The sequence below is a fragment of the Streptococcus xiaochunlingii genome, from assembly GCF_006385805.1.
Lineage (GTDB): Bacteria > Bacillota > Bacilli > Lactobacillales > Streptococcaceae > Streptococcus > Streptococcus xiaochunlingii.
In genome coordinates, this window is the sequence record NZ_VFSG01000002.1 from 57,301 (window position 1) to 113,647 (window position 56,347).

Here is a 56,347-nt window from a genome sequence, read left to right on the forward strand (position 1 = left end):
CGATATGACTATTATACCACAAAGGAGACGGAGAGTGAACAAGGCTAAAGAGCTCTTGAATGAGCTACAAAATCTTGATATGGACATTCAAAGCCGTATAGATGAAATCAATGAGCTTGAGGCGGGTTTGCTCTCAAGCCCCAAGTGGACAGCAGACAAGATCAAAGGTGGTCAAGCTAAAAAAGTTGATGATGTCTATACTCAGCTTATCGTTATGAAAGAGGCGATAGAGCAGGATACCAAGGAAGTTATTGACAGGAAACTTGAACTTGGTAGACTCATCAACAAGCTAAAAAATCCAAAGCATAGGTCAGTCCTTAGAATGACTTACATTACTAAGCTGTATGTAGATGACATCTGTGACAAGCTAGCTATCAGCAAGAGCTCATACTACAGCATGCGTAAGATGGCTATTGAAGAACTGAGTATAATTTTAGAACATTTGGAATAATTTGGAACGTTCTGAAAAACGTTGGATAAGTCTGGGTAATCTTGGTGTGCACTGCACTCATAATCTGTTAGAATGGTAGTATCAAGAATTAAGGAAAAACCTTACTAAGTTTCCACCGCTGCATGACAGCCAAAGGGACGGACTAAAAACGACATTGAAAGCCGTCCAGTGATAAACAAACTATCCAAGATGTCGTTAGTTAAGATAGTGCCCCTTGTTGGTGGTTGAGGGGGCTTAGGGAATATAGCTCAGTTGGTAGAGCGTCGGTTTGAAGCACCGAAAGTCACTGGTTCAACTCCAGTTATTCCCATTGTATCTCTGTGAGTAGCTATCACAATAGGGGTACAGGGCGGTAATTAGATTTAGGCTGATTAACCTGTAGGACAGAGATAAAGTAGCGCTATATAAGGCTCTGGTGGGGGAGGCACCCACTTACCGCATACAGTCACTCAATGAGTGGCTTTTTTATATTTCAAAACAAATAAATAGCAGGAGGTTTAGGCTTGGGTAGAGCAAGAGACCCCAACCGAGACAAAGCATTTGAAATCTATTCAGAGAACAACGGAAACATTGAACTGGTTGAGATTGCTGAGCGTTTGGGTGTTTCAGCTGGCACTGTCCGAGGTTGGAAAAGTAAAGACAAATGGGATCCTAAAATAAAAGGAACGTTCCAAAAGAAAAATACGGAACGCTCCAAAAATCCAAGGGGTGCTCCAAAGGGCAGTAAGAACGCTTTAGGACACGGAGCTCCTAAGGGAAATACTAACGCCCTCAAACATGGCTTGTTTGCTAAGTATCTGCCACAGGAGGTGTATGAGATAGCTCAAGAGCTATCAGACAAGCAACCTATAGATATACTCTGGGAAAATATCACGCTGACCTACGCTAATCTATTGCATGCTCAGCGTATTTTATTTGTCCAAGATGTCGAGGACAGCAATACCTTTGTCACAAGCGAGGGTAAGGCTGGTGTGGGATACGAACATCACACGGCTTGGGATAAGCAAGGAAAGGCTCTAGCTGCAATAGCAAGGGCACAGTCAGAGCTTAAAGGCATGATTAAGACCTATGATGAACTGACACGGTCACCACTGGTCACAGAGGAGCAACGCTTGAGAATTGATAACCTCAAGGCTCAGCTTGGTTCTAATGATGAGGATGACACAGTCATTACTGGATTTACATTTGATAGGAGTGAGTACAATGGCAATACTGAACCTAGCCAAACTGATTAACCCAGTATTTGATGAAGTGCTCTACACTCTCAAGAGCCATGTAGTGCTCAAGGGTGGACGTGCATCAACCAAGTCATCTGTGGTCTCTATTGACCTTGTAAATGACTTCATAAATGATCCTATGGGCAATGTGGTAGTTTTGCGCAAGGTCGGAAAGTACCTGAGGATGTCAGTATATGAGCAGATAAGGTGGGCCATCTATGAGATGGGGCTAGCTAATCAGTTCAAATTTGGGAAATCTCCCCTACAGATAACTCACAAACAAACAGGAACCGCTTTTTATTTCTATGGTGTAGATGACCCTATGAAACTCAAATCCCAAAAGATAGCCAAAGGCTATGTAATGTCTGTATGGTTTGAGGAGTTAGCAGAGTTTGCTGGCCGTGAGGATATAGATATCGTAGAAGATACCTTTATCCGTCAAGAGTTGCCTAATGGTAAACAGGTCAAGGTCTATTTCACTTATAACCCACCACGAAATCCCTATGATTGGATAAATGGATGGGTGGCTGAGAAAGCAAGTGATCCAACATACTTGATACATCACAGCACCTATTTGGATGATAAGCTAGGTTTTTTGTCTAAGCAAATGATCGAGAAGATAGAGCGGTACAAAGAGACCGACCCAGACTATTACCGCTGGATGTATTTAGGCGAGGTAATCGGCCTTGGTAATCATGTGTACAACATGAACTACTTTAAGCCACTACAGAGCCTCCCTGAAGATGATAGACTTATCGGTATATCATTTGCCTTGGATACAGGACACCAGCAATCAGCGACGGCTTGTGGAGCTTATGGTCTTACTGCCAAGGGTAATGTTATCTTACTTGATACGTTCTACTATAGTCCAGCTGGCAAGACTGTCAAAAAGGCACCTAGCGAGCTCACTGTGATGATCCATGACTTTATCGATGAGGTCATGAAGACTTACAGGGTGCCAAAGCTCAAGATGACCATTGACAGCGCTGAGGGCGCATTGAGAAATCAATACTTTAAGGACTACGGAGAAAGATGGCGCCCTGTGGCCAAAAAGAAAAACCAGACCATGATTGACATGGTAATCAGCTTACTAGCAGAGGGACGCTTCTACTACCTCGACATACCAGCTAACAAAATTTTTGTTGAGGAACATAAGATGTACCGTTATGATGACAAGTCACTCAACACTGATGACCCCAAAGTCATCAAGGAGGACGATCACACGGTGGACGAGTTCAAGTACTTTGTCCTGGACAACGCTAGAGAGCTAGATTTGAAAGCCTAAGGAGCAAATAATGGGAATAGTACAGACTATCAAGAATTTTTTTACGAGGAGTAAATACGTGATGACGACGCAAAACCTAGCTAATATCACAGACCACCCAAAAATAGCAGTATCTGGAACAGAGTATGACCGTATCAGGGAGAACCTGAAATACTTTGCGGGAAGATATCCACAGATTGAGTACAAGGACAGCAACGGCACAAAGCAAAAGCGTGATTATAATCATTTGCCAGTAGGTCGAACTGCTGCTAAAAAGATTGCAAGCCTAGTTTTTAATGAACAAGCTGAAATCAAGCTGGACGACAAGAATGCAGATAAGTTTATTCAGGATCAGCTACAAAATGACCGTTTTATCAAGAACTTTGAGCGATACCTAGAGAGCTGTTTGGCTCTTGGTGGTCTTGCTATGCGCCCATATGTTGATAACGGAAAGGTGCGGGTATCGTTCGTACAAGCGCCTGTCTTCCTGCCACTACAATCAAACACTCAGGATGTATCTAGCGCTGCTATTGTGACCAAGACGATCAAATCAGAGGGACAGAAACAAAAGTATTACACGCTTATTGAGTTCCATGAGTGGAAAGATGGTGAGCGATACACGATCACGAACGAGCTCTACAAGTCTGATAATCCGGACACGGTAGGTGCTAGAGTGCCGCTGTCTACGCTGTACGAGGACTTAGAGGAGACGGTAAATGTTAATGGTCTAAGCCGTCCTTTGTTTACGTATCTCAAGACTCCAGGAATGAATAACAAGGATATCAACAGCCCGCTTGGTCTGTCTATCTTTGATAACGCCAAAACTACAATCGACTTCCTCAACGAGACTTATGATCAGTTTATGTGGGAAGTCAAGATGGGTCAGCGCCGTGTAGCTGTGCCTACTCAGATGATTAAGCCTGAGTATAACCAACAAGGTGAAAAGGTTATCGTTAAGCGTCAATTTGAAGCTGGTCAGAATGTTTATGAGCAACTTGACAACGGAGACATGGACAAAGGTATAGGTATTACAGACCTAACCACACCCATTCGCTCCGATGACTATATCAAGGCTATTAACGAGGGTCTGGCACTCTTTGAGATGCAGATAGGCGTTTCTGCTGGCATGTTCTCGTTTGACGGCAAGAGCATGAAGACTGCTACAGAGATTGTAAGTGAGAACTCTGATACATATCAAATGCGCAACAGCATTGTAAGCCTTGTGGAACAAGCACTAAAAGAGCTTATCATCTCAATGATTGAGCTTGCTATTGCTTACGATTTGTACAAAGGCAGCGTCCCAACAATGGACAAAATCAGCATTAATCTGGACGATGGAGTCTTTACGGACAGAAACGCCGAGCTTGATTATTGGATCAAAGTGGTTAACGCTGGATTTGGTACAGATGTAATGGCCATTGAAAAAGTGCTCAATGTAACCCCTGAAAAAGCCAAAAAAATCAAGAATGAAATAGACGGCAACACACTAGACGAAGCAAACGCTGAGCGTAGTCTTGAGGATGTATCCACCTATGGAGAGTAGTATGAAAAAACTGTTTAGGTTTATTTTGCCACCACTCAACCCAGCCAAGTTGTTTATTAAGCCGCCAAGCAGGTTTTTGAGGTGGGTATGGTATGGCTAAGAAGAAACCAATCAAGCTAAATGATGAACAGTTAATGCTTGATGCTAGCAACGTTGCGGATATCTATCATCAGCTATCTCTGGATCTATTCGACCAGGTCATAGACCGACTAAAAGAGCGTGGGTCTACTAGCCTCGATGATAATCCTTATATTTGGCAACTCGAAAAGATGAATGAGATGGGCATGCTAAACAATGACAATGTCAAGCTCATTGCTAAGTATTCTGGCATTGCTGAGGAACAGCTGAGATACGTCATCCAAAACGAGGGCTATCAAATCTACAAGGACACCAAAACACAGCTGTTAGAGTCACTGGATGGTGGTAACTTTGTGGATAACTCGCTAATACAAGCTAACCTGTCAGCTTACGTCAATCAGACTATGTTTGACATTGACAACCTCATCAATACGACGCTACCAATGAGCGTGAGAAAGGTTTATCAATCCATTATCGAGGAGAGTGTAGCCAAGGTTGTCACAGGTTTATCCACATCAGACAGAGCTATCTCTGATACAGTCATGAAATGGGCTAAAAAAGGTTTCTATGGATTTACAGATAGCCAAGAGAAGAATTGGAGAGCTGACACATATGCTAGACAGATTATTAAATCTACTGCATGGCGTGTCTATCGTGAGGCTAATACAGCTCCAGCTCTTGAATTAGGAATAGACACCTTTTACTATCACAAAAAGGCCACAGCAAGAGAGATGTGCGCACCTTTGCAGCACCAAATTGTCACGCTAGGAGAGGCGAGGGTTGAACAAGGTGAGAAGATCCTAGCTTTATCTGATTATGGTTACGGACATCCAGCAGGTTGTCAAGGGATTAACTGCACTCATGAGATGACACCATACATCCCAGGAGCTAACTACAAGCCTGATTTGCCTGATGAATTAAGAGACTTGACTCCAGAGCAAGCAATAGAAAACGCAAACGTACAGGCCAAACAGAGAGCCCTAGAGCGATCTATCAGACAATCCAAGGAGTATCTGCATGTAGCAGAGAAACTAGGCGATAAGGAGCTCATAGACAAGTACAAGAGCAAGGTTAGGATCCAACAAGGAGCGCTGAGAGGTTATATCAGTCAGCATCCGTTTCTACATCGTGATTATGCTAGGGAGAAATACTATGATGATCCATTTTCTCAAGCTCAAAAAGAAGTAAAGCTCAGGAAGAAGATGTCAGAATATCACTACATCAAAGAAGATGAAATACCTGCATTTAAGAAAGTAGGTGGGAAAATCACTAAATCAGAGCGTAAGGTTATCTATGCTCCAGACTTTGACAGTATGGGCTATATAGCCACAAATAGGAGTTTTGATATTAATAGAGCTCTCAGAAGTAATGGAGTCATCCCACTCAGCAAAGAAGAAAGCAAAGTGGTCTCAACGCTTGATAGAGTTATTGAAAGAAATAAAACACTGAAAAATATAAAAGTTAGTCGCTTTGATGATGGTAGTTATTTTAAATCAATAATTACCAGCAATGCCGAACTATTAAAAAAATATGACAGTGTAACTGATATGCTAAATTCTGGCGAGGCAACTTTCAGCAATTCCGCTTACACATCAACCAGTTATATCCCCAAATATAACTTTTTCAAAACTAGAGGCGTTAAAACAATTATCAACATTCCAAAGGATAGTAAAATATACTTTACAGATAATGACGTCGAGTCCGAAATTATCATACCAAGAAACGCAAAATATGATATAATTAGTATGAAAGAAAACAAAGGTGGCATTGTCTTAGAAATGAATTTAAGAGAGGAGTGATATTATGGAATTATCAGAGGCTCTAAACTTTGTTGACTCTTTAAATCTGGATGAAAAACCTATAAATTTTTCAGAGTTTACTGATGAACAATTACTGAACATAAGTATTACGCTTGACTTGCTTTCATTAGATGAGGCTAAAGCATTCGAGTTAGAATTAAATAAGCGACAGCTTACAGAGAGATATTTTTCTATGAGAAAACCTAAAACTAGCGCTTAGAACAATCTAGGCGTTTTTATTATGCCCGAAAGGAGAACTAATGAACAAACGCATCAAGAAAAAGCGTGAGCTATATGATCGATTGAGGAATTTGGATTGTGCTGTGGATTACTTAATCAGCCAAAACAATCAGCTGTGGAACATTGTGGATAGATTAGAGAAAATCAGTTCACAAAATGTAAAAGTTACTAACAGCCGATTTGATGAGATTGAGAAAGATATCCAGGAACTCAAGAAGCCACGTAAAAAGTCGTGGTTTGCTTTCAGATAAGGAGGTGATCCGACATCTTGACTGGTAGGAATAGACTACTAGAAAACCAATATAAACCACTATAAACCGTATGGAATCCCATGCGGTTTTTTGCTTGACTTTATCCGCAGTCGGTAAAGAACGGAAGATAATACCTAATTTTAGGAGGAATTTAAGAATGGCGGAAGACATTCAAACACAAACTGACCAGTCAGTAAATGCTGGAGAAACCGTTGAGTCACAAACTCAAGAGCAATCTATCAAGACATTCACTCAGGAAGAAGTGAATGGTCTTGTCGCTAAAGAGTCCAAGAAAGCACAAGAGAAAATCTTCAAAGACCTAGGGTTTGAAAATTTCAAGAGTGCTAAAGAAGGACTTCAACAACTCAAAGAGTGGAAAGACTCACAAAAGAGCGAGGCTGAAAAACGGTCAGAGGCGCTTGCTGTTAAAGAGAAAGAGCTAGAACTTGCTTTGTCGGACAAAAAGAACCTGGAAGCAAAACTGTCAGCTCTGACTTTGGGAGTAAATGCTGAGTCTGTTGACGATGTCATCACTCTATCTGCTCGCTTGGTGACAGATGAGGTATCTATTGAGGATGCTATCGGCCAAGTATTGCAGAAATATCCTCAATTTGGTCACGCAGAGCAAGCTGAGGAGAAGAAACCAACATTCTCAGTCGGAGGCAATCCAACGGCTGAAACAAATCGAGAAGATGCCTTTATGAAGGCATTAGGACTAACAAATTGATAGGAGAATAATCAATGACAATTAACTACATCACTAAACACGAGGGCACGTTTGAAAAGAAATTGATGCAAGGTGCCCTTACAAGCATTTTGGAAACACCACGGGTAGACTGGTTGGGCGCTAAATCGTTTGAATTACCTACGATCTCTGTAACAGGCTATAAGACACACACACGCTCTAAGGGCTACAATGCTGGGACTGTTTCAAACGACAAGAAAGTTTACACTCTCGGTTTTGACCGTGACGTTGAGTTCTTTGTAGACAAAGCAGACGTAGACGAAACAAACCAAGAGCTTTCAGCTGCCAACGTATCTAACACATTCATCACTGAGCACGCAACTCCAGAAGTTGACGCTTACCGCTTTTCTAAACTCGCAACAGAAGCTATCACAGGTACACACTTCAAGTCTGAAACTGACTTGTCAGAAGTGAACATCTACTCACGCTTGAAATCTGCCCTTTTGCCAGTTCGTAAATACGGTGCCCAAAATATCGTTATGTACGTTTCAAGCGAAGTAATGGACTTCCTAGAACGCTCTAAAGACTTCACACGCTCAATCGCTACTACATCACCTCAAGGAATTGACACCCGTGTTACGTCGCTTGATGGAGTTCAAATCATCGAAGTTTGGGATGATGCACGTTTCAAGACTAAGTTTGACTTTACGACAGGTTTTGTCAAAGCGTCAGATGGTAAAGATATCAATTTCTTGATCGTTGCTAAGCCAGCAGTTATTGCAAAGGCTAAATTCAACTCAATCTATCTTTTCGCTCCTGGTCAACACACGGAAGGGGATGGCTATCTGTACCAAAACCGTCTTTATCACGATCTTTTTGTCCTTGACACTAAAAAAGATGGTGTCTATGTATCTCATAAATCAGCTTAATAGGGGGTGAAACATGAAGAAGTACGAGAAAGACAATCAAGTCTACACTGTTCAGGAGGGCAGTGAACTTGAAATCCAATTGATTGCTGATGGGTTCAAGGAGAAGAAAGAGGAAAAAGACTCTGTCTCTGACCCTTACAGTAAAATGACCATGGATGAATTGAAAGCCCTTCTTGAAGAGCGTTCTATCCCACTTCCAGAGGGAAAAGTTACTAAAAAGGATCTTACAGCCCTTTTAGAAAAAGGTAACGAGGAGGAATAAACTAAATGGCTAAATATAAAGCTACATCAAACGTCGTATTTCTTATCGACGGCCATGAACAAAACTACGACAAAGATGTTGAATACGACATGGATGTCAAGTCAGCAGATGAGCTCAATGCCAAAGGTGAGCTCTCGCATCCAGAACTCAGCCCGTTTTTTGAACGTGTTGATAAGGAAGAAAAACAAGCAAAGGCGGATAAATAACCCCGCCTTTTTTAATTGGAGGTGGTTATTATCGCTTATTTAACTCAAAACGAATTTGAACAACTTGGATTTGATGATGTTGAAAACTTTGAGAAGTTAGAAAAGAGGGCTGAGGTTGCTATCAATCTCTTTTTAGGCAATTTCTACAGTGCTGTAGATTTTGAAAGAGATTATGAACCAAGGAAGCAAGCGGTCAAGTTGGCTACAGCTTACCAGGTGGCCTATTTGGACGCTAGTGGCATTATGACAGCTGATGATAAACAGTCAGTGTCTAGTGTGTCCCTTGGACGTACCTCTGTGAGCTACAAAAATAGCTCTAAGACTTCTCTTGAGAGTGCTAGATATAATCTATCACTTGACGCCCTGAACGCTCTGAAAGGGGCAGGATTTGGTTATAGGGGGGTAGGTTATGACAGGTATTGACAAGCGTTTGCTAGTTGATGCTGTGACGATCCAGAAGCCAACAGGCGAGACAGATGGGTGGGGAAAGCTAACACTAGATGCCCCGATTACCCTCAAGCCTGTTAGATTTGATAGACAGTATCAAACACAAGGCACACAGAACAACCGCACAGCGTCTAGGCCTAGCGTCCTATTCGTGTATCCAAAGTACTGCCCTATAGTCCTAGATGAAACCTTTGAGAATGCTATCGTAAACGATGGCAAGCGAGAATACAGAGTGACAACAGTGATCCCTGTCAGTCATCCGCACAATGGCAAGATATTCTGTTATGAAGTGGAGTGCATCTGATGGGAGTTGGTGTATCTGTAAAAGTTGACCTCAAAGGGATTGAAAACAAGGTATCCCCCGCAGCATTAGCTAAGGGTAAGTTAGCGATTGCTAGCCAGATGAAAAGTGATATGGCTCGTTTTATCCCTCGAAAGGATGGAGAACTTAGCGGTAGCGGGTCTGTTTTAAAAGACAGTATCCGATACCCTGGGCCGTATGCTAGAGCTCAATTTTACGGTTCCAGCTACAACAAACATCGTAGCTTTGTGTTTAGAAAATACACAACAGCAGGAACTGGCAAACGCTGGGACCTTAAAGCCTCAGCTATCCATGTGAAAGATTGGGGCAAAGTAGGACTAAGAGCAATGGGAGTGAAAGCATGAGTAATAATGATTTTTCAAAGGTCCTAAGAGACCACATCAACACGCTAGGCCTACCTCTGCCTTGTAAGCTAGATTATCTAGCAGAGCGTGAGGGCTTAGTGTTATATCCACTACCTGGTGGCAAGGTCGAAAAGGAGTATATGAATGGTAAACAGCTAATCAGTTTGGTTTATGAGGTGGCGATCAAAACGACTGACCACGAAAAAACCAGCTCTATCCTGTGGACCATCAATCATGCTCTTGCTGATTTCAACCTTGAACTACCAAGTAAAAACAATTCGTATCAATTCATGAGCCTTGAAGTCTCACAGCCATTTCTTAATGACCGTGACGAACAAGGCTTTTATATTTATATGCTGGACGTAACAGCAAAATTAGAAACAAATGGAGGAAATTAAATGCCAAAATTAAAAAATGCCAAACGCAAGCACTTTATTGCCGAATGGTCAGCAGACAGTGCAGCTACTGAGCCAACAGGCGACGCTTGGAAATGGCTTGCAGATGGGGTAACCACTGCAGAAGTTGAGAACGACGAAGAAACAGATGACGTTGCGTACTACAACGGTGACGGTACCAAGAAAACCGTTGTTACATCTGTTAAAAAAGGTTACAGCTTTGAGGGCGACTACATCCGTGAGGATGCAGCTCAAGCGCTCATTGCATCTAAAGAGCTCAAAACTGGTGATGATCGTAATCTTTGGTTCAAAGTGGTTGAAGCAGATGGCAAGACTCAAAAAGTTGGCGTAGCTACTGTCTCAGACATCAAAATCGGTGGCGGTGAGGCTTCCGAATACGAAGCATTCGAGGCTACTATCAGCTGGAACTCTGCACCTAAAGAGTCTGCTGTTGTGGGCTAATAACTTAACTCAAAGGGGAGTCTAACGCTCCCCTTTTTATTTTTGATTAGTAGGAGAATAACAAAATGGTAGTAATTAAAAAGCGTAACAATATTATCCCTGTAGAGTTTGGCGGTTTTACTCTTGAGTTTGTATCAAATGACTCAAGCATCCGCAAAATGGAAGAAGTCGGCAAGAAATTGCAAAAAGAGGGCGGAGAGTTGGCTGAAAAAGCTGACAACAATGCTCTTGACGCCTTACAAGGTATGGTCAAGGAGTCATGGACCGCTCTATTCGGTGTTGAGGCTTATGATAAAGTCTACGCATTCTCTGGTGAGTCCACAGTAGACGCTATGGCTTACCTACTTGAGACAATCGCTGGTGTTGTGAACGAATGGGAGCAACGCAACAATGTGGACGCACTCAAAAAGTATCTAAGTGACTAACATGCTGGATCTATCAAGGAAGTTAACAGATGAGTTGGTCCTTGGTGATGATGTGTATCCGCTAAATATCGCCTTTAACAAGGTTTTGAAAGTCGTAGAGCTAATCAATGACAGTGATATCGAGGACATCTACAAGCCTTATCTAGCTATTCAGATTTTCACGGGCGTAGATTTTACCTCTAAGTTATCGCCAGAAGAGGCAACAGCGATCTTTAAGATGATATTTGAGGAACACGTCCGAATAATCCCAGTGAAAGACACAACTCCAGTGTTAGACCTAGCTGGCAATACAATTAAGAGCAAAATACGCTCACAATCCCAGTCTGAGGACGGAGAGCGTCTGTTTAGCTTGAAGTATGATGCTGAGTACATCTACGCATCATTTTTGCAGGCTTATGGTATCGACTTGATGGATGCACAGAACAGCCTACACTGGAAAAAATTCAACGCCCTATTAAATGGGCTACCTAGTGACACAAAGTTTGCTGAGGTGCTTAAAATAAGGGCCTACAAGCCCCAAAAAGGCGACAGCAAGAAGTACAAGGAGAGTATGAAAGAACTCAAGAAAGAGTACGCTCTACCTAAAGAATTTGACTACTAATCGGAGAAAGGAGGTACACAATGGCAGATGGTTCGGTTACTATCAAGGTTGATATGGATAGCTCTGATGCCAAGTCTGGCGTCAGCAAGCTTAAAGCCTTATTTGGTGGTCTCGAAAGTGCCAGCTCAAAAGCTGGGTCTGTGTTTAAGTCAGTACTCGGTGCCAACTTGATTAGTTCGGCGCTAACAAGTGGCATCAGCACAATTACTGGCGGTATTCGTGATATGGCCTCTGAACTTAATGGATCGCAAAAAGCCTGGAAAACATTTGAGGGGAACCTCCAAGCATTTGGACGGTCAACCGATGAAATTAAGGCAGCTAAAGCCGAGATGCAGGATTTTGCTACTAAGACCATCTACTCAGCCTCTGACATGGCTAGCACCTACTCACAGCTTGATGCTGTTGGTACTAAAAATGTTGGTAGTCTAGTTAAGGCCTTTGGTGGACTTGCTGCATCAGCAGAAAACCCAGCACAGGCTATGAAATCACTATCCACTCAAGCGACACAGATGGCAAGTAAGCCTAAAGTGGCTTGGATGGACTTCAAGATTATGATGGAGCAAGCCCCAGCGGGTATGGCAGCAGTAGCCAAAGAGATGGGGATGTCCACAGCCGAGTTAGTATCAGCTGTGCAAGACGGGAAAATCAAGACTGAAGATTTCTTCGATGCTATGAACCGAGCAGGTAACTCTGATGCATTCCAGAAAATGGCTACAGAGTTCAAGACGGTTGACCAGGCAATAGATGGAGCAAAAGAAAGTCTAGCCAACAAATTGATGCCTGTCTTTGAGAAACTGAACTCATTCGGGATCAAAGCAGTAAATGCCTTATCTGACGCCCTTGGCAAAATTAACTTTGACAAGATGGCTGAGGGACTAGGTAAATTCTTCGATGGCATCAACATCGAAGCTATTATCTCTAACGTCAGCAATACCATCTCTAACGTTGTTTCAAAGATTAAAACCTTTTGGTCTGCATTTGCTAACACAGGAGCTGTGTCAGCATTCGCTGGAGCAATCAAAAGTATTGCTGGAGCTTTGGGGCATGTTTGGGAGAGCCTAACAGCTTCAAACGTGCTAACAACACTAGGCAATGCTCTTGGTACAGTCGTTAAGTGGCTATCTCAGGCTGCAACAATGGCTGCTAACTTCGTAAAATCATTGCCGACTGGAGTCATTCAAGCAATCGCTGGCGGGCTAGTAGGTCTGATTGCTGGTTTCAAGGCCTTTAACTTCCTGAAATCGTTCAATCCTTTTGGGATGTTCCAGAAAAATGCTACTACTGGGATCAGCGGAGTGCAATCTGTTGTTAGAAGCGCAAGCAATGGCATCGTGAATGTCATTCGTAGTCTGGGTCAGAGTGTGGCTGCCGCTGCTAGAGGTATTGGACAAGGAATAGGTGCCGCATTTAGGGGCATTGGGCAAGGGTTATCTATGGTTAATCCTGCTACTATCCTTGCGCTCTCTGTCGCTATCTTAGCTGTAGGTGCAGCAATGGCGCTGGCTGGTATGCAAGGCGCTGGAATTGCTAAAATCTTGCAAGGTATCGGTAGCGTGATTGAGTCGGTAGGCCAAGCGTTCGCTACTATCGCAAGCTCAATCATCGGCGCATTCGCCAAGGCGATCGTTACTATTGCCCCAGCCGTTCAGGCTTTCGTGCCTGTCATTCATGCTATTGGGGAGGCTATCGGGACTGTTGTGGTAGCAGTCGGCTTAGTAGCACCACAATTAGCAATCTTAGTCAATGCATTTGGTACAGCATTCAGCTCTATTATTCAGGCTGTAGGCACCGCTGTTCAATCTATAGCGTCTGGTATCGCCCAAATTGTTACGGCGTTTGCTCCAATTGTAGAAACTATCGGAAACACAATAGTCCAAGTAACTCAGATCATCATGACGAACCTGCCACCAGTGCTGGAAGCTGTAGCCCCTATCATTGAAACATTAGGGAATGTATTTACAACTACTGCTCAGATTATCGCTAACGCTATTGTACAGATTGTACAGGCTTTAGTCCCAGTAATGCCAGCAGTGGCACAGGTGGCATCGGCTATTGGCTCAGCGGTATCATCTATTGCCGAGGCGTTCGCCAGTGTAGTTGGCCAGATTGCTCCAATCATTGACAGCCTATCTAATCTATTCACTAGTGTTGGCTCTGCTATCCAGAGTGCTCTCACTCCTGTAGCTCCAATCATTGAGGCGTTTGGTAACTCCGTCAAGTCTGTATTTGAGGGAGCGGCAGATGTCATTCGTGCATTTGGTGATGCAGTTAAAAGCATTTTAGACGGTGTTTCTGGTGTTATCAAATCCATCGGCCAAGCAATCAAAGACGCTGGTCAAGGATTTAAACTGTTTGGTGAGGGTGTTAAACTTGCTGGAGACAACGGGCTACAAGCTGCTGCTGGTATCGGTGCAGTTGCTGCGGCGGTCCTTGGACTTGGTGCAGCTTCTGCTGGTGGTAACTTAAACGGCTTTCGTGCCGATTTGGACAAACTGGATACAGTCATGTACAAAATTAGTGGCAGAAACGTTGGCGCAGTATTCTCACAAATGGGGAGCGGTATGCAGATAGCTGCAAACATGGTGTCCAGATTAACAACTGGCCTGCCATTAGTAGCAACTGCAATGCAACAGCTAGGCCCTGCCTCTACAGCATCAGCTACTGGAATCCGTTCATTTGCTCAAGGATTTTCTTTACTTGGTGCATCGCTCTCTGGAGCTGTACCGATGTTTACACAAATGGCAAGTAGTTTCACACGCTTCAACTCTGGTATCACAACAGCAACATCAGCCATGACTATGTTCGGATCAGTGTTAGCTAGTATCCAGGGCGTGCTAAGTTCGGTTGTATCATCTCTAACGTCGTTCTTATCTACTAGTACGGCTGTTAATGCATCTGTGCAGTCTATGCAAGCATCATTTATGAGCCTTGGCTCATCGCTGGCAACGTCTGGTACTATGTTCGGACAGTTAGGGGCAGTGATGACGGCAGCAATGTCTCAAGTGGCATCTGCCGCTATGTCTGGCATGTCAAGAGTAGAGTCTGTAATCCGTTCTAGCATGATGCAAGCAGTAGCATCGGTTACTAGTAGCATGATGCAGATTGTTATGGTTATAAGAATGTCAGCGGTCCAAATGACTCAAGCAGGTCAACAAGCAGGGCGTGGCGTTGCTAATGGCGTAACTAACGGCATCCGTGCTGGCATTGGATCAGCAACAGCTGCAATGTCAGCAATGGTCAACGCAATCCGTTCTACAGCGGCAGCGGGCGCTGGCATGATGGTAGGAATTGGTGCCATGATTGGCCAAGGCTTGGCTCAGGGTATGTATTCAGCTCTCGGAGCTGTTACAGCGGCAGCCAACGCTCTTGTAGCACAGGCTGAGCGTGCAGCTCAAGCTAAAGCCAAAATCCACAGTCCATCACGGCTATTCAGGGACAATGTCGGGCGCTATATCGCTCAAGGTATCGCTGTAGGTATCGAGCAAAACACGTCTGATGTGACCGATAGCCTAGCTTACGTGCAAAGAGAGATGTCAGCGTTTAAATTTGGCGTTGAGGATCTCTTAGGTCTTGGCAATAGTACCCTATCAAGCCAATTCAAGCTTAAATCACGCACAGAACGTGCTGAGACAAGCCAGATTGAAGTGATTAGAGAGCAATCGGACAAAGCTCTCACTAGAGCGCTAGAAGTGGCTGAGGAGGCTGTTAAGCGTCCAGTCAACTTGATGCTTGATGATGGTACTCTGGTTGCTAAAATCGGGGCTCCTATGACTAACTTCCAAAATGACAAGTTAATGCTGGATAACATGATGAGAGGGATAATTCGATGAACAATGACACTATAATTTTCAATGGATTTGACCTCTCAAAGGTCATCCGCATAATTGAAATCATCCGACCTGTGGGGAATGAAAGGTCAATCACTACCAATAATGCCCCACGGTTGGGAGTTAATCTGCAAGAAGTGAGAACTGGGCCCAAAATCATCAAGGTTAAGTTTGCCATGCAGTTTTCTGATGGTGTGAGCCTTGAGCAAGCCAAGCACACGCTGGCTGGTGTCTTCAAGACCAATGAGGCAGTTAAAATAACCATCAGTGACGAGCCAGACAAGTACTATATGGGCTTGATCTCTGGCTCTGTCAATATGGACAACGTAACCCGTTGGTTCCAAAAAGGGGAGTTGGAAATCCTTATCCCTGATGGTGTAGCTCATAGCTCAACCTATCGACGATTTGAAAATGGGACGGCATCAGGTGACAAGATCACATTCGACCTTATCAACAATGGCAATGATGATGCAGTCCCTGTAATCACTGTTAAAAACAACTCAGAGAACGGATACATCGGTCTTGTTAATGTAAATGGGGCCTTAGAGGTCGGAGACCGTGAGGAAGCCGATACAGAGCAGTACAGACGTTCTGAGGTGCTATTTGACTATCGAGATAGCAAAATCACAACAGGTCTATCGCAGGCCCAAAAGAATGTAGCTGTTTTGAATGATACAAGTCAAAATTTAAAAGGTACCGTCGGGATTGATAATGCTTGGGGACGTCCACATTTAGCCTTGACTAGTCGAGGTAGTGGACCTCAACCAAACAATGCAGGCTCTTTGAGCTGGACAATCCCAGCAGATAGCTCAGGAGCTACTGGCTCTCTTAATGACTATATCTGGTGGAGGCAGGTTTTTTGGCTTGGCGCTGCCAACGAGTTTGGTTTTATCAAACTGACTGTCTCTGACGACCAGGGACAGTTTTTGTATGGAGTTGAGACGTTCAAACGGTATAACGGCTTAGGTTGTGAGTATAACTTCATGGCTAGCAACGGTAGAGGTGGCTACAACATGGTTAAGCAGTGGAGTTTTACAGGGACGCATTGGGATTATCACAACCCATTCAATGAGCCCAGGGGATGGTCTGATATCAAACGCAATGATGATCAGGTCACTGTTTTTTGGTGGGGTGGATATAACACGTTTACGATCCCCGAAATTAAAGGTAGAAAGTCAGCTAAAATCCATGTGGCTTTTGGAGCACTTGGTAATAAACCTCTAGTAACTCACATGTACCTTGATAGCATTTACTATCAAAAGGATTTTGTTAGTGCAACCAGAGATGTCCCAAACCGCTACCCGATGGGATCAAATGTGATTTTAGATTGTGAGAATGACACGGTTATCGTTGATGGGATTGAGCGAGTGATGGACATTGTCCACGGCTCAAATTTCATCACTATCCCTCCTGGCAACAGTAAACTAGAGGTTTATTGTTCGAGCTGGGCAAGGGTCAAGCCGTCGGTGAAAGTAGAATTTAGAGAAAGGTATCTATAGCTATGTTATTAACAATACATGACTCAGGATTGAGGAAAGTAGCCTTTATTGACAACTCAAAACAAGGCACTCTGAACTTTTTCAACGATACCTGGACAAGATATCTGGACACTGGGTCTAGTACTTTTGATTTTACCGTCTTTAAAAAGGCTATCACCTCGGACACTGGCCAGAAAAAAGCCTATAACTACCTCAACGAAAAGGCCTTTGTATCGTTTAGATACAAAGGTAAGGATTACTTGCATACGATCCGCAAGGTCGAAGAGAATGAGCAAGTTATCAAGTGTTACGGTATCAATCTAAACCTTGAACTTATCAATGAGTATGCAAACCCTTATAAGTCTCCTAAATCCATGACTTTTGAAGAATACTGCAACGCCATGGATTTGCTCAACTTTACTTTTCTTAAAATAGGAGTAAATGAGGTATCCACTAAGAAAATCTCTGCTGAGTGGGAAGGCACAGACACAAAACTCAACCGACTACTTAGCTTAGCTAATAAATTTGGGGCAGAGATTGAATTTGATATCAAATTCAATGCAGATAGCTCCATTAAGTCATTCATCGTCAATGTCTACCATGAGAACGATGATACACATCAAGGAGTAGGGCGACTTAGCCCTACTATCTTGAAATATGGCAAAAACCTCAAAACAATCAAACGAACTGTAGATAAAACCAACATCTACAACCTTGTTGTACCGACAGGGCGAGATGACCAAGGCAATGTTATCAACATCTCTGGCCTTGGTTCCTGGTCTGTCAATAATGCAAAGGGTGAACGTGAGTTTTACCAGTCGGGAGCGGCGCTATACGCTCCTCTATCTATGCAGATGTTCCCGTCAACGTTTACCCACTCAACAGGTGGACTTGACCAGTGGATCAGAAAGGATATGACGGTAGAAAGCTCAAATCCTGAGGTTATTCGTTCTGCTGCCTATAGGGAACTAAAAAAGAATTGCTACCCAGCTGTTACTTACGAAGCCGAGGGCTTTGCAGATCTCGATATAGGCGACACAGTACACGTATATGATGATGGTTTTAGCCCTACTCTGTTGCTTAAAATGCGAGTGTCAGAGCAGACTATCAGCTTTACTAGCCCACAGAATAACAAGACTACTTTCTCAAATGCTAAAGCTCTTGAAAATCGGCTATCTCAAGGTATCCAACAACAGCTAGATAGGCTTATTGAGGAGGCTCGACCATATACCATCAAGTTTGCTACAGACAACGGTACAGTCTTTAAAAATGGGCAAGGCCAGTCTATTGTGACCCCTACCTTGTTAAAAGGCAACAAAGTCGTAGATTGTGGCTGGAGATGGACCGTAGATAGTGAAATCAAGTCCACTAGTGCTAGATATACTGTCAAAGCCTCTGAAATCAATCAGAAGATTGTCCTAAATGTATCGGCTTGGATTGATAACAAAGAGGTGGCATCTGACCAGTTAACGCTTATCAACGCACTTGATGGCTCAATAGGTGCACCAGGGCCTAAAGGGGACCCTGGACCTAAAGGAGACCCTGGGCCCAAAGGGGATAAAGGGGACAAAGGCGCTATCGATGAAACTCAGCTACAAGAAATCAAGACACGTATTGAGTCAAAAGCAGACCATGCATTGACTCAGGATCAGCTTAATGCTCTGAGCGAAAAAACTGGGATCATCCAAGCAGAATTAGAGGCCAAGGCAAGCGCTGACACACTTGACAACTGGGTTAAAGCCTATCAGGACTTTGTCAAATCAAATGAGACGGCACGGGCTCAGGCAGAAAAAGACCTTATCTCAGCTAGTCAGCGTGTTTCTACGATAGCTAAAGACCTTGGAGAGCTGTCTGATCGTTGGAATTTCCTTGATACCTACATGAGTTCATCAAATGAGGGCCTTGTTATTGGTAAGAATGACGGAAGCTCTAGCCTGATGTTTAACCCAAACGGGCGCATCTCGATGTTTTCGGCTGGTGTTGAGGTCATGTATATTTCTCAAGGGGTCATTCACATTGAAAATGGTATTTTCTCAAAAACTGTACAAATCGGACGGTTCAGAGAGGAGCAATACCACATCAATCCAGATATGAATGTAATTAGATATGTAGGAGGCAACTAATGGCAGAATTTTGGTCTAATGATGATAGAGGATACCGCATCCGTTTATGGGTTGACCAAGTATCTCAAAATACACAGGACAACAGCAGTCAGGTCAGGGTCAGATTGGCTTTGTTAAATACTACTACAGCCTTCGCTCAATACAGTTGCTCTGCATGGGTAGACTTGGACGGACGACGCTTGAATTGGACGGGCAGCCCTAACATGACTAGTTACAACTCAACTATCTGGCTGATAGATCAGACTATCACAGTAGGACACAATGCAGATGGTTCTAAGTCATTTGGGCTGTCTGCTAGTTTTAGTGGTAGCGGTGGGTGGTCTCCAGGAACGTTGTCCATCGGGGGTAACTCATTTACCCTAACGACTATCCCAAGATCAAGCTCTGTTAGTGTTGGTGCTGGTATTATTGGCAGCCCGATTACTATCAATATCAGCCGTCAAAACCCTAGATTTAAGCATACTATCCGCTATCACTGGGGCAACAAGCAAGGAACGATAGCAAGTGACGTAGATACAAGTGCCACATGGGTAATTCCTCTTGATTTTGCTAATGACATCCCAGACTCAACAACAGGCGCAGGGACAATCTACGTCGATACTTACTCAGGAGGGACTAGGACAGGGACGCAGTCAGTTACGCTTACAGCAAGTGTACCAGCTAGCATCAAACCAACTTTTTCAGGTTTTTCTTTGTCAGACTCTAATACAGCTGCTCAAAATGTGGTACCAAACACCAATACATTTATTCAGGTCATTTCTAATATCAAGGTAGCTTTCAGTGGGGCAAGCGGATCGTACGGATCAACCATCACTGGTTATCGTGCTGAAATCGTTGGCAAAAACCAAGCCACCAACATCAATGGCGGAACACTAGGCATCATGAACTACAGCGGGTCTATCACTGTAAGAGCTAGAGTAGTCGATAGCCGTGGCCGTTGGTCAGAGACAAAAGATATCCAAGTTAAAGTACTTGAATATTTTGCCCCTGCTTTGAGTTTTAGCATCGCACGAACAGGATCAACATCTAGCACGTTAACCGTGACTAGGAATGCTAAGGTAGCCCCTCTGTCAGTAAATGGTGTACAAAAAAATACCATGGCACTCACGTTTAAAGTTGCCAGACTTGGTGCCGAGGCATACACTCCAGACAATGGGCCAGCTAGTGGCACATGGTCAAGTATAAGCACGCTAGTCAACTCTCAAGCCAATCTTGCTGGTAATTATCTGGCTAATCAGTCATGGGTAGTCATTGGTGCACTTGAAGACAAATTTACACGCACTGAGTTTGCTGTGAACGTAGCCACAGAGAGCGTAGTCTTCTCTTATGACCGCTCAGGGGTCGGAGTCAATAAAATCCGAGAGCGTGGAGCTTTGGACGTTCGAGGCGATATTTATGCAAATGATAAGCCTATACAACAATATCAACTTACTCAAAATAATGGTATGTTGAATAGAGGAGGTTGGAACCAACCATGGAATGTTCAAGCTACTACTATAGATTGGCGTGATAATCGTCATGCAGATCACCCAATAGGTAAGAATGGTCAATGGGGACTATTTCAAAATTACTGGCTCGATACTTGGAAAGGTGCTCAGTTCTTTACTGATTTTGGTCAAGGGCGCCACTTCCTGAGGTATTACAATAACGCTCGTGAATGGAAGCCTTCACCATGGAAGGAATTTGTATTTACAGATAACCCGGGCCTTGTTAAAACAACAGATTGGACGCCTGCTGGATTTAAAGATTCATTCTATAAGCGTGTTGGAGACGTCTTATCTGTTCGATTTAATTTTGTAGGTAATGGTGGTAATATTCCATTTGCCAATATACCACTAGATATCTTTAAAGCGCCCCAATCCTACATGTTTGTAGTCGCAGGTTGGGGTATCAATGGTGGTGATGGTAATATACACGTCCAGGTTAATAAGGACACGGGAACATTTCACGCACTAGCTACTCATAATGGTGTAACTTATCTCGGACAACTAACTGTCATGATTTAATTCACCGAACTAACTAAAGGTACCCGCTATAATAATTATTTTAGGAAAGGAGATTTAAGTGTCTAAATTAGAATTTAAATCGAAATCTTTGGACTACGACTCGACTAATAGTAAGAAAACTCATATTATTCTTGTTGATGATGTCGGGTCTATAGTCCATGTATATTTGGACGAGTCTGTAATAGACTTACCTAATGCTGAGTTGTATCAGCAAGCAATGCAAAAGCACTATGATATCAATTTCCCTCGTAAAGCTGAAAATGAGAAGATTGATAAGGTGCAAGAGCAGATCGCAGGTATCGACAGTGCTATGGATATCATTGTCGCATTTGCAGTCACAACAAAAGATGGTATGATCGCTTCTACGTATAAGAAAATTGCTTCAGTAGCAAAACCGCTTACTGCAGGGAAACGATACAGTAACGGTGATGTTGTAGCAATGCCTTATCCATTCGATACGAATCCGAAATGGCCTAAAGATACTTTGACCTTATTCACATTTGTAATGCAAGAGTCTGAAGGATATTCTTATAAATCCCAAAAGGTAGAGGATATGCTACGTCAAGGTACTCTTACTATGGTTATGCCACGGATTGACTAAAAGGAGGGACTATGACATGGCTTGATGTATTTGAGAGGATTATACATGAAATATCTCAACTAGGTCCTACAATCGGTCTTATCGTATCTAGCTGGTTTGGATTGCTCGCAGGCAGGTCTGGCAATCTCAACAAACAACAGTTTAATGAGCTCAAGGATGAACTTGGAGCAATCCAGCACTCAGTCAATGATATCCGAGAGGTAGGAGAAGACAATAACAAAAAGATTAGTGAGGTTAATGACAAGCTAATCGTCCATGATGAGGCTCATTTGGTAACAATGTATCTACGGTTAGAGCGTGATATGACTGTTGCAATCAACCGAGGGTACACTACTGTACATGAGTCTGATATCGTGCATAGAATGCACGAGAACTACAAGAAACTTGGTGGAAACGGGCGCATAGATAGCCTTTTCACCAAATATAATTATTTAGAAGTGAGGAACTAAAACATGAATAAAATCAACTGGTCTGTACGTTTCACGCTTAAAAACAAAGCGTTTATGACCCGCTTGGCCCTTGCCATCGCTTTGCCGATTTTGACTTACTTCGGCCTTAACTTCCAGGATCTGACAAGCTGGGGCGCTGTATTTAGCTTGCTTGGCAAGTTTGCGTCTAACCCTTATCTTATCGGTTTGACAATCGCAAACGTCCTCAATATCGTTCCAGACCCTACTACAGCTGGTTTTGGAGATAGTAAGCGTGCGCTTAACTACTACGAGCCACACAATGACTAAAAGGCTATTTATTAAAATAGTGCTTTTTTTGTTAGCCGTCATCTCGTTCTGGGTGACGGCTTTTGATTTTAGAAAGGAGCAATAAATGGCTACTTTAAATGATATTTTGGGATATGCAGAAGGGTTAGCAGATGCTGGCACTGGTGTATCTATGAGCAAATGGGGGATGCAATGTGCTGCACTACCTAATGCAATCTCTACTTACTTTTTCGGCAAAACTCTCTGGGGCAATGCTATTGATCTACTCAATTCTGCCCGTGATTTAGGTTATGAGGTGGAATATAACCAAGAGGGCAATGCGGACAGCAAACCACGAGCTGGGGCTGTATTTGTACAAGAAACCACCTACTTATTCGGCCATTCATACGGCCATACAGGCCTAGTCATCGAAGATAGTGACGGATACACTATGCGTACCATCGAGCAGAATATCGATGGCAACGAAGACAGCCTATATGTGGGAGGCCCAGCACGATACAATACCCGTGATTTCACTGCCATTGTTGGATGGTTTTATTTCCCAGTTGACGGTAAGCCTGCACAAGTAGAGCCTATCACACCATCAGAGCCTCTCACGGTCAATTCTAGCGCCTTTAATGAGGAGGCTGGAACATTTACGGTGGAAGTATCTGCGCTCAATGTACGGGCTTCTGCAGGGCTTCTAGGAGAGATTGTGGCAGTCTATACCGCCGGTCAAGAAATCAATTACGACGGCTGGTTAGATAACGATGGGTATATCTGGATCACGTACATTGGGGCGTCCGGTAACCGTCGTTATGTGGCTGTAGGACAATCCGAAAACGGCCAACGTGTCACAGACTTTGGCTCATTCGCTTAACTAAAAGAAAGGGAATACTTTCTAAATTCATAAATCAACCCCTCCGTTTTTGGAGGGGCTTTTTTTATTGCCGTTAAAACAGACATTTTTGCTATTGTCTATTACAACGGAAAAAAGAATTTTAGTGACCTTGATTGAAATGTTAGTTGTTTTGCTCATTATCAGCGTTCTTCTCTTGCTCTTTGTTCCGAACTTGACCAAGCAGAAAGATTCGGTAACAGATACAGGAAATCGAGCAGTCGTCAAAGTCGTGGAGAGCCAGGCTGAGCTCTATGAACTCAATCATCAGAATGAAAAAGCTAGTCTTTCTAAGCTAGTCGCAGAAGGACAAATCACTCAAAAACAAGCAGAAGCCTACCGTGCTCACTATGTGAAGAATGCAGGTGATCACCGTGCGGTTGCAGATTAAAGCTTTCACCCTTTTAGAGAGCTTACTAACTTTAGGTATCGTCAGTCTTCTATGTTGGCTGCTAGCTGGGTCAGTCCATCAAGCCTTTGGGCAGGTAGAAGAAACATTGTTTTTCTCGGAATTCGAACGGGTCTATCAGGAGACACAAAAGATGAGTATTGCAAAAGAGGAGAGAGCTCTCCTTTCCATCGACCACGGTGGGGTTCATAGTCCCTATCAAGAATTACCGCTTCCAAAAGGGGTGGAAGTGGTCAGAGAGAAGCAACTGACCTTTGATCCAGCAGGAGGCAATTCAAGCCTGACCAAGATTCAATTTCAGACAGAGAAAGAGGTGGTGACCTATCAGTTGGCAATTGGGAATGGAAAAATTAAAAAATCGACGGCTCCCCGCTAGTCTCTTGTTAGAAGGACTGATTGCTCTAGCGATGTTTGGTGTCCTCACGACCCTTGTGCTGGGAGAGCTAGGGGACTCACGACAGCAGCGCTTAGAAGAGTTGAGACAAGGAGAAGTCTTGCGAGTCGCAAAAATGGCGATCCAGACCAGGCAGGATCAATTGAGCATCAATCAGGTCGGTGTCCAGGTGGAGAGGTCTGCCAAGTCCATAAAGGTCTATCATGAAGGAAAGGTTGTGATTGCTGTTGAAAAGAACTAAACTGCCAGCCTTTACGTTACTGGAGGCCTTGGTTGCCCTGCTCGTCATCAGCGGTGGTTTATTGGTGTTTCAAGGATTAACAAGCCTTTTGCGTCAAGAACTCCAGTACCAAAGTCACATCAAGCAAGAGGAGTGGCTTCTCTTTCAGGACCAGCTGGACATTGAATTGTCTCGTAGTCAATTTGAAGAGGTCAGAGACAACAAACTCTATCTTGTTCAGGATCAAAAACCCATAGCCATTGGACTGGCTAAGGGGGGAGATATCCGAAAGACAGATGCGACTGGCCGTGGCTATCAACCGATGATAAATGGAGTTGAATCCGCCTGGATTGAAAAAAGAGGAGATCTGGTGTCTATTCAACTGCGCTTTGAAGAAGGGTTAGAAAGGGAGGTGGTCTACCGTGTGGTGGAAAAGGATAAAAAAGAAGCAGATTGAGGCCGGGATCCTTCTTTATGCCCTTTTTATGTCGGCGGTTTTTAGTCTCTTGCTTCAGTTTTACCTGAACAGACAAGTGGCAGAGAGACGGATCCTCCTTGCTAGTCAGCACCGGATCCAGGCTTATGCGCAAGCTCAATTGGCGATTGATACTTGGGATCGGGAAGAAAAAACTATGACCTTCTCAACTGGCCGAGTCGATTTGGAAGAAAAATCGGGCTTTGCCAACGTAACGAGTCACTTACAAGATGGGGGAAGCTACCATTTCACCTTTGCTCTACCTCCTCGGGAAAAGAAAAAAACCGACAAGAAGGAAAAGGAGAAGCAGGCTCCAGATTCAGCCACACACCACCCGACCACGACTGAGGAATAGAAGCCTCAGGTCTTCGAAAAGCATAGCGAAAACTCTTAAAATTTGATATGATTAAAAGATGGAGGAAAGCATGAATTTCGAAAAAATTGAGAAAGCCTACGGCTACCTATTAGAGAGTACCCAAATTATCCAAAATGATTTGCAGACCAACTTTTATGATGCTCTAGTGGAGCAGAATGCCATCTATCTGGATGGGCAAACAGAGTTGACTCTAGTGAAGGAAAATAACCAGCGGCTGAAGGACTTGAACTTGAGCAAGGAAGAGTGGCGTCGCTCCTTCCAGTATCTTTTGATGAAGGCTGCCCAAACAGAGCCCCTACAGTTCAATCACCAATTTACGCCAGATGGGATTGGATTTCTTCTGGTCTTTCTAGTGGATCAGTTGGCTAGTTCCGATCAAGTAGATGTGCTAGAAATTGGGAGTGGAACAGGTAACTTAGCCCAAACCTTGATGAACAACTGTCAGCGTTCCTTAGATTATTTGGGCTTGGAAATGGATGATCTCTTGATTGACCTTGCGGCTAGTATGGCAGAAGTGATGAAGGCGGATGTGAATTTTGCCCAAGGTGATGCCGTTCGTCCACAAGTTTTGAAAGAGAGCGATGTGATTATCAGCGATTTACCTGTCGGTTATTATCCAGATGATGCCATTGCGAGTCGTTACCAGGTCGCTTCCCCTCAGGGGCACACCTACGCCCATCATTTATTGATCGAACAATCGCTAAAATACTTAAAACCAGGTGGCGTCGCTGTTTTTCTAGCTCCGAATGATCTTTTGACAAGCGAGCAGAGTCCTCTGTTGAAAAAATGGATGCAGGATCATGCTCAGGTCTTGGCCATGGTGACCTTGCCAGAGAACCTCTTTCGATCAGCCAATCTAGCAAAAACCATCTTTGTTTTACGCAAGCAAGAAGAAGCGGTGGTCCAACCATTTGTCTATCCTTTGACTGATTTGCAAGACCAGGAAGACCTCGTGAAATTCCGTGAAAGTTTTCAAAACTGGAATAAAGAAAGTGAAATTTAAACAAAATTTTGCTATAATAGGAGTGAAAACGCTTAAAGAGGTAAAAAAATGACGAAAACAATTGCAATTAATGCAGGTAGTTCAAGTTTGAAATGGCAATTATACCAAATGCCAGAAGAAACAGTTTTGGCAAAAGGGCTCATCGAGAGAATTGGACTTAAAGATTCCATTTCGACAGTAAAATTCGATGGTCGAGCAGAAAAACAGGTTTTAGATATTGAGAACCACACACAAGCGGTTAAAATCCTTCTCGATGATTTGATTCGTTTTAATATTATTGCTTCCTACGATGAAATCACTGGAGTAGGACACCGTGTCGTAGCAGGTGGTGAGTACTTCAAAGAGTCTGCTCTTGTAGATGAAGAAGTCATTCAAAAGGTTGAGGAACTTTCTTTGTTGGCTCCATTGCACAATCCTGCCAACGCTGCTGGGATCCGTGCCTTTAAAGAATTGTTACCAGATATTACCAGTGTTGTTGTATTTGATACCTCTTTCCATACAACAATGCCTGAAAAAGCCTATCGTTATCCTCTTCCAACTAAGTACTATACAGAAAACCAGGTTCGTAAATATGGGGCTCACGGGACTAGCCATGAGTATGTAGCCCACGAAGCTGCTAAGCTACTTGGAAAACCAATCGAAGAGTTGAAATTAATCACCTGCCACATTGGGAATGGGGCTTCTATTACAGCGGTAGACAAAGGAATTTCTGTCGATACGTCTATGGGCTTCACACCACTTGGTGGAATCATGATGGGAACACGTACAGGGGATATTGACCCTGCTATTATTCCTTACTTGATGGAGCACACAGAGGACTTCAAAAGTCCAGAAGATATCAGTCGTATCTTGAATCGTGAATCTGGTCTACTAGGGGTGTCTGAACTTTCTAGCGATATGCGTGATATTCACGAAGCCATGCGCAATGGAAATGACAAGGCACTTTTGGCCAACGACATTTTTGTCGATCGTATTAAGAAATACATCGGTCAATACTTTGCTGTCTTGAATGGAGCAGATGCTATCATCTTCACAGCTGGTATCGGGGAAAATTCTAAAACAATCCGTGAACAAGTCATTAACGGGATGACTTGGTTTGGTTGTGAGCTTGATCCAGAAAAGAATGTCTTTGGTGCAGAAGGAGATATTTCAACAGCGGATGCTAAAGTGAGAGTTTTGGTCATCCCAACGGACGAAGAATTAGTCATTGCCCGTGATGTTGAACGCTTTAAAAATAAGGGGTAAGACTTTATTCTAAAAAAACAAGTGAGAAGAGGCTGATTTGAAGCGCCTCTTTTTTCTATTGTGCGACTACTACTTGGGCTTGCCCCAGTAGCTCATCTATGCTATACTAGAAAAATAGTTTGACAATCGAGGTAAAATAATGGAAAATTGGATGGAGAAAAAATGGGTTTCAAATGGTCTGTGGTTACTAATTGGAATACCGTTATTTATAGCGACTCAACTACCCATGATCGCTTTGATCTTGGGGATTAAAAATGCTTGGTCAAATTGGACGATTAATAGTCTAGTCCTTGGGGTTACCATGCTCCTCGTTTATTTGCTTTGGTGGTTTATGAAATGGAGTCCACTTGATTCACTAGATTTTTCACGCATCAAAGGCAGAGATATTGGGCGAAATTTCCTTTATTTTCTCCTGTTGCTGGCCAATAATGCTCTTGGGGTTAACCTTCTTCGACAGTTGGGAGAGGCGACAACAGCTAACCAAGAGACCATCCAAGGGGTGGCTTCCTTGGCCCCTCAGCTGGCAATGGGGTTGCTCATTGTCGTAGTGGCGCCTTTAGGAGAAGAAATTATCTGTCGAGCTGTGATTCCCCGCTTGATCTTTAAGGGGTATGAAAAAATTGGTTATTTGGTTGGGGCTCTTGTTTTTGCCTATTTACATACACCAAGTAATCTTGGTTCCTGGATCATCTATGGGGGCATGTCCCTCATCTTGACTTGGGTTGCCTACCGCTACAAACGAGTAGAATATTCGATTTTATTGCACTTTACCATGAATGCTTTTGCCTTTCTGATAACTATTCTGGTTTCTTTTCTTCCCGCTTAAAATATGGTAGAATGATAGGACCAATGGGTTTTATTCAGAAGCTTTGGTAAGCTACCAAAGAAGCATCTAGGCGAAGATAGAGACAAACTCGGAGGTTGGAAAGATTCTAACCTCTTTTCTATGCTTGGTTGGCTTTTCTTAGAAAGTTGAAGGAAGATATGTCAAAGAGTGAATGGAGACAACTAGGCAAGGATCGGACCCTTCTATGTGGCATCCTCAATGTCACCCCCGACTCCTTTTCAGATGGTGGACGTTACCAAACGGTAGAAGGAGCTCTCGAGCAAGCTCGAAAATTAATAGCAGAAGGAGCAAGCATACTGGATATTGGTGGGGAGTCCACACGTCCAGGGAGTCATTTTGTGGAAATTCAGGAAGAAATCCAGCGAGTCGTGCCAGTCATTGAAGCGATTCGAGCAGAGAGTGATATCTTGATTTCGGTTGATACTTGGAAGTCAGAGGTCGCTCGTGTAGCCCTAGCAGCTGGTGCAGACTTGATCAATGATATTACAGGCTTGTTAGGGGATCCACAAATGGCGAGGGTGATTGCAGAAGCTCAGGCTGGAGCCATTCTTATGTTTAATCCAGTCATGGCTCGTCCTCATCATCCAAGTTCCGTCATTTTTCCGACCTTTGGTTTTGAGCCGGTCTTTTCATCAGAGGAGTTGGTGCAGTTTGAAGGTCTCTCTATCCAAGACTGCATGTGGACCTTCTTTGCTAAGAGCCTTGAGCGGGCAGAGGAAGCAGGATTGAGTCCGGATCAACTCTTCTTAGATCCTGGTATTGGTTTTGGCTTGACCAAGCGGGAAAACCTCCAACTTTTGCAGGACTTAAAAACCATTCATGCTAAGGGGTATCCAATCTTTTTAGGAGTCTCTCGGAAGCGCTTTGTGGTCAATATTCTGGAAGAAGAGGGATTTGAGACTGACCCTGAAACGAAAGAAGGATTCTATAATCGGGATTTGGCCTCTAGTCATTTGACGAGTGTGGCTGCCAGCCAAGGGGTAGAAATTGTGCGTGTGCATGATATCCCCCTCCATAAGATGGCGGTAGCTATCGGTAGTGCGATCTACCAAGCCGATCAAGCGCAGGACCTTCATTTGAAACAATATCGCTAAAGAAAAGAGAAGAGATATGACAGTAGATCTCAGTTGGTTAGCCACTTATCGTTCTTCCGAGCCCCATTTTGGTTTGGAGCGAATGGAAGCCTTGCTGGCCTTGAGGGGGAACCCACACTTAGCCTGTCCTGTAATCCATCTAGCTGGGACCAATGGAAAAGGATCGACCCTAGCCCATTTACGGTCTTTACTAGAGGCAAAAGGGTTGCGGGTTGGTGTTTTCTCCTCTCCCTATCTAGTTTCCTTTCATGAGCAAATCAGTATTAATGGGCTTCCCATCTCAGATCAGGATTTAGAGACTTATCTGTCCCTCTATCAGGACTTACTTGCAAAAAACAGTTCTGATCAGACCTTGCTGGGCTTAACCGAGTTCGAGTTGATGACCGTCCTGGCTTTTGATTATTTTGCAGCAGAAAAGCCAGATGTGGTCATTTTGGAAGTGGGCATGGGGGGCCGTCTCGATAGTACCAATGTTTGTCAGCCTATGTTGACAGCCATCACGACGATTGGCTTGGACCATGTGGCTCTCTTAGGGCCAGATTTGGCCTCCATTGCTCGAGAGAAGGCGGGAATCATCAAGGAAAAGATTCCGGTCTTGTTAGGCCGGATGGAACTGGAAGCACAAGAAGTCATTGTGCAGCGGGCGAACCGCTTATCGGCACCAGTAGAGCTGTTAGGTCAGGACTTTTTAGTTAGCTACCAAGCGTCTTTGGTTGATGGGGAAGTTTTTGGCTATCAGAGCCAGTATCGGGAAGAAATGCAATTAAAGACAGGGCTCTTGGGACTTCATCAAGTTGACAATGCTGGGCTTGCCCTGGCTCTCTGCGATACCTTCTGTCAAGAAAAGGGGCTCTCTTTCTTAAGTCGAGAAGAAATCCTCCAAGCTTGGGAAGGGGTCCAGTGGCCGGGACGCCTAGAGGTTATTTCGACCCAGCCCCTCATCATTCTAGATGGCGCCCATAATCCGCATGCAGTAGCCCCTCTTGTAGCCACCATGAAAGAACGGTATGGACAGTTGGACAAACAAGTCTTGTTTACCTGTATCCAGACCAAGGCGATTGAGGAGATGCTGGAACTGTGGAGCGGATTGGAAAAGAGTCAATTAACCTTGACGACCTTTGAGGATTCACGCGCCTATTCCGTGAGAGACATGCAGGAAATAGCCTTTCAAAAAGGCCTGCCTTATCAAGAATGGAAGGTGTTTTTAACCCAATATCTAGAAAGAAAATCGCAACAATCTGATCTCCTCTTAGTGACGGGATCCTTGTACTTTTTGGCTCAGGTGAGAGCCTTTCTAATCGAAGAAATCAGTAGGAGATGACATGGATACAAAGAAAATTCAAGAAGCCGTGAAGATGATTATCGACGCCGTCGGTGAAGACGGAAGCCGTGAGGGCTTGCAAGAAACACCAGAACGCATTGCCAAGATGTACCAAGAGATTTTTGCAGGTCTCAACCAAACTGCGGAAGTCCACCTATCAAAATCTTTTGAGATTGTGGACAACAATATGGTGGTGGAAAAGGATATCTTCTTCCACTCGATGTGTGAACACCATTTCTTGCCCTTCTATGGCAAGGTCCACATTGCCTATATCCCAAATGGGCGCGTAGCGGGCCTTTCTAAGCTAGCTCGGACGGTGGAAGTGTACGCCAAAAAGCCTCAAATCCAGGAGCGCTTGACAGTGGAAATCTCGGATGCCTTGATGGAGTATCTGGGAGCGCAGGGAGCCCTTGTTTGGGTGGAAGCAGAGCACATGTGTATGAACATGCGTGGGGTGCGCAAACCAGGGACAGCTACTGTAACGACAGCAGCGCGTGGCTTGTTCGAGACAGATAAAGACTTGAAAAACGAAGCCTATAAACTGATGGGACACTAATCCCTAGATAAACTGAGGTGATGATGGTGGATCAATTACGGATTAAAGATTTGGAAATTTATGCCTATCATGGTGTGTTTTCCGCTGAAAAGGAATTGGGGCAACGCTTTGTCTTGGATGTCTGTGTCGATTATGAGATGACCCGGGCTGCTCGGACGGGCGATTTGACGGCTTCAATCCATTATGGAATCTTAGCAGAGCAACTGACAAATTGGGTTCAAGCTGAGAAAATTGATTTGATTGAGACAGTAGCTTTTCAGCTTGTGGAGAAGATTTTTGCAACCTATGACTTTGTCAAAAAGGTTCGACTTGAGCTGAAAAAACCTTGGGCGCCAGTTCCTCTACCTTTGGATACCTGCTCGGTCACGATTGAACGAGAAAAAAGACGAGCCTTTATTGGTCTGGGAACCAATATGGGGGATAAGGGACAACAGTTGGCGACGGCTGTATCTAGACTAGAAGAAAAGGGGCTTACGATTCTCCAAACCTCTTCTCAGATTGAGACAGCACCTTGGGGAGGGGTCGAGCAAGATAGCTTTCTCAACCAAGTCGTAGAGGTCGAAACTTGGTTTACGCCCCAAGACTTGATTGAGACCTTGCTAGGAATCGAGCTAGAAATGGGTCGGGTCCGTGAGATCAAATGGGGACCACGGGTCATCGATTTGGATCTCCTTTATATGGAGGATTTGATCCTCTATAGTCCAGATTTGATTCTCCCTCATCCGTATGTGGCAGAACGGGCATTTGTCCTAGAATCCTTAAATGAAATTGCTCCTTACTTTGTGGATCCTGTCCAAAGAAAACAGATCCGACAACTGTGGGAGGCTGTGAAAGAAACAAAAGGTAGTTGATCCAATGGTCGACTACTTTTTTTACCTTGACAGGTTAATTGAGCAGGAGTATACTATGCGTAAATAGATTAGGAGCAGGAGGGCGTCATGAAATCTTATCTTGTAAAATGGTTGATCGCGATTGTCTTGGCTGTTTTTTTCCTTTGGTTGAGTTTGGAAACGGACTTACTGCCAAAAGAAGTGTATCCCCTTCTCCTTGTCCCGATACTGATTGTGGGCCTCTATCTTTTTAAGGAGAGGTAATTTTCCATTCAATTAAACTATGAAAAATCCCCTGGGTGCCAACTGGTTCAGGCACTCAGGGGATTTTTTGTATATGGAGCTAGGACCAACGGTCTAGCCTTGCTTTTCTTTATTTGCGGTACAAGCGATCGTATTGGTAAACTGGATCCATGGTCACATGAATGCCCAGTTTGCGAAGAACGTTCTTATCTTCGTCTGTCAACATGACTGTTGAATGGGCTTCGCTCCCTTTCAATCGACCCAATTCTTGCATGGCAAGATTTGCCTCTGGATGGTTCATGGCGGTAATGGCGAGGGCGATGAGGATTTCATTTGAGTGGAGGCGAGGGTTGCGACTGCCCAAGTGGTTGATCTTCAAGCCTTGGATTGGTTTCACATATTCTGGCTCAATCAACTTGGTTTCTTTATCAATATGGGCCAATTTCTTGATGGCGTTGATGAGAACAGCTGCCGTTGGACCAAATAAGTCAGAAGTCTTACCTGTCACGGTTTCTCCGTTCGGCAATTCCAGGGCCAAGGCAGGTTCACCGGTTTCTTCCTCTTTTTGACGGGCAAGGACGGTGACTTGGCGGTCTTTTGGTGAAATGCCTAAGTCATTCATCAAGAGTTCAATTTTCTTAATAGCTCCGTTTCCGACACGCTCTGCTTTCACATCCAGAATGGTTTGGTAGTAACGGCGGATAATTTCTTGCTTAGAGGCTTCAATCGCTGCGTCATTGTCCACGATGGCAAAGCCGACCATGTTCACACCCATATCTGTTGGGGAAGCGTAAGGAGATTCTCCGAGGATGCGTTCCAACATCCGCTTCAAGACAGGGAAGATTTCGATGTCTCGGTTGTAGTTGACCGTTGTTTCGCCATAGGTTTGGAGGTGGAATGGGTCAATCATATTGACGTCGTCAAGGTCTGCAGTAGCAGCTTCATAGGCTAAATTCACTGGGTGATGCAAAGGTAAGTTCCAAACTGGGAAGGTTTCAAATTTAGCATAACCAGATTTGATACCATTTAATTGGTCATGGTACATGTTGGACATACAAGTCGCCAATTTACCAGAACCAGGACCAGGAGCTGTCACGACAACGAGATTACGGCTAGTTTGAATGTAGTCGTTTTTCCCCATTCCCTCAGGAGAAATGATGTGATCCATATCCGTTGGGTAGCCCTTGATTGGGTAGTGGAGGTAAGAGGCGATACCGTTCTTTTCCAACTGTTTGCGGAAAAGGTCTGCAGCTGGTTGACCAGCATACTGAGTGATGACGACAGAGCCCACATAGATGCCCAATTCGTTGAATTTATCGATCAAGCGGAAGACCTCTTGGTCGTAAGAGATTCCTAGGTCACCACGCGCTTTTGAATGCTCAATGTTATTGGCATTAATAGCAATCACAATCTCCACTTGGTCACGAAGTTCTTGGAGAAGCTTAATTTTGTTATCTGGTTCATAACCAGGAAGGACACGAGCTGCGTGGAAATCTTCCAACATTTTTCCTCCAAACTCTAGGTAGAGCTTGCCATCAAATTGGTTGATGCGCTCGAGGATGTGATCGCGTTGCAAATTCAAATACTTTTCGGAACTAAAAGCTTGTTTCTTCATTTAAACCTCCAATAAAGAAGCGAGGGTGATCTTTAGCGGTGCTCCGCCTTTCACATTGGGGAAAGGGGAGTGCAAAAGAACACCCGTTGCAATATTCATTCAGTATTATATCAAAAAAACCCCAAAATGGGGGTTTAAAACAATTATTTTGGAAAAATATTAATAATTCTTAATTAAATCAACGGTTGAACGATCCAATTTTTTGACCAAGGCTTGAAGGAAGGCTTGGGCTTGAAGGAAGTCATCCATAGCGTAGAGGGTTTGGTGGGAGTGGATGTAGCGTGCGCAGACTCCGATGGTAGTAGATGGCACACCACCACTTCGTAAGTGGGCTACTCCAGCATCCGTTCCGCCTTTTCCACAGTAGTATTGGTACTTGATGCCGGCTTCTTCAGTGGTGGTGAGGAGGAAGTCCTTCATATTTGGCAACATGAGGTGACCTGGATCAAAGAAGCGAAGGAGGATTCCCTCACCGATAGCTCCTTGGCCCCCGTAGACATCTGCAGCGGGAGAGCAGTCAACAGCTAGGAAGATTTCTGGATCAAACTTGGTCACAGAAGTCCCAGCACCGCGCAGTCCGACTTCTTCTTGGACAGTTGCTCCGACATAGAGTTCGTTTGCTAGGGCTTGTCCAGAGAGGGCTTGTGCCAATTCGCTGACCATCAAGACTCCATAACGGTTGTCCCAAGCTTTGGAGATGATGTTTTTCTGATTGGCCGTTAAGATTGCAGTGCTTTCAGGGACCAAGGTGTCACCTGGACGGATCCCAAAGCTCTCGGCTTCTTCTTTGTTGGCAAAGCCACCATCAAAGACAATATCCCCGATTGCTGGAAGGGCAGGAGCGTTTGCGCCCCGTGTCAAATGCGGAGGAACAGATCCAGAAATGACAGGGTAGGAATGGCCATCGCGGGTCAAAAGGGTGAAACGTTGGCTGCTAACCACCATAGGGTTCCAACCACCGATTTCCACCACGCGGAAGGTGCCGTCTGCCTTGATCTCACTGATCATAAAGCCAACTTCATCCATATGGCCTGCGACCATGATGCGAGGAGCATCAGCCGCTTCTGAGTGGCGTACCCCAAAAATACTTCCCAAGCCGTCTGTGACCACTTCATCCACATGTGGAGTGATCTGTTTACGTAGATAATCGCGAACAGGCGCTTCGTGGCCAGAGATGGCAGGAAGTTCTGTTACTTCTTTGATTTTAGAAAATAAATCAGTCATAAGTTACCTTCTTTCTGATTTTTATTTTATCACTTTTTTAGTCGAGATGGTAGTGACAGTTGACGGGAATGAGAGCAAATCGTCATAATGGGGAGATCTATTCTCCTTCGTTGTCCCAGCTTGTATTTTGTGTTACAATATGAGGTATGAAAGCTAAAAAAATCATTTTATCCAGCCTTGCAGCAGCTAGTGCAAGTGCTCTTGCCCTTGGGGCCTATAAAATTGCCAAAGATCAAAAACGTCTGCGGACGCAAGAAGAGTTAGTCGCAGAAGTCCGTGAGCAAATGGAGAATATGGGGAAGATTGCGACCCTTTATGTGGAACTCTATGAATCAAACGAAGAGCGTCTGGTAGGAGGGCTCATTTTTGAAGATGAGCGCCACTATCGCTTTGTCTATGAAGAGGGCCTCCTTCACTATGAAGAGGAAAAACTATGATCATTCCACAGTCTTTAGAGGAGTTAGCTAGCTACGTCGAGCAAGAAGGAAAGAAGGTTTTCTTCTTTTCAGCGGATTGGTGTGGCGATTGTCGGTATATCCAGCCCTTTTTGCCAGAGATTGAAGCGGAAAACCCTGAATTTACCTTCATTTTGGTCGACAGAGACCAGTATCTAGATCTGGCTAAGCTTTGGGATATCTATGGTATTCCGAGTTTGGTGGTCCTAGACGGGGATCGGGAACTGGGGCGTTTCGTCAATCGTGATCGCAAAACCAAGGCTCAGATTTCAGAATTTTTAGCAGGATTGAAGTAGGAGAAAGAGAAAGAATGATTGTAACCTATAATAAAGAACAAGTCGTCGACGTCTTAATGATTACCTTGAAAAACAGTGGGGATGCCAAGTTAGCAGTAGATCGTAAAGGCAAAGTAGCCCGTGTCTACCGTGAAGACAAGCAAGAAACCGTAGCCTGGAATATTTTTGAGGCTTCGACCTTCTTTGCCCTTGAAGGCAAGGGGCAAATTTTCTTGAGTGATGAGCAGGTTGCACGCCTCAATCAAGAATTACAGGATGAAGGATTTGCAGAGGTCTTGGTCAATGACAAGGAGCCTAAGTTTGTCGTGGGGCAAATTGTGGAAATGGTGGCTCATCCAGATAGTGACCACCTCAACATCTGCCAAGTGGCTGTCGGATCAGACAAGACAGTTCAAATCGTAGCAGGTGCGCCAAATGCGCGTGAAGGTCTCAAGACGATTGTGGCTCTTCCAGGTGCCATGATGCCAGATGGCAGCTTGATTTTCCCAGGAGCCCTTCGTGGAGAAAAGAGCTTTGGCATGATGTGTAGTCCACGCGAATTGCACTTGCCAAATGCTCCACAAAAACGTGGGATTATCGAATTGCAAGATACAGAAGAGGTGGGAACTCCATTTGATCCCGCCCGTCACTGGCAAGGATAAGAGAGTGGGACAGAAATCGGTAATTCGTTAGAATTCGATTTCGTCGTCCCACCTCCGCACAGTTGAGTAGGGCTGTAAAAGCTGATGAAATCAGCGTAGTAGAGCCCACTCAACCACTGCGCCTTGCTCGACAATCCAAAAACAATTGAGAGGCTAGGACTTTTGTCCCATCCTCTTTTTTATTTTCTTTCTCCAAATGGCTAAAAAACTACGAATTATATAAGTAGGAGGAAGAAATATGTACAATAAAGTAATTTTAATCGGGCGCCTTGTGGCTGACCCCGAGCTTCATAAGACCAGTACGGACAAGTCCGTTGCGCGTGCGACCCTGGCTGTCAATCGGCGTTACAAGGATCAAAATGGCGAACGGGAGGCGGACTTTATCACCCTAGTGGTCTGGGGGAAATTGGCAGAGACCCTTGTCTCCTACGCCAACAAAGGGAGCTTGCTCTCTGTGGATGGGGAGCTTCGAACCAGACGCTATGAGAAGAACGGGGCGACCCAATATGTGACAGAGGTACTCTGTCAAGGCTTCCAGCTCTTAGAAAGTCGTGCTCAACGAGCGATGCGGGCCAATGGAGCAGGAGGAGATCTAGCGGATCTCATCCTGGAAGAGGAAGAGCTCCCCTTTTAACAGAAGAGAACGGTGCAGCTGGTCAGCTGTGTCGTTTTTTCTTTTTCGAAACTTCTCACGGAAGTTGCAGGGGTAAGTCATCATATGGATTTATGAGTAAAACGCATTCATTTCCTAAAGACCTTCAAGCTCTTGATAAAAAATGATATAATACAAGGTATTAAATACGAACAAAAAATCTTTATATAGTAAAATGGTTCGTTCTTTTAAGAGGAGAAGAGATGGGGTTAGAAGAGGAAGCTGTTCAAAAGAAACACAATCGAGTGATGATCTATACGATATTTTGGAGCCTGGTTTTTGTGGTAGTGGTCATCTATTTGAATGCTAGCCAACTAAAACCGGTAAAAGGGCAGATGCGGATTGGTGTGACCTACATGACCATGAACAATGAATTCTACCAAACACTGAATGCAGAGATTGAACGAGTGGCTGACGAAAAAGGGGATTTGCTTCTAGTTCGTAATCCAGAATTGGACGAGGAAAAACAAAGTCAGCAAATAGATTATTTTCGTCAACAAAAGGTCAATGTGATTGTAATTAACCCCGTCAAAGGAGATAGCCCTAAAATCATTGCTTCCCTGAAGCGAGCTCGAGAGGCAGGGATTAAAATCATTGCAGTGGATAGTCAGCTCAGCCATTTCACGGTGGATGCCAGTGTGGTGTCTGATAATTACCAAGCCGGGGTCTTGGTCGCCCAGCGCCTGATGAAGCAGAAAAATGAGGCGAAGATCCTACTCTTAGAGCATAAGGGGACGGTATCGGCAGAGCAACGGATCCAAGGATTCTTAGATACCATCCAGTCGAAGCCTGCCTATCAGGTCGTTGGGAGAGAAGAGACCCGTGGTCAAACGGAATTGGCCTTACCGGCTGTTTCCCAGGTCATTCAGGATGGTCTGGTATTTGATACTGTAGTGGCCTTAAATGATCGGGCAGCTATCGGAGCCCTAGCGGCCATCAAGGAAAACCAATTAGCTCAGCCGATTTCTATCTATGGAATCGATGGCTCTCCGGATATGAAGGTCTTACTCTCGACGACGGATGATATCGAAGGGACGGTTGCCCAATCTCCTCTTAAAATGGGGAGACAGGTGATGCAAGTGATTGAATGCATGAGGACAGGTAAATCCTACAAGGAACAATATAAGATTTCAGTAGAGATGATTGATAAGGATAATGTTGACCACTATGATGTCAACGGGTGGCAGTAATGGCCAAACTTCGTGGCATTCGTTATAGTTTGATTTTATTAAAAATCATTAATTTTATCGCCATCTTGTTTAGCAGTTCCCTCTACTTGCATGCGACCAATTACATCATTGCCAAGGGGCAAGGCTATCAATTATTGGAACAATTAAGAGAAATACCAAGTTCCCCCGCTCAGAACTTTTGGATCTCCATCCTCCTCTTTGGAGGGATTCTTCTCATTACCTTTTATCGGATGCGCCCAGGGACACAGGAGTGGTCGGTTTTTGACAAGTGGAATATCCTAGAAATATTACTGATGTTAGGCGTCATGATGTCCCTCAGCTTCTCCTACAATGGAATCATCCTTTTGGTATTTGCTGATATCTTTTATGGTTCTAAAGAGTTTAGTAGTTCCAAGGACAGGCGCTACTGGTTTGCCTTTATCCTTCTGAGTTTCATAGTCCTCCTTGTGACCAACTATGACATCCTCTCTCTCGTCGTGCAGTTGCCGTCGCTAGATACCTATATCGCCTTCTATCCTTCATCGATTCGGATGCTCATCCTATTCGCTAAAAATGCGCTAGCTTCCTTGAATATGGTTGTCTTTATTATTTCTCTTCTCTTTTACATTTTATCGGTAGTAGCAGAGCACCATCGAATCGAAAAAGAGTTAGAAATGGTATCGCAAGTCAATACGGAATTAAATAGTTACATGGCCCTTTCGGAAAAGATTGCGGAGGACCGGGAGCGCAAGCGGATCGCACGGGAGATTCACGACACTCTGGGCCATGCCTTGACGGGCATTTCTGCAGGGATTGATGCGGTTGGTGTTCTGATTGATATTGATCCTGGTCGCGCCAAGACCCAGTTGCAATCGGTCTCTACGGTGGTACGAGATGGAATCAAGGACGTCCGGGGCTCTTTGAACAAGCTGCGGCCAGGTGCCCTGGAGGATCATACCTTGAGGGATGCAGTTTTGAAATTGGTTCACGAATACCAAGCCATTTCCCACCTACAAGTCGAGCTGACCTATGACTGGGATGAGGTGGATCTAGATGTCATGGTGGAGGATACTGTCTTTCGAGTGATTCAGGAGTCCATGACCAATTCTGTCCGCCACGGTCATGCCAGCCACATGCAGATTTCCTTTTTGGTGGAAGATGCCTATGTCATGATTCTCCAAGATAATGGGGTCGGTTTTGACCAACTGCAGGTCGGCTACGGCTTGAAGCAAATGCGAGAGCGGGTCTCTATCTTGGGAGGAAGGGTCGAATTTGCCAATCGAAATGGCTTTTATACACGAATTGAATTGCCCAAAGAAAAAGGAGGAAAGGTTTTATGATTAAAGTAATGATTGCGGATGACCAAGCGCTGATTCGCGAGTCGCTCCAAATTATTTTATCTGCTCATCAAGATATTCAGGTGACTTCTGTGGTAGCAGACGGCCACGAGGTGCTAGAGCGAATCCCCCAAGATCGACCAGATGTCGTACTGATGGATATTCGTATGCCCAAGATGGATGGCGTGATGGCGACAAAAGAAGTCAAGGAACGCTTCCCAGAGGTGAAAATCATCATTCTAACCACCTTCGACGATGATGATTTCATCTTTCGGGCTCTGAAATATGGAGCCTCAGGGTATTTGCTCAAAGGGGCTTCCACAGAGGAGCTCTGCCAAGCCATCCAAATTGTCTACCATGGGGGAGCCATGATTAACCCCAATATTGCCAGCAAGGTTTTTCAGATTTTTTCTCAGATGGCTCAGAGCAATTACACAATCTCCGTCTCTGAAGAATATGTGAGCGACTTATCCCTGACTGAATGGCGCATCATCCAGCAGATTGGTTTCGGAGAGTCTAATAAGGAAATTGCAGCCAAATTGTTCCTGTCTGAGGGAACCATTCGGAATTACCTGTCCACTATTTTGTCTAAGTTGAACCTGCGGGATCGGACCCAGTTAGCTATCTGGGCTGTTCAAAAAGGGGTGACCACTAAGGATTTTGGAACAGAAAGTGATGGCCGATGAAGAAAAAAGGTAAGATGCAAGGCGCCAGATTGTTTCTTGGGATCTTCTTACTCTTTCTGCTTGCTGGAGGGATTTGGTGGCAGCAACAGCCTAGGATTGTCCGCTTGGGGGTCTACGCAGGCTCTAGTTGGTATGTGCCCACCCAAACAGAAGAAAAAGTCTTGGACCAAGCGATTGCTCGTTTCGAAAAAACGCATCCAGGGGTAAAGATTGTCTATGAAAGCGGGATTCCGAAGAATCGATATGCGAGCTGGTTAGCCAATCAGATCCTCCATGGGCAGGAGCCCGATCTCTATATGGTATCCAGTACAGAGTTACCAGTGTTAGCAGCGCGTGGGGCAGTAGAAGATTTGACTCCCTTGATGGGTAAACAGGTCGATCCTTCTCATTTTTATCCAGTCGCCCTAGAAGCAGGCAAGTACAAGAATCGTCAATATGCTCTTCCTTTCGAGAGCAATCCCGTTTTGATGTGTGTCAATAAGGATTTATTGGAAAAGGAAGGGATTGCTATTCCAAAAGAGGGGTGGACCTTGGAGGAATTTTATACGATTTGTCAAAAGGTGACCAGGGATACAGATGGAGATGGCGAGCTGGATCAGTTTGGAAGTACAGATTATACCTGGCGGGAGGCTTTGGCAGCCCATGGGGGCCAGCTTTTCCGTCAGGACAGCATTAATCTGACGAGTAAAGAAATGAAGCGCTCGCTTTATTTTATCGAAAAACTTGAAGCCCTTCACGGGAACTTCAATGTCACTTCTAAGGATTTTGATGAAGGCAAGGTCGCTTTTTATCCGATGACCTTGGCCCAGTACCGAACTTATAAACCTTATCCCTATCATGTGGCCAAGTATTCAAATTTCACTTGGACCTGTATCCCTATGCCAGGGGCTTCTGGCTCGACTCCGTCAACCTTAGTGGATACATCCCTGTTTGCTCTGTCTTCTCGGGCCAGTGCGAGCAAGGAGGCCAAGGAATTCATGGAATTTTTGACCCAGGACCAGCAGGTCCAGCAGGAACTCTTTCGGCAGTCGCAGGGGACCTCTGTCCTCCCTTCGGTGGTCAATAGTTCGGAAAGTCGGGACCTTCTTAAAGCGGATGATTTCGGGGTTGATTCCTTGACGAATCGGACCCTGGACCAGATTATGAAAAAGGCTGTCCTAAGTACTCCTGGCAACCTACCCGATGATATCTGGGATCGATTGGATTATTTGATTCATAATGCTCTAAAAGCAAAGGATATTGATAATCAATTGCCTCAAATTCAAAAGATTATTGAGGAAATGCTTCGGGAGAAGTTTCGCTAAGAGCAACTAGGCATCTGTCAAGTGACAGATGTCATTTTTTTATTGACAGATGTCAACTTTTCTTTGTGACAAATGACAATAGTAAAACGCTTTCAAAAACAATACAATAAGGTCATCATAAAGGAGGAGAAAGGATGAAGTATCTGGTATTGGTCAGTCATGGTGGACTGGCAGAAGGTCTGAAAAGTTCGCTGGCAATGTTTGCTGGGGATAAGATAGATCAGGTGATTGCGGTCGGACTGAAAGAAGGCAAATCGGTAGATGATTTTGCTCATGATTTTCGTCAGGCGATTTCCCATTTAACAGATGAGGACTCTGTCTTAGTTCTAGCAGACATTGTAGGTGGCAGTCCTTTGACAACGGCAACGACAGTGCTAGAGGAGCAAGGAAAGCTGAGTACAGCCTTGATCTTAGGTGGAATGAACTTGACCATGGCGCTGACAGCAGTTGTGATGAAGGACATGATGGAGGGGGCTGATTTAGCCCAGGTGATTTTATCCGAAGCTTCCACAGCCTTGCAAGAATTTACCCTTGCCCCGGTAGAGGGTGACGATGATGAAGAAGATGATATTTAACTAAGGGAGGTTAGAAAATGGTAGTATCATTTGTGCGGATTGACGACCGTATGATCCACGGTCAAACAGTAACTCGATGGGCTAAAGAAAAGCCTTGTGATGGCTTGATCGCCGTCAACGACGCAGCAGCTTCCAACAAGGTCTTGATTCAAGCCTATAAAGGGGCTTCAGATAAGAAAACCTTTGTTTGGACCAAGGAAGCTTTCAAAGAAAAATCTGCCAAAGTAACGGAATCAGAAACTCGCTATTTCTTGATTACTAAGAACCCCATCGATATGAAAGAAATTTTGGTAGACCAAGGGTTTGTCCCAGGCGATGTCAAAGAAATCATTGTCGGTCCTGCAAATGACCGTCCGGGTGCTGTGAAATTGGGAAATAACCAATCCATCACCCAGGAAGAAGCAGAAGCCATCGAAGCCATTCAGGCTGCAGGCTACAAGGTGAAATTCCAGTTGCTTCCAGATGTATCCATCGGTTACTGGGATGATTTTAAATCAAAATTCGGATTCTAGAGAGGGGAGCATCCTAGCTCTTCGTCACTAAACTATACTTACAAACAAAAGGAGCGTTTGTTATGACAATTTCATGGATTCAAGCAATCTTGCTTGGTATTTTCGCCAGCTTGTCTTCAATGCCTGGTATGGGTGGTTCCAGTATCGGGAACTATACACTTGGTCGTCCCCTAGTTGGTGGGTTGATCTCAGGGTTAATCCTTGGAGATGTGACAACCGGTATCATGGTCGGGGTTGCCCTTCAGGTCGTTTATATCGCTTTGGTAACACCTGGTGGAACTGTATCTGCTGATGTACGGGCTATTTCTTATATCGGAATTCCCCTTTCTATCTTATTTGTTCATGCTAACAATATCACGGGTGAGGCAGCAATTGCAGCGGCAGCAGCCCCAATCGGTGCAGCCGTTGGGACTATCGGTACCGTTCTTTTCTACGGTACTGCAACCATGAACTTGCTTTGGCAACATATCGGTTGGAAAGCCGTTGAAGAAGGAAACTTCAAAAAACTCTACGCAGTTGATTGGGTTTACCCATGGATTTCTCACTTCCTCTTCTCCTTCCTTCCAACCATGATTATCACCAAATACGGTGAAAACATGGTGGATTTGATGAAACAATACCTTCCAATGGATGGTTACTGGATGAAAGCCCTCTTTACAGTCGGTGCCCTTCTTCCATGTGTCGGTATTGCCATCCTCTTGAAGCAAATCGTTACAGAAGTAAGAGACTTCATTCCATTCTTTGTTGGATTTACCTTGGCAAAATCTCTTGGCTTGAACTTGGTAGCGAGTGCGGTAGTTTCATTGATCTTTGCAGTGATCTACTATGAACTTGAAGTGATTAAAACAATGAAAGTCGTCCCTGCTGGAGTAAATGACTTTGACGATGATGAGGAGGATATCTAAGATGGCTGATAAAAAGAAAATTTCAAAGAAAACGTTAACCAAAGCATTCCATCATTGGTATTATGGTCACTTGACTTGTTTTTCTCAAGAACACATGCAAACCTTTGGGTATTTGACTTCAATGCTTCCAATCGTGGAAGAAATGTATGATTCCAAAGAAGAACAAAAAGAAGCCATGCAAACCTATACAGCCTTCTTCAACACGGAACCACAATTGGGATCATTGGTTGTAGGGATCACAGCTGGTTTGGAAGAAGCGCGTGCCAATGGAGAAGCAGTAGATGGCGAAACCATCAACGGGATGCGTGCTGGTTTGATGGGTCCAATCGCTGGGATTGGGGACTCCTTGGTTGTTGGGACCTTAATTCCTGTACTTCTCGGGATTGCCCTTGGTCTTTCTAAAGGCGGAAACATTGCAGGAGCTCTCTTCTATATCGTCGTTTGGAACCTCTTGGTCTACTTAGGCATGCGTTTCGCCTTCTTCAAAGGCTATCACTTAGGGGACAAGGCTGTTGAATTCCTTGTAGGACCAAAAGGACAAGCCCTTCGTAAAGCAATTAGTGTGGTCGGTGGTATGGTCATCGGTGCCGTAGCAGCGACTTGGGTCTCTGTTACAACAGCCCTCGAATTCAAAAATGCTGATGGAGAAGCCTTCCTTAAAATCCAAGAAAAGATTGATGGCGTCTATCCAGGTCTCTTGACTGCTGCCTTTATCACGCTTTGCTGGTGGCTCATGGCGAAGAAGAAAGTCTCACCAAACAAGGTCATGCTTCTCTTAGTCATCATCGCCTTAGCTGGGGTAGCTCTTGGAATCTTTGACCCAGGTCTCAAATACTAAGAGAAAACTGGAAACAGTTTATTGCAACCGGAGCATTGAGAATGAAGTACGTGACCTCCTTTACGAATACTTCATTCTCAATTTTTATTGAAGGAGGCATCTATGCACACCAGACAAGAATTAATAAAAGGGTATGAGACGGAAATTCGCTACCAACGCCATATGTTGGAAAACTTGGGTCGCTGGTTTAGTGTGCTCTTTCTCATGGCCAGTATTGGTGGACTGCTGATTTATTTCTTTCACAAGACTTCCCTCCTATTTTTGATCTTAGGTAGCTTGATTGCCCTGATTGGAATAGCAGGGATGTTGCTAGTGGGGTATGGGATGTATCGTGGTCGAGCCAACTTACAAAAAGTCATCCAAGCTTACCAACAAAAACTAAATTTGGTTGGCTAGAAATCGAAAACACTTCGAAGAGATTGAGGTGTTTTTTTCTTGACTATTTTTGACCAAGTGATACAATAGAAACATGAGTTAGCACTCGTTGCTGAAGAGTGCTAAAATACAAGAACGGAGGAATGACATGTTAAAACCATTAGGAGACCGAGTGGTCTTGAAAGTAGAAGAAAAAGAACAAACAGTCGGTGGCTTTGTCATCGCAGGAGCAAGTCAAGCTGAAACTAAAACAGCAGAAGTTATCGCTGTAGGTGAGGGAGTTCGGACCCTCAGTGGCGAGTTGGTAGCACCAAGTGTCAAAGTCGGTGATACGGTCTTGGTGGAAAATCATGCAGGCGTTGAAGTGAAAGACGGCGATGAGAAGTACACGATTGTTGGGACTGCAAGTATTCTTGCCATTGTTGAAGCCTAAAGAATCAGAAAGGAGAAAGATGTATGTCAAAAGAAATTAAATTTTCATCAGATGCTCGTGCAGCCATGGTCCGTGGGGTGGATATCCTAGCAGATACCGTTAAGGTGACCTTAGGACCTAAAGGGCGCAATGTGGTTCTTGAAAAATCATTTGGGTCACCCTTGATCACCAATGATGGGGTGACTATCGCTAAGGAAATCGAATTGGAAGACCACTTCGAAAATATGGGTGCCAAATTGGTATCAGAAGTTGCTTCTAAGACCAACGATATCGCTGGAGACGGAACAACCACTGCGACTGTCTTGACCCAAGCTATCGTCCGTGAAGGGATCAAGAACGTTACAGCGGGTGCGAATCCAATTGGTATCCGTCGAGGGATTGAAGCAGCGGTTGCGACTGCTGTTGAAGCCTTGAAAAACAATGCCATTCCAGTTGCCAATAAAGAGGCTATCGCCCAGGTTGCAGCTGTCTCTTCTCGCTCTGAAAAAGTCGGTGAATACATCTCAGAAGCCATGGAAAAAGTGGGTAACGATGGGGTGATCACGATTGAAGAATCTCGTGGAATGGAAACCGAGTTAGAAGTCGTTGAAGGAATGCAGTTTGACCGTGGTTACCTCTCTCAATACATGGTCACTGATAATGAAAAAATGGTGGCAGACCTTGAAAATCCTTATATCTTGATCACCGACAAGAAGGTATCAAACATCCAGGAAATCTTGCCATTGCTTGAAAGTATCCTTCAAAGCAACCGTCCACTCTTGATCATTGCGGATGATGTGGATGGAGAAGCCCTCCCAACGCTTGTCTTGAACAAGATTCGTGGAACTTTCAATGTCGTAGCTGTTAAGGCACCAGGATTTGGAGACCGTCGCAAAGCTATGCTAGAAGACATCGCGATCTTGACAGGTGGTACTGTTATCACAGAAGATCTTGGTCTTGAGTTGAAAGATGCGACCATCGAGGCGCTCGGTCAAGCAAGTAAGGTGACAGTGGACAAAGATAGCACAGTCATTGTAGAAGGTGCAGGAAATCCTGAAGCTATCGCTAACCGTGTGGCTGTGATCAAATCACAAATCGAAACCACAACTTCAGAATTTGACCGTGAAAAACTCCAAGAACGCTTGGCAAAATTGTCTGGTGGCGTTGCAGTCATCAAGGTCGGAGCTGCAACCGAAACAGAGTTGAAAGAAATGAAACTCCGTATCGAAGACGCCCTCAATGCGACACGCGCAGCGGTTGAAGAAGGAATTGTTGCCGGTGGTGGTACGGCCCTTGCCAATGTTATTTCTGCAGTTGCAACCCTTGAATTGGAAGGGGACGAAGCGACAGGACGCAACATTGTGCTTCGCGCCTTGGAAGAGCCTGTACGTCAAATCGCTCACAATGCAGGCTATGAAGGATCAATCGTTATCGATCGCTTGAAACATGCAGAAGTCGGAACAGGCTTCAATGCTGCAACAGGTGAATGGGTCAACATGATTGAAGCAGGAATTATCGACCCAGTGAAGGTGAGCCGTTCAGCCCTTCAAAATGCGGCTTCCGTAGCGAGCCTTATCTTGACGACCGAAGCAGTGGTAGCCAACAAACCAGAACCAGCTCCAGCAGCACCAGCTATGGATCCAAGCATGATGGGTGGGATGATGTAATCTGATACCAATGATTGGTGCTAAAGCACCGAATCATTGGACGGTAGCCGCTATGTCGCGGTCTACCTAATCATCTTACTAAGAAAACAAAGAAGGCATTATCGGCCTTCTTTATTTTCTGTCGTAATCTGTGTGTTTGATTGAGACTATGCCTCTAATCATTTGACGCCAACCGCTATCAGGCGGTTTGGCTAAACGTCTTACTAGCTCAAAGGGAGGAAAGTATCGTTCCTCCCTTTTTCGCGTCGTAACCTGTGTAAAAGATTGGTACTAAAGTGCCTAATCATCTTACTAGCTCAAAGAGGTTGGCAAGTCTCCAATCCTCAATCAATCATTGGATGAACTGATTATTCTAATCTTTTCTTTGTGGCAGAAGGATGCATATTTATATATATTACGAAAGTTTGTGAAATAAATTTGGCTGAAGCCTGTTTTTTCTACAGTTCGGTTTCCTTTCTTGAAGAAACTAAGATCAATCCGATGAGGATCAGAGCAGTTATTTGAGGTGCGGATTTTTGTTTACATATAGTGATGTTAAGGGAAGAATAACCTTTGAAGCTGGTGGATAGATAGTTGGTATTTTGAAGTAACCTGCCTGTTCGATATTTGGAACAAAAATGCAATACAAATTCCTTTATTTTGTAACAAAGATGCGTTAAAATATAGGAAGTAGATAAATGTTCTACACTAGAGCAAGGGGGGAATATTTCCCACATACATGTCTAAAGACAAAAACTTGATCGAATAAATTAAAACTTTTTGATTCTTAATTTTTATCGACCTTTTTCATATTAAACTTTTTCATCCACCCCTTGCTAAGGCTCTTCCAGATTTTTCTGGGGGAGTTTTTTTCTATTTCATAAACATTTCACATTTCTTTTCTATAATAACTATAACAAATGATGAAAGCGTCCACATTTGATTTCTGTGGACCTTGAAATGGAGGGTGAGTTCATGCTCTTACAACAGGCAATTGCCTATATTACTCGAAAAAGAACGAGGAATCTGGTTCTCTTTCTGATTCTCCTCTTGATCCTCTCTTGCTTATATTTCTGTTTTTCACTGATGCAAGTAGGAGGAAGGCTGGAGGACCATATCAAACAGTCGGCTGGGACCAGTTTTGCCCTGACCAGTAAGCAGGGGAATACTCCCTTTGCGCTGAAGGAGGCTGAAAAGGTGCAGCGACTAGCTGGGGTGGGAGCCATGGTTCCTCAATATGAAAGTCCCGTTCGCATTCTTGGTAAAGAAGCGGTGACGGGACAGCAGTCGGTAGAGCGGGACGATTTGGGGCAGGAAGCCAAGCAAGCGCTAGGCGCTGTTTTCACCCAGAAGACAGACCAGCACCTGGATTTCCGCAGTGGTAGTTTCCAACTGGTGCAAGGCAAGCACTTATCCGATCAGGCTCGCGGCCAGATCTTGATCCACGAAGAGTTGGCTAAGAAGAACAAGCTAAAGGTCGGAGATTCCTTGACTTTATCCAGCTTTCAGATGGGAGAGACTCCTGCCAAAGAGCAAACCTTTAAAATCGTTGGCATTTTTTCGGGTAAGAAACAGGAAAAATTCACAGGGATGACCTCAGATCTGAGTGAAAACCAAGTCTACCTCCCTTATGAGGATGCGACCAAGCTCCTAGGTCTCAGTCAGCAAGAAGTGACCCAGGTCACCTTTGGCGTCAAAGATCCTGAGAAAATCGATGCCCTCTTGAAGCAAGTCAAAAGCTTGGATCTGGATTGGCAGTCTCTCCGTTTGGTCGAAGATCGCAAGGCCTTTGACCAGATGAAAGAATCCTCCCAGACCCTAGAAGGCCTGGTACGGATCATGATGATCGTCCTCCTAGTGACGGGAGCAGGTGCTCTATCGCTCTTACTCAGTCTCTGGACACGGGAGCGGATCCATGAAATCGGGGTGCTCTTATCCATTGGGAAGAGCAAGGGCCGGATCTTTAGACAGTTCCTCTTGGAAGTGGTGCTGGTATCCTTACTAGCGGTGATCCCAGCCTTTCTCATCGGGCGGATGGTCAGCCATCGTTTTTTAGAGCAGTTTGTCGGACAGACGGGTCAACAGCAGACCCTAGACTTGCTCAACCAAGTCCCTCAAGGCCTTTCCTTAGGAATCGCCTATGCTAGCCTCTTGTGCTTGATCCTTCTGTCGCTCGGTGTAACGACCAGCATGATCTGGCGCAAGACCCCAAAAGAAATATTAACAAAAATGAGTTAAGGAGAAATGACACATATGTTAGAACTCAAGAATGTAGCCTATAGTTACCAAAGCTATAGTGAAGATATCCTCTCAAATGTGAACTATCAGTTCGAAAATGGGACATTTTACAGTATTATTGGTCAGTCAGGAACTGGGAAATCGACCCTCCTCTCCCTCTTGGCTGGTCTGGACAATCCCAAGAAGGGTCAGGTTCTCTTTGATGGGGAGGACATCCAGACCAAAGGGTCTAGCTACCACCGCAAGCACCATGTCTCCCTGGTCTTCCAGAATTACAATCTAATCGATTATTTGACGCCGCTGGAAAATGTCCGTCTGGTTAACAAACAGGCTGGGAAAGAGATTCTCTTGGAATTGGGATTGGACGAAACGCAAATCAAACGCAATGTCCTGCAATTATCTGGAGGACAACAACAGCGGGTGGCCATTGCGCGTGCGCTCGTTTCAGAAGCACCTGTCATCTTGGCAGATGAGCCGACAGGAAACTTAGATGAACAGACAGCCGGTGACATTATTGCCATTTTGAAGAAGTTGGCCAAGGAACGTCAAAAATGTGTCATTGTCGTCACCCACAGTAAGGAAGTGGCAGAGGCCTCCGATGTGGTCTTGGAATTGAGTCGCCGTAGCCTCGTTGAGAAGAGCAAGTAAGGAGGGAATGCTATGTTGCGAAATGCTTTTGCTTATATCACACGTAAATGGCCCAAGTCTCTCTTGCTCTTTGCCATCATTCTCCTCATGGGGACCTTGAGCTTGATTGGACTCTCCATGAAGGGAGCGACCCAACAAGCTTCATCGGAAAGCCTGGGATCCATCACCAATAGCTTCTCCATGCAGATCAACCGCAGGACCAATCCAGGAACCCCTCGGGGAGCTGGGAATCTCAGAGGAGAAGATATCGAAAAAATCAGCCAGGTAGAGGGGATCACCTCCTCCATCAAGCGGATCAATGCCATCGCAGATATCCTAGACCACGAGATTATTGAGACTGAAGAAACCCTGCAAAATCAATCTCCAGAGCGGGCCAAGCACTTTAAGAACACCTTGATGGTGACAGGGGTCAATGACTCTTCTAAAGAAGATAAGTTTGTCTCTGGAGCCTACAAGCTGGTCCAAGGAGAGCACCTGACAGACAAGGACAAAAACCAAATCCTCATGCACGAAGATTTGGCGAAAAAGAATGGTCTCAAGGTGGGCGATAAGGTGCGTCTCAAGTCCAATCTCTACGATGCTGACAATGAAAAAGGGGCTAATGAAACTGTCGAAGTAACCATTAAAGGTCTGTTCTCAGGGAAGAACCAAGCTCCTCTAACTTACGCCCAAGAATTGTATGAAGATACCCTCATTTCTGACCTAGATACAGCTGCCAAGCTCTATGGCAATACTGTTCAAACAGCTACCTATGAGGATGCGACCTTCTTTGCCAAAGGGGATCAAGACCTCGATAAATTAATCGAAAAAATCAAAGCCTTGGATATCCCATGGAATTACTTTGACTTGGTTAAGAGCTCTTCCAACTACCCAGCCTTGCAAAAATCGATCAGCAGCATGTTCCAAGTGGCGGACTACTTGTTTATCGGTAGCCTCATCTTTGCTAGCTTGCTTCTCACCCTTCTCCTCGTCTTGTGGCTCAATGCCCGTCGCAGAGAAGTGGGTATCTTGCTGGCTTTAGGACTTTCTAAGGTGCAGATTGCGGGACAATTCGTGGCAGAATTAGTCATGATTTCCATCCCAGCCTTCCTCCTCTCCTATGGAGTTGCAGGACTTCTTGCCAAAGGAGTCGGAGATACGGTGCTTAAGAACGTAACCAGTGGCATTGCCAAACAAATGGCTCAAGAATCCTCTGCAGCCAACCTTGGTGGAGGAGCTGAGGCAGAAAGCTTCAGTAAGACCCTGACTGATATCCATATGGATATCCAACCGAGCCAATTGTTGGTGATTGTCTTGGTCGGTGGGCTCCTCTTGATCCTGGTTTCCATCCTTTCTTCTCAATGGCTCTTGCATAAGAAACCAAAGGAACTCTTGGTGGATGTCGAATAAGAGATTGTTTCCTAAAATAGAAATAGGGTATAATAGGAGGTAGAAGAAGTTTCTTAGATAAAAGGAAAGTGTATGAAGATACTAATCGTAGAAGATGAAGTCCTGATCCGCGAAGGGATGAGCGACTATCTCATGGAATGTGGCTATGAGGTCTTTGAAGCAGGTGATGGGCAGGAGGCCCTGGACCTCTTTCTCAGAGAGATACCAGATCTGGTCTTGCTGGACATCCAGCTCCCTATCCTCAATGGCTTGGAAGTGCTCAAGACCATCCGGAAGACCAGCTCAGTCCCTGTCCTTATGCTGACGGCCTTCCATGACGAAGACTATAAGTTGACAGCCTTTGGAGAGTTGGCAGATGGCTACCTGGAAAAACCCTTCTCCTTGTCCCTCTTGAAGGTCCGTATCGAAGCTATTTTTAAAAAGCTTCAACCTTCCCGGGTCTTCACCTATGGAGAGGCACGGGTGGATTTTGAGAGCTACACAGCCAGCCTAGCAGGCCAAGCCATTTCCATGAATGCCAAGGAGTTGGAAATCTTGGAATACTTGCTCCAGCATGAGGGCAAGGCCCGGACCCGCTCTCAAATCCTCGATGCCGTTTGGAAGGAGACGGAGGAGATTCCTTTTGACCGGGTGATCGATGTCTATATCAAGGAACTACGAAAAAAACTGGAGCTGGACTGTATCGTTACGGTACGCAATGTCGGCTATAAATTGGAGAGACCATGACCAAACGGAGTATCTTTGCAAAAATCTTTCTGATTACCTTTGCCCTTTTTAGTAGCTTAGTCATCCTTCTACATGCTTCGGTTTACTTTATTTTTCCATCGACCTATATCGAGTCCCAGCGCCAGACGATTTTGAAGAAATCACAAGCCCTGGCTAAGAGTTTCCAGGGCCAGGAAGAAGGGACCATTGAGTCAGTCATCGACCTTTATTCCAAGACCAATGATATCAAGGTGTCTATCAAAGGAAAGCAAAAACAAAATGCCCTAGAGGTCAAGGATGACCTGCTCCTGAACCCTGATAGCCAGAACAATTCCCTGGTCATTGAAGAGCGAAAGATTCAGACCAAGGAAGGGAAAGACTTAACCTTGCAATTCTTCGCGACCGTCGATTCGCAAAAGGAAGCGCGGGACATCAGTCTGGGCTTTCTTCCCTATAGTCTCCTTGCTTCCTTTGTTCTGTCACTGATTGCCTCCTATCTCTATGCCCGCCTTATTTCTGCTCCGATCCTGGAGATCAAGCAGATGACCAAGCGAATGAAACGGCTGGATCGGACAGCTAGTCTTCCCATTCATTCGCAGGATGAGATCGGCGTTCTCAAGCAACAGATCAACGACCTCTATCACCATCTTTTAGAGGTGATCGACAATCTAGAGCAGCAGAAACAGGAAAATCTGAAGTTGGAGCAGATGAAGGTCGAATTTCTAAGAGGGGCTTCGCATGAGCTCAAGACTCCTCTGGCCAGCTTGAAGATTATCCTAGAAAATATGCGGGATAAGATCGGCCGCTACAAGGATCGGGACCGCTATCTGTCGGTCTCTCTCGATATCGTCGATGAGATGAACCAGATTGTTCTGGAAATTCTATCTCTGTCCTCTGTCCAAGAACTAGCCGGAGACAAGGAGTGGATCCAGCTGGATCAGGTCTTAGAGCAGATCCTCGACCAGTACAAGGTCTTGGCTCAATCTCGCTCGCTCACGATTGACAATCAGATCCCAGCCAAACCAGTCTATATGGACCCAGCGATTCTGAAATTGGTCCTCTCAAATGTCATTAGTAATGCCGTCAAGCATTCGGATGCCGGTGGAGAGATCCAGCTCCGTCTCGAAGAAGAAGGGACGCACTTGGCGGTTGAAAATACCAGCCAGGAAATGGTAGAGACCGCTGAAATTCCAATGACCGCTAGTCGCCAGAAGAAGGAAGGCGGCTTGGGACTCTTCGTGGTCCAACACTTGCTAGACCATGAAGAACTGGCCTACCAATTTGATAAAACGGCTATGGGCTTGCGCTTCCGTATGGAACTGCCCAAAGATCCTCAAGAATAAAAAAATAGAGAGAGGGACAGAAATCGGTAATTCGTTAGAATTCGATTTCGTCGTCCCACCTCCGCATAGTTGAGTAGGGCTATAAAAGCTGATGAAATCAGCGTAGTAGAACCCACTCAACCACTGCGTCTTGCTCGACAATGCAAAGACAATTGAGAGGCTAGGACTTTTGTCCCAGCCTCTTTTTGTATTTAATCAACTTTTTCGACCTTTAGTAATTGGCCGTGTTTTAATTCATAAATGGTATCCACATAGGTCAGGATGGAGCGGTCATGGGTCACCATGATGGCGCTCTTGTTTTTGGATTTGACTTCTTTCTGGATCAACTGGGCGATTTCTTTCCCTCTATCTGGGTCTAGGCTAGCGGTTGGTTCATCGGCTAAAATGACCTGCGGATTTCCGATGAAGGCCCGAGCGATGGCTGCCCGTTGTTTTTGCCCACCGGACATCTGATTCGGGTATTGGTGGTAACAAGCTTCGATGCCCAGATCTGCCAACAAGGCTTTGACTTCTTCTTGGCGTTTTTTCTTGTCCTTTTCCCCCTTCAATTTGGCTACCAGTTCTAACTGGTCACCGATTTTCATATAGGAGAGGAGCTGGTGATCTTGAAAGATAAAGCCGAGCAATTCCAGACGTTTTTGCGTCCACTGGCCTTGGTTGAGGCCGGTTAGGTCTTGGCCAGCGATAGAAATCCGCCCCTCGTCCGCTGATAAGAGTAAACCAGCGATAGCTAAGAGAGTGGATTTACCGGATCCTGAAGGGCCCAAGATCGCGACAAATTCGTTGGGTTCGACGCTTAAATTCAGTTGATTGAGGACATGGTGCATCTGGCTGCCATCGGCGTAGGATTTTCTGATATTTTCTAATGCGATAATGGCCATCTTATTCTCCATTTCCACCAATGACTTCGATTGGATCTACTTTTTTGATTTTGACAAGGGACAAGGCACCACACAAGATAGAGGTCAGGATAAAGCTAACCGAGATGGTGAGGTTGTCTTTCAGGGTCATAAAGGAAGGGACGCTATTGGGTAAAAATGGCGCCATCATAGTTGCCAGGCCAAGCCCCAGCAGTACTCCGATGAGGGAGATGATGGTGAGCTGAGATAGTTGGACATAGGTGATCTGGCTCATGGACATGCCAATGGCCTTTAAGACGCCGAATTGTTTCAACTTCTGCAGGGTGAGGATATAGAAGAAGACTCCAAGGATAGCAGAAGAAGCGAGTAAGAGCACCCACGTGATCATCCGTAGCGTCAGGTTTTGAGCCTTGTAGCCAGGGATTTTATCGATCACTTGCTTCTTATCTGCCACCATTAAGTTACTGGCTAGATTGCTAGAAGTGATGCTTTTCTTGGTCACAAGGGTTTGGGCTTGCCATTGATAGCTTGGATCTGTTTTTTGCCGCATGCCTGTGTAGGTCTCCGAGCTGATAAAGCCAATCTCACTATAGCCGTATTTAGCATTTGTCGCAAAGGCCACGACCTTGAGTTTTTGCTTAGAAGTTTTATCGATCACTTGATCGCCGACTTGGATTCCCTCATCCTCTTTGAAAGAATGGTCCAGAATGACCTCGTTTTTCTTTAAGTCGGAGATCTTGAGGTCTGTATCTTCCATGATTGGATTGAGGATCTCTTCTTCATTGTGGTCGGTTGCGAAGTAGGTGATGTCCAGAGTATTGGAATCCTCTGTTTTTGAGATAGTTGCCCGTTGGATCGACAAGCCAGAATAGTCCATCCCTTCTATCTTGTTAATCTCATCTAAATCTTTCGTCGTAATGGTTGAAAAGGGGATAATCCCTTCTGAATCTGTCGAAAGGATGTAGTGCAGGGCCCCATAGTTATCGATTTGGGCCGATACCGAACGACCCAATCCATTTGTCAGGCCGGATAAGAACACCACCATAAACATGAGAATGGTAATGAGGAGTTCAATCAGGATAAACTTCTTGGGTTGGTATTTAATTTCATTCCATGCGATTTTCATATTCATTCTCCTTTTAGCACGGAGGTGCTTGAGCAGGGTTGCTAGCACCTAAACATACTCTACCATCATACCACAAGTGGGGTGATAATAGGAGGCTGATGTTTGGTAGAGTGTTTCAAAAACATTATTCTTATTATCTTTCCTTTAGATACTTAAATGCCTATGAAACTGTTATTCTTCTTGTTAAGTAGACTCTGATACATATGGTTTGTGGTATACTGGGATTATAGAGAAACGATGCTAAAAACCAAATCGGAGGATAACATGTTAGAAAACTTTATCAAAGAGGCAGATATGCCCCAAGAAGTTATTGAAAAATACAAGGACCAAGTCCCTGCTGAGTTGTTACAGATTTGGCAGGAGGATGGCTTGGGAACCTTTTTAGATGGTTATCTCAAAGTCATTAATCCAGATGACTATCTTGAACTTCTCCAAGATAGTTATTTCAGAGGAGATATCGCTTTTCCTATGTTCGTAACAGCATTTGGAGATATTATTACTTGGGAAGAGAATGAATTTGTTGGTATTGTAAAATATAACCTTCAAGACTGCGACATTATTATAAAGAGTTTGAAATATTTCCTTCAGTATTTAGATAACTCATATGTGACTGATAACTTTGAACTTGATTTATATAGACAAGCTGTGTCAAAATATGGTGCTCTGTCTTATAACCAATGTTTCGGTTTTGCCCCGCTCCTAGCATTAGGAGGCTTTAAAAATGTGGATCATATGGATAAAGTTAAAATCCTGGAGCACATTTACCTCATGTACCAACTCACAGGCGGAGTGTTTGACGATTGATAAAAAAGAACCACCCCCGAGGTGGTTTTT

Annotated in this window: 64 protein-coding genes and 1 tRNA gene; 61 read left to right on the forward strand and 4 right to left on the reverse strand. The window is 44.5% G+C overall.

Annotation, left to right across the window (positions count from 1 at the left end; all coding sequences use genetic code 11):
• The first annotated feature begins 34 nt into the window (after positions 1–34).
• From FJR71_RS07650 to FJR71_RS09995, 40 genes are all read left to right on the forward strand, one after another.
• Positions 35–451, forward strand: a complete 417-nt coding sequence (locus FJR71_RS07650) for a DUF1492 domain-containing protein (protein WP_140814487.1) — start codon at positions 35–37, stop codon at positions 449–451.
• A 237-nt stretch (positions 452–688) separates the two neighbouring features.
• Positions 689–761, forward strand: a tRNA-Phe gene (locus tag FJR71_RS07655).
• A gap of 193 nt (positions 762–954) precedes the next feature.
• Complete coding sequence (gene terS, locus FJR71_RS07660) at positions 955–1,686, forward strand: phage terminase small subunit (RefSeq protein WP_140814488.1); 732 nt, start codon at positions 955–957, stop codon at positions 1,684–1,686.
• Positions 1,655–2,953 carry a PBSX family phage terminase large subunit gene (locus FJR71_RS07665; RefSeq protein WP_140814489.1) on the forward strand — a complete coding sequence of 433 codons (1,299 nt, stop codon included), beginning with the start codon at positions 1,655–1,657 and terminating at the stop codon, positions 2,951–2,953. The genes terS and FJR71_RS07665 overlap by 32 nt, the downstream gene beginning before the upstream one ends.
• A 10-nt stretch (positions 2,954–2,963) precedes the next feature.
• The gene (locus FJR71_RS07670) at positions 2,964–4,475 is read left to right on the forward strand and encodes a phage portal protein (protein ID WP_281281327.1); all 1,512 of its coding nucleotides are present in this window, start codon (positions 2,964–2,966) and stop codon (positions 4,473–4,475) included.
• A gap of 92 nt (positions 4,476–4,567) precedes the next feature.
• Entirely contained in the window at positions 4,568–6,352 is a 1,785-nt protein-coding gene (locus tag FJR71_RS07675; protein ID WP_140814491.1) for a phage minor capsid protein, read from the forward strand.
• Between the two features lie 4 nt (positions 6,353–6,356).
• Complete coding sequence (locus FJR71_RS07680; protein WP_140814492.1) at positions 6,357–6,572, forward strand: hypothetical protein; 216 nt, start codon at positions 6,357–6,359, stop codon at positions 6,570–6,572.
• Positions 6,573–6,612: 40 nt separating this feature from the next.
• A complete protein-coding gene (locus FJR71_RS07685; protein WP_140814493.1) occupies positions 6,613–6,843 on the forward strand; it encodes a hypothetical protein in 231 nt (76 codons plus the stop codon).
• Positions 6,844–7,000: 157 nt separating this feature from the next.
• Complete coding sequence (locus FJR71_RS07690; protein ID WP_140814494.1) at positions 7,001–7,570, forward strand: hypothetical protein; 570 nt, start codon at positions 7,001–7,003, stop codon at positions 7,568–7,570.
• Positions 7,571–7,584: 14 nt separating this feature from the next.
• On the forward strand, positions 7,585–8,457 hold the full coding sequence (locus FJR71_RS07695; protein ID WP_140814495.1) for a hypothetical protein: 873 nt from the start codon (positions 7,585–7,587) through the stop codon (positions 8,455–8,457).
• Positions 8,458–8,470: 13 nt separating this feature from the next.
• The gene (locus tag FJR71_RS07700) at positions 8,471–8,719 is read left to right on the forward strand and encodes a hypothetical protein (protein ID WP_140814496.1); all 249 of its coding nucleotides are present in this window, start codon (positions 8,471–8,473) and stop codon (positions 8,717–8,719) included.
• A 5-nt stretch (positions 8,720–8,724) separates the two neighbouring features.
• On the forward strand, positions 8,725–8,925 hold the full coding sequence (locus tag FJR71_RS07705; protein ID WP_140814497.1) for a hypothetical protein: 201 nt from the start codon (positions 8,725–8,727) through the stop codon (positions 8,923–8,925).
• 15 nt (positions 8,926–8,940) lie between these two features.
• The gene (locus FJR71_RS07710; protein ID WP_140814498.1) at positions 8,941–9,348 is read left to right on the forward strand and encodes a head-tail connector protein; all 408 of its coding nucleotides are present in this window, start codon (positions 8,941–8,943) and stop codon (positions 9,346–9,348) included.
• Positions 9,335–9,676, forward strand: coding sequence for a putative minor capsid protein (locus tag FJR71_RS07715; protein WP_140814499.1), 342 nt, complete (start codon positions 9,335–9,337; stop codon positions 9,674–9,676). The genes FJR71_RS07710 and FJR71_RS07715 overlap by 14 nt, the downstream gene beginning before the upstream one ends.
• The gene (locus tag FJR71_RS07720) at positions 9,676–10,038 is read left to right on the forward strand and encodes a minor capsid protein (protein WP_140814500.1); all 363 of its coding nucleotides are present in this window, start codon (positions 9,676–9,678) and stop codon (positions 10,036–10,038) included. The genes FJR71_RS07715 and FJR71_RS07720 overlap by 1 nt, the downstream gene beginning before the upstream one ends.
• A complete protein-coding gene (locus FJR71_RS07725) occupies positions 10,035–10,436 on the forward strand; it encodes a minor capsid protein (RefSeq protein ID WP_140814501.1) in 402 nt (133 codons plus the stop codon). Before FJR71_RS07720 ends, FJR71_RS07725 begins: the two co-directional genes overlap by 4 nt.
• The gene (locus tag FJR71_RS07730; protein ID WP_140814502.1) at positions 10,437–10,895 is read left to right on the forward strand and encodes a phage tail tube protein; all 459 of its coding nucleotides are present in this window, start codon (positions 10,437–10,439) and stop codon (positions 10,893–10,895) included.
• Positions 10,896–10,960: 65 nt separating this feature from the next.
• A complete protein-coding gene (locus tag FJR71_RS07735; protein ID WP_140814503.1) occupies positions 10,961–11,320 on the forward strand; it encodes a Rossmann-fold NAD(P)-binding domain-containing protein in 360 nt (119 codons plus the stop codon).
• Between the two features lies 1 nt (position 11,321).
• Positions 11,322–11,921: a Gp15 family bacteriophage protein gene (locus tag FJR71_RS07740; RefSeq protein ID WP_140814504.1), complete on the forward strand. Its 600-nt coding sequence runs from the start codon at positions 11,322–11,324 to the stop codon at positions 11,919–11,921.
• Between the two features lie 20 nt (positions 11,922–11,941).
• Entirely contained in the window at positions 11,942–15,751 is a 3,810-nt protein-coding gene (locus tag FJR71_RS07745) for a tape measure protein (protein ID WP_140814505.1), read from the forward strand.
• Positions 15,748–17,247, forward strand: coding sequence for a distal tail protein Dit (locus FJR71_RS07750; RefSeq protein WP_140814506.1), 1,500 nt, complete (start codon positions 15,748–15,750; stop codon positions 17,245–17,247). Before FJR71_RS07745 ends, FJR71_RS07750 begins: the two co-directional genes overlap by 4 nt.
• 2 nt (positions 17,248–17,249) lie before the next feature.
• Positions 17,250–19,349 carry a phage tail spike protein gene (locus FJR71_RS07755; RefSeq protein WP_140814507.1) on the forward strand — a complete coding sequence of 700 codons (2,100 nt, stop codon included), beginning with the start codon at positions 17,250–17,252 and terminating at the stop codon, positions 19,347–19,349.
• Positions 19,349–21,355, forward strand: a complete 2,007-nt coding sequence (locus FJR71_RS07760; protein ID WP_140814508.1) for a DUF859 domain-containing protein — start codon at positions 19,349–19,351, stop codon at positions 21,353–21,355. Before FJR71_RS07755 ends, FJR71_RS07760 begins: the two co-directional genes overlap by 1 nt.
• A 58-nt stretch (positions 21,356–21,413) precedes the next feature.
• Positions 21,414–21,956, forward strand: a complete 543-nt coding sequence (locus FJR71_RS07765; RefSeq protein WP_140814509.1) for a DUF1366 domain-containing protein — start codon at positions 21,414–21,416, stop codon at positions 21,954–21,956.
• 11 nt (positions 21,957–21,967) lie between these two features.
• The gene (locus FJR71_RS07770) at positions 21,968–22,405 is read left to right on the forward strand and encodes a hypothetical protein (RefSeq protein ID WP_140814510.1); all 438 of its coding nucleotides are present in this window, start codon (positions 21,968–21,970) and stop codon (positions 22,403–22,405) included.
• 3 nt (positions 22,406–22,408) lie between these two features.
• A complete protein-coding gene (locus FJR71_RS07775; RefSeq protein WP_140814511.1) occupies positions 22,409–22,693 on the forward strand; it encodes a phage holin in 285 nt (94 codons plus the stop codon).
• An 85-nt stretch (positions 22,694–22,778) separates the two neighbouring features.
• Positions 22,779–23,531, forward strand: a complete 753-nt coding sequence (locus FJR71_RS07780; protein WP_140814512.1) for a CHAP domain-containing protein — start codon at positions 22,779–22,781, stop codon at positions 23,529–23,531.
• Positions 23,532–23,670: 139 nt separating this feature from the next.
• Positions 23,671–23,940: a competence type IV pilus major pilin ComGC gene (gene comGC, locus FJR71_RS07785; RefSeq protein WP_048717660.1), complete on the forward strand. Its 270-nt coding sequence runs from the start codon at positions 23,671–23,673 to the stop codon at positions 23,938–23,940.
• Positions 23,909–24,334: a competence type IV pilus minor pilin ComGD gene (gene comGD, locus FJR71_RS07790; RefSeq protein ID WP_042507426.1), complete on the forward strand. Its 426-nt coding sequence runs from the start codon at positions 23,909–23,911 to the stop codon at positions 24,332–24,334. Before comGC ends, comGD begins: the two co-directional genes overlap by 32 nt.
• Positions 24,300–24,593 carry a competence type IV pilus minor pilin ComGE gene (comGE, locus tag FJR71_RS07795; protein WP_140814513.1) on the forward strand — a complete coding sequence of 98 codons (294 nt, stop codon included), beginning with the start codon at positions 24,300–24,302 and terminating at the stop codon, positions 24,591–24,593. Before comGD ends, comGE begins: the two co-directional genes overlap by 35 nt.
• Positions 24,577–25,029: a competence type IV pilus minor pilin ComGF gene (gene comGF / locus FJR71_RS07800; RefSeq protein WP_172605126.1), complete on the forward strand. Its 453-nt coding sequence runs from the start codon at positions 24,577–24,579 to the stop codon at positions 25,027–25,029. The genes comGE and comGF overlap by 17 nt, the downstream gene beginning before the upstream one ends.
• Entirely contained in the window at positions 24,995–25,402 is a 408-nt protein-coding gene (comGG, locus tag FJR71_RS07805; RefSeq protein WP_140814515.1) for a competence type IV pilus minor pilin ComGG, read from the forward strand. Before comGF ends, comGG begins: the two co-directional genes overlap by 35 nt.
• Positions 25,403–25,472: 70 nt before the next feature.
• Positions 25,473–26,426 (forward strand): class I SAM-dependent methyltransferase, encoded by a 954-nt coding sequence (locus FJR71_RS07810; RefSeq protein WP_140814516.1) that lies wholly within the window; start codon positions 25,473–25,475, stop codon positions 26,424–26,426.
• A gap of 48 nt (positions 26,427–26,474) precedes the next feature.
• The gene (locus FJR71_RS07815; protein WP_140814517.1) at positions 26,475–27,671 is read left to right on the forward strand and encodes an acetate kinase; all 1,197 of its coding nucleotides are present in this window, start codon (positions 26,475–26,477) and stop codon (positions 27,669–27,671) included.
• Between the two features lie 151 nt (positions 27,672–27,822).
• Entirely contained in the window at positions 27,823–28,497 is a 675-nt protein-coding gene (locus FJR71_RS07820) for a CPBP family intramembrane glutamic endopeptidase (RefSeq protein WP_246040144.1), read from the forward strand.
• Positions 28,498–28,655: 158 nt separating this feature from the next.
• The gene (gene folP, locus FJR71_RS07825) at positions 28,656–29,612 is read left to right on the forward strand and encodes a dihydropteroate synthase (RefSeq protein WP_140814519.1); all 957 of its coding nucleotides are present in this window, start codon (positions 28,656–28,658) and stop codon (positions 29,610–29,612) included.
• Positions 29,613–29,628: 16 nt separating this feature from the next.
• Positions 29,629–30,933 carry a bifunctional folylpolyglutamate synthase/dihydrofolate synthase gene (locus tag FJR71_RS07830; protein ID WP_140814520.1) on the forward strand — a complete coding sequence of 435 codons (1,305 nt, stop codon included), beginning with the start codon at positions 29,629–29,631 and terminating at the stop codon, positions 30,931–30,933.
• A gap of 1 nt (position 30,934) precedes the next feature.
• Entirely contained in the window at positions 30,935–31,489 is a 555-nt protein-coding gene (gene folE / locus FJR71_RS07835) for a GTP cyclohydrolase I FolE (RefSeq protein WP_140814521.1), read from the forward strand.
• 26 nt (positions 31,490–31,515) lie between these two features.
• Positions 31,516–32,340, forward strand: a complete 825-nt coding sequence (gene folK / locus FJR71_RS07840) for a 2-amino-4-hydroxy-6-hydroxymethyldihydropteridine diphosphokinase (protein WP_048789506.1) — start codon at positions 31,516–31,518, stop codon at positions 32,338–32,340.
• Between the two features lie 87 nt (positions 32,341–32,427).
• A complete protein-coding gene (locus tag FJR71_RS09995) occupies positions 32,428–32,583 on the forward strand; it encodes a hypothetical protein (protein WP_164555426.1) in 156 nt (51 codons plus the stop codon).
• 109 nt (positions 32,584–32,692) lie between these two features.
• Here the strand turns inward: FJR71_RS09995 and FJR71_RS07845 are convergent, their stop codons facing one another.
• Together FJR71_RS07845 and pepA are read right to left on the reverse strand one after the other, a co-directional pair.
• The gene (locus tag FJR71_RS07845) at positions 32,693–34,177 is read right to left on the reverse strand and encodes a DUF1846 domain-containing protein (RefSeq protein WP_006595123.1); all 1,485 of its coding nucleotides are present in this window, start codon (positions 34,175–34,177) and stop codon (positions 32,693–32,695) included.
• 159 nt (positions 34,178–34,336) lie between these two features.
• Positions 34,337–35,401, reverse strand: a complete 1,065-nt coding sequence (gene pepA, locus FJR71_RS07850) for a glutamyl aminopeptidase (protein ID WP_140814522.1) — start codon at positions 35,399–35,401, stop codon at positions 34,337–34,339.
• A gap of 146 nt (positions 35,402–35,547) precedes the next feature.
• Between pepA and FJR71_RS07855 the strand changes: the two genes are divergently transcribed.
• From FJR71_RS07855 to FJR71_RS07955, 20 genes are all read left to right on the forward strand, one after another.
• Complete coding sequence (locus FJR71_RS07855; protein ID WP_061564654.1) at positions 35,548–35,838, forward strand: DUF4651 domain-containing protein; 291 nt, start codon at positions 35,548–35,550, stop codon at positions 35,836–35,838.
• The gene (locus tag FJR71_RS07860; RefSeq protein WP_061564655.1) at positions 35,835–36,152 is read left to right on the forward strand and encodes a thioredoxin family protein; all 318 of its coding nucleotides are present in this window, start codon (positions 35,835–35,837) and stop codon (positions 36,150–36,152) included. Before FJR71_RS07855 ends, FJR71_RS07860 begins: the two co-directional genes overlap by 4 nt.
• Positions 36,153–36,166: 14 nt before the next feature.
• Entirely contained in the window at positions 36,167–36,793 is a 627-nt protein-coding gene (ytpR, locus tag FJR71_RS07865; RefSeq protein ID WP_140814523.1) for a YtpR family tRNA-binding protein, read from the forward strand.
• A gap of 238 nt (positions 36,794–37,031) precedes the next feature.
• Positions 37,032–37,427 (forward strand): single-stranded DNA-binding protein, encoded by a 396-nt coding sequence (locus FJR71_RS07875; protein WP_061564657.1) that lies wholly within the window; start codon positions 37,032–37,034, stop codon positions 37,425–37,427.
• Between the two features lie 221 nt (positions 37,428–37,648).
• On the forward strand, positions 37,649–38,635 hold the full coding sequence (locus FJR71_RS07880) for a substrate-binding domain-containing protein (RefSeq protein ID WP_140814524.1): 987 nt from the start codon (positions 37,649–37,651) through the stop codon (positions 38,633–38,635).
• Positions 38,635–39,954 (forward strand): sensor histidine kinase, encoded by a 1,320-nt coding sequence (locus FJR71_RS07885; protein ID WP_140814525.1) that lies wholly within the window; start codon positions 38,635–38,637, stop codon positions 39,952–39,954. Before FJR71_RS07880 ends, FJR71_RS07885 begins: the two co-directional genes overlap by 1 nt.
• Positions 39,951–40,637, forward strand: coding sequence for a response regulator transcription factor (locus FJR71_RS07890; RefSeq protein WP_140814526.1), 687 nt, complete (start codon positions 39,951–39,953; stop codon positions 40,635–40,637). The genes FJR71_RS07885 and FJR71_RS07890 overlap by 4 nt, the downstream gene beginning before the upstream one ends.
• Complete coding sequence (locus tag FJR71_RS07895; protein ID WP_140814527.1) at positions 40,634–41,941, forward strand: ABC transporter substrate-binding protein; 1,308 nt, start codon at positions 40,634–40,636, stop codon at positions 41,939–41,941. The genes FJR71_RS07890 and FJR71_RS07895 overlap by 4 nt, the downstream gene beginning before the upstream one ends.
• Positions 41,942–42,075: 134 nt before the next feature.
• Positions 42,076–42,516 carry a PTS sugar transporter subunit IIA gene (locus FJR71_RS07900; protein WP_048789491.1) on the forward strand — a complete coding sequence of 147 codons (441 nt, stop codon included), beginning with the start codon at positions 42,076–42,078 and terminating at the stop codon, positions 42,514–42,516.
• A 17-nt stretch (positions 42,517–42,533) separates the two neighbouring features.
• A complete protein-coding gene (locus FJR71_RS07905) occupies positions 42,534–43,028 on the forward strand; it encodes a PTS sugar transporter subunit IIB (RefSeq protein ID WP_006595112.1) in 495 nt (164 codons plus the stop codon).
• Positions 43,029–43,090: 62 nt separating this feature from the next.
• Positions 43,091–43,933 (forward strand): PTS mannose/fructose/sorbose/N-acetylgalactosamine transporter subunit IIC, encoded by an 843-nt coding sequence (locus FJR71_RS07910; RefSeq protein ID WP_048789492.1) that lies wholly within the window; start codon positions 43,091–43,093, stop codon positions 43,931–43,933.
• Complete coding sequence (locus FJR71_RS07915; protein WP_042361448.1) at positions 43,917–44,771, forward strand: PTS system mannose/fructose/sorbose family transporter subunit IID; 855 nt, start codon at positions 43,917–43,919, stop codon at positions 44,769–44,771. Before FJR71_RS07910 ends, FJR71_RS07915 begins: the two co-directional genes overlap by 17 nt.
• A 102-nt stretch (positions 44,772–44,873) precedes the next feature.
• The gene (locus FJR71_RS07920) at positions 44,874–45,167 is read left to right on the forward strand and encodes a hypothetical protein (RefSeq protein WP_048789493.1); all 294 of its coding nucleotides are present in this window, start codon (positions 44,874–44,876) and stop codon (positions 45,165–45,167) included.
• A 127-nt stretch (positions 45,168–45,294) separates the two neighbouring features.
• Positions 45,295–45,579 carry a co-chaperone GroES gene (groES, locus tag FJR71_RS07925; protein ID WP_048789494.1) on the forward strand — a complete coding sequence of 95 codons (285 nt, stop codon included), beginning with the start codon at positions 45,295–45,297 and terminating at the stop codon, positions 45,577–45,579.
• 23 nt (positions 45,580–45,602) lie between these two features.
• A complete protein-coding gene (gene groL / locus FJR71_RS07930; RefSeq protein ID WP_048789495.1) occupies positions 45,603–47,225 on the forward strand; it encodes a chaperonin GroEL in 1,623 nt (540 codons plus the stop codon).
• Positions 47,226–48,179: 954 nt separating this feature from the next.
• Positions 48,180–49,442, forward strand: a complete 1,263-nt coding sequence (locus FJR71_RS07935) for an ABC transporter permease (RefSeq protein ID WP_140814528.1) — start codon at positions 48,180–48,182, stop codon at positions 49,440–49,442.
• 15 nt (positions 49,443–49,457) lie between these two features.
• Positions 49,458–50,090 (forward strand): ABC transporter ATP-binding protein, encoded by a 633-nt coding sequence (locus FJR71_RS07940; RefSeq protein ID WP_009731296.1) that lies wholly within the window; start codon positions 49,458–49,460, stop codon positions 50,088–50,090.
• A gap of 12 nt (positions 50,091–50,102) precedes the next feature.
• The gene (locus FJR71_RS07945) at positions 50,103–51,479 is read left to right on the forward strand and encodes an ABC transporter permease (RefSeq protein WP_048789497.1); all 1,377 of its coding nucleotides are present in this window, start codon (positions 50,103–50,105) and stop codon (positions 51,477–51,479) included.
• Positions 51,480–51,551: 72 nt separating this feature from the next.
• The gene (locus FJR71_RS07950) at positions 51,552–52,205 is read left to right on the forward strand and encodes a response regulator transcription factor (RefSeq protein WP_140814529.1); all 654 of its coding nucleotides are present in this window, start codon (positions 51,552–51,554) and stop codon (positions 52,203–52,205) included.
• Positions 52,202–53,527, forward strand: coding sequence for a sensor histidine kinase (locus tag FJR71_RS07955; protein WP_140814530.1), 1,326 nt, complete (start codon positions 52,202–52,204; stop codon positions 53,525–53,527). Before FJR71_RS07950 ends, FJR71_RS07955 begins: the two co-directional genes overlap by 4 nt.
• A 191-nt stretch (positions 53,528–53,718) precedes the next feature.
• On the opposite strand, the gene FJR71_RS07965 is transcribed toward FJR71_RS07955, so the two are convergent.
• Together FJR71_RS07965 and FJR71_RS07970 are read right to left on the reverse strand one after the other, a co-directional pair.
• Positions 53,719–54,408: an ABC transporter ATP-binding protein gene (locus tag FJR71_RS07965; RefSeq protein WP_061564667.1), complete on the reverse strand. Its 690-nt coding sequence runs from the start codon at positions 54,406–54,408 to the stop codon at positions 53,719–53,721.
• 1 nt (position 54,409) lies between these two features.
• Positions 54,410–55,513, reverse strand: coding sequence for an ABC transporter permease (locus tag FJR71_RS07970; protein WP_140814531.1), 1,104 nt, complete (start codon positions 55,511–55,513; stop codon positions 54,410–54,412).
• 264 nt (positions 55,514–55,777) lie between these two features.
• On the opposite strand from FJR71_RS07970, the gene FJR71_RS07975 reads away from it, so the two are divergent.
• Positions 55,778–56,317: a T6SS immunity protein Tdi1 domain-containing protein gene (locus tag FJR71_RS07975; protein WP_006597035.1), complete on the forward strand. Its 540-nt coding sequence runs from the start codon at positions 55,778–55,780 to the stop codon at positions 56,315–56,317.
• Positions 56,318–56,347 lie beyond the last annotated feature (30 nt).

Excerpts from the sequence above, each read along its gene's own strand:
- groL (WP_048789495.1), top strand. The coding sequence starts at position 45,603 with ATGTCAAAAGAAATTAAATTTTCATCAGATGCTCGTGCAGCCATGGTC.
- FJR71_RS07685 (WP_140814493.1), top strand. The coding sequence starts at position 6,613 with ATGAACAAACGCATCAAGAAAAAGCGTGAGCTATATGATCGATTGAGG.
- comGD (WP_042507426.1), top strand. The coding sequence starts at position 23,909 with ATGCAGGTGATCACCGTGCGGTTGCAGATTAAAGCTTTCACCCTTTTA.
- groES (WP_048789494.1), top strand. The coding sequence starts at position 45,295 with ATGTTAAAACCATTAGGAGACCGAGTGGTCTTGAAAGTAGAAGAAAAA.
- FJR71_RS09995 (WP_164555426.1), top strand. The coding sequence starts at position 32,428 with ATGAAATCTTATCTTGTAAAATGGTTGATCGCGATTGTCTTGGCTGTT.
- FJR71_RS07855 (WP_061564654.1), top strand. The coding sequence starts at position 35,548 with ATGAAAGCTAAAAAAATCATTTTATCCAGCCTTGCAGCAGCTAGTGCA.
- FJR71_RS07690 (WP_140814494.1), top strand. The coding sequence starts at position 7,001 with ATGGCGGAAGACATTCAAACACAAACTGACCAGTCAGTAAATGCTGGA.
- FJR71_RS07735 (WP_140814503.1), top strand. The coding sequence starts at position 10,961 with ATGGTAGTAATTAAAAAGCGTAACAATATTATCCCTGTAGAGTTTGGC.
- FJR71_RS07670 (WP_281281327.1), top strand. The coding sequence starts at position 2,964 with ATGGGAATAGTACAGACTATCAAGAATTTTTTTACGAGGAGTAAATAC.
- FJR71_RS07965 (WP_061564667.1), bottom strand. The coding sequence starts at position 54,408 with ATGGCCATTATCGCATTAGAAAATATCAGAAAATCCTACGCCGATGGC.
- FJR71_RS07820 (WP_246040144.1), top strand. The coding sequence starts at position 27,823 with ATGGAGAAAAAATGGGTTTCAAATGGTCTGTGGTTACTAATTGGAATA.
- FJR71_RS07890 (WP_140814526.1), top strand. The coding sequence starts at position 39,951 with ATGATTAAAGTAATGATTGCGGATGACCAAGCGCTGATTCGCGAGTCG.
- FJR71_RS07815 (WP_140814517.1), top strand. The coding sequence starts at position 26,475 with ATGACGAAAACAATTGCAATTAATGCAGGTAGTTCAAGTTTGAAATGG.
- FJR71_RS07875 (WP_061564657.1), top strand. The coding sequence starts at position 37,032 with ATGTACAATAAAGTAATTTTAATCGGGCGCCTTGTGGCTGACCCCGAG.
- FJR71_RS07760 (WP_140814508.1), top strand. The coding sequence starts at position 19,349 with ATGGCAGAATTTTGGTCTAATGATGATAGAGGATACCGCATCCGTTTA.
- FJR71_RS07945 (WP_048789497.1), top strand. The coding sequence starts at position 50,103 with ATGTTGCGAAATGCTTTTGCTTATATCACACGTAAATGGCCCAAGTCT.
- FJR71_RS07680 (WP_140814492.1), top strand. The coding sequence starts at position 6,357 with ATGGAATTATCAGAGGCTCTAAACTTTGTTGACTCTTTAAATCTGGAT.
- FJR71_RS07895 (WP_140814527.1), top strand. The coding sequence starts at position 40,634 with ATGAAGAAAAAAGGTAAGATGCAAGGCGCCAGATTGTTTCTTGGGATC.
- FJR71_RS07955 (WP_140814530.1), top strand. The coding sequence starts at position 52,202 with ATGACCAAACGGAGTATCTTTGCAAAAATCTTTCTGATTACCTTTGCC.
- FJR71_RS07745 (WP_140814505.1), top strand. The coding sequence starts at position 11,942 with ATGGCAGATGGTTCGGTTACTATCAAGGTTGATATGGATAGCTCTGAT.
- FJR71_RS07935 (WP_140814528.1), top strand. The coding sequence starts at position 48,180 with ATGCTCTTACAACAGGCAATTGCCTATATTACTCGAAAAAGAACGAGG.
- FJR71_RS07810 (WP_140814516.1), top strand. The coding sequence starts at position 25,473 with ATGAATTTCGAAAAAATTGAGAAAGCCTACGGCTACCTATTAGAGAGT.
- FJR71_RS07860 (WP_061564655.1), top strand. The coding sequence starts at position 35,835 with ATGATCATTCCACAGTCTTTAGAGGAGTTAGCTAGCTACGTCGAGCAA.
- FJR71_RS07675 (WP_140814491.1), top strand. The coding sequence starts at position 4,568 with ATGGCTAAGAAGAAACCAATCAAGCTAAATGATGAACAGTTAATGCTT.
- FJR71_RS07885 (WP_140814525.1), top strand. The coding sequence starts at position 38,635 with ATGGCCAAACTTCGTGGCATTCGTTATAGTTTGATTTTATTAAAAATC.
- FJR71_RS07970 (WP_140814531.1), bottom strand. The coding sequence starts at position 55,513 with ATGAAAATCGCATGGAATGAAATTAAATACCAACCCAAGAAGTTTATC.
- FJR71_RS07740 (WP_140814504.1), top strand. The coding sequence starts at position 11,322 with ATGCTGGATCTATCAAGGAAGTTAACAGATGAGTTGGTCCTTGGTGAT.
- FJR71_RS07665 (WP_140814489.1), top strand. The coding sequence starts at position 1,655 with ATGGCAATACTGAACCTAGCCAAACTGATTAACCCAGTATTTGATGAA.
- FJR71_RS07915 (WP_042361448.1), top strand. The coding sequence starts at position 43,917 with ATGAGGAGGATATCTAAGATGGCTGATAAAAAGAAAATTTCAAAGAAA.
- FJR71_RS07720 (WP_140814500.1), top strand. The coding sequence starts at position 9,676 with ATGGGAGTTGGTGTATCTGTAAAAGTTGACCTCAAAGGGATTGAAAAC.
- FJR71_RS07750 (WP_140814506.1), top strand. The coding sequence starts at position 15,748 with ATGAACAATGACACTATAATTTTCAATGGATTTGACCTCTCAAAGGTC.
- FJR71_RS07975 (WP_006597035.1), top strand. The coding sequence starts at position 55,778 with ATGTTAGAAAACTTTATCAAAGAGGCAGATATGCCCCAAGAAGTTATT.
- FJR71_RS07905 (WP_006595112.1), top strand. The coding sequence starts at position 42,534 with ATGGTAGTATCATTTGTGCGGATTGACGACCGTATGATCCACGGTCAA.
- folE (WP_140814521.1), top strand. The coding sequence starts at position 30,935 with ATGGATACAAAGAAAATTCAAGAAGCCGTGAAGATGATTATCGACGCC.
- FJR71_RS07700 (WP_140814496.1), top strand. The coding sequence starts at position 8,471 with ATGAAGAAGTACGAGAAAGACAATCAAGTCTACACTGTTCAGGAGGGC.
- FJR71_RS07900 (WP_048789491.1), top strand. The coding sequence starts at position 42,076 with ATGAAGTATCTGGTATTGGTCAGTCATGGTGGACTGGCAGAAGGTCTG.
- folP (WP_140814519.1), top strand. The coding sequence starts at position 28,656 with ATGTCAAAGAGTGAATGGAGACAACTAGGCAAGGATCGGACCCTTCTA.
- FJR71_RS07730 (WP_140814502.1), top strand. The coding sequence starts at position 10,437 with ATGCCAAAATTAAAAAATGCCAAACGCAAGCACTTTATTGCCGAATGG.
- FJR71_RS07695 (WP_140814495.1), top strand. The coding sequence starts at position 7,585 with ATGACAATTAACTACATCACTAAACACGAGGGCACGTTTGAAAAGAAA.
- FJR71_RS07830 (WP_140814520.1), top strand. The coding sequence starts at position 29,629 with ATGACAGTAGATCTCAGTTGGTTAGCCACTTATCGTTCTTCCGAGCCC.
- pepA (WP_140814522.1), bottom strand. The coding sequence starts at position 35,401 with ATGACTGATTTATTTTCTAAAATCAAAGAAGTAACAGAACTTCCTGCC.
- FJR71_RS07780 (WP_140814512.1), top strand. The coding sequence starts at position 22,779 with ATGGCTACTTTAAATGATATTTTGGGATATGCAGAAGGGTTAGCAGAT.
- FJR71_RS07770 (WP_140814510.1), top strand. The coding sequence starts at position 21,968 with ATGACATGGCTTGATGTATTTGAGAGGATTATACATGAAATATCTCAA.
- FJR71_RS07755 (WP_140814507.1), top strand. The coding sequence starts at position 17,250 with ATGTTATTAACAATACATGACTCAGGATTGAGGAAAGTAGCCTTTATT.
- FJR71_RS07775 (WP_140814511.1), top strand. The coding sequence starts at position 22,409 with ATGAATAAAATCAACTGGTCTGTACGTTTCACGCTTAAAAACAAAGCG.
- FJR71_RS07950 (WP_140814529.1), top strand. The coding sequence starts at position 51,552 with ATGAAGATACTAATCGTAGAAGATGAAGTCCTGATCCGCGAAGGGATG.
- FJR71_RS07715 (WP_140814499.1), top strand. The coding sequence starts at position 9,335 with ATGACAGGTATTGACAAGCGTTTGCTAGTTGATGCTGTGACGATCCAG.
- FJR71_RS07940 (WP_009731296.1), top strand. The coding sequence starts at position 49,458 with ATGTTAGAACTCAAGAATGTAGCCTATAGTTACCAAAGCTATAGTGAA.
- FJR71_RS07910 (WP_048789492.1), top strand. The coding sequence starts at position 43,091 with ATGACAATTTCATGGATTCAAGCAATCTTGCTTGGTATTTTCGCCAGC.
- FJR71_RS07705 (WP_140814497.1), top strand. The coding sequence starts at position 8,725 with ATGGCTAAATATAAAGCTACATCAAACGTCGTATTTCTTATCGACGGC.
- FJR71_RS07880 (WP_140814524.1), top strand. The coding sequence starts at position 37,649 with ATGGGGTTAGAAGAGGAAGCTGTTCAAAAGAAACACAATCGAGTGATG.
- ytpR (WP_140814523.1), top strand. The coding sequence starts at position 36,167 with ATGATTGTAACCTATAATAAAGAACAAGTCGTCGACGTCTTAATGATT.
- comGE (WP_140814513.1), top strand. The coding sequence starts at position 24,300 with ATGGAAAAATTAAAAAATCGACGGCTCCCCGCTAGTCTCTTGTTAGAA.
- FJR71_RS07725 (WP_140814501.1), top strand. The coding sequence starts at position 10,035 with ATGAGTAATAATGATTTTTCAAAGGTCCTAAGAGACCACATCAACACG.
- FJR71_RS07845 (WP_006595123.1), bottom strand. The coding sequence starts at position 34,177 with ATGAAGAAACAAGCTTTTAGTTCCGAAAAGTATTTGAATTTGCAACGC.
- FJR71_RS07920 (WP_048789493.1), top strand. The coding sequence starts at position 44,874 with ATGCACACCAGACAAGAATTAATAAAAGGGTATGAGACGGAAATTCGC.
- comGC (WP_048717660.1), top strand. The coding sequence starts at position 23,671 with ATGTTAGTTGTTTTGCTCATTATCAGCGTTCTTCTCTTGCTCTTTGTT.